Source organism: Neorhizobium sp. AL 9.2.2 (assembly GCF_013317225.1).
Lineage (GTDB): Bacteria > Pseudomonadota > Alphaproteobacteria > Rhizobiales > Rhizobiaceae > Neorhizobium > Neorhizobium soli.
On record NZ_JAALXU010000001.1, the window covers coordinates 1018204 to 1075874 of the forward strand.

The following is a 57671-nucleotide window of genomic DNA, read 5'->3' on the forward strand; positions in this document are numbered from 1 at the left end:
ATACCGCGCGCTTGAAGGCAGTGCCGTCGGCCAGACGATCAAGTGGAAGGGTGACGATGCGAGCGGCGAAGTGATCGCCAACGCTCCGTTCCAGGTCGGCTCGCAGAACTGCCGCCAGTATCGCCACACCGTCACGGCCGCCGGCAAGGAACTGATGTCGCGGGGGGCAGCCTGCCGCAACGCCAGCGGCACATGGACGCCGCTGACCTGACAATCCCGATCAGACGCGGAAAATAAAAAACCGTTGCCGATGCTGTCGGGAGCGGTCTCCATCTTTGCTGCTAGGGGAACGCTTGCCGGCTGCGGCAATACCCGTCAAATTCGCGTCAACGCGCGCTAGACCACTGGCCGGCCATTGGAAAGCGTCACCGATTGCGGTAATGGGCGATGATGTATTTGTGGATCGTTCTCGCGCTGCTGACGGCTGCCGTCGCAGCCGCCCTTCTCCTGCCGTTTGCGCGCAGCGCTTCGGCGGCTGCCTCCGGCGTATCGAATGCCGCTCGGGGCAATTCTACGAGAGCCGGCGAGGTCGAAGTCTATCGCGACCAGCTGCGGGAAATCGACCGCGATCGCGAGGGCGGGTTGATCAGCACTGAGGAGGCGGAGAACGCCCGCGCCGAGGTTGGACGCCGGCTGATTGCCGCTGCGGCCGAAAACGATCAGGACAAAACCGGCGGCATCGCCAACAGGAAGCACCGGATCGCCACGGCACTCGTCACCGTCGTGCCGCCGGCATTGGGGCTCTGTTTTTACTTGAGCCTCGGAAATCCCGGCATCCCGGACCAGCCGCTACAGGCCCGCCTCGAAAACCCCGGCAACAATATCGCGCTGCTAGTCACCAAGGTGGAGCGGCACCTGGCCGAAAATCCGACCGATGGCGCGGGCTGGGATATTCTGGCGCCGATCTATCTGCGGTTGGACCGGGCTGGTGACGCCGAACTTGCCTATCGCAATGCGATCCGGTTCATCGGTCCGAGCAATGCCCGCTATTCGGGCCTTGGCGAAACGCTGGTCGTTGCCAATGACGGGATCGTCACCGAAGCGGCGCGCCAGGCATTCGAGCAGGCGGTGAAACTCGATCCGGCTGACCCGCGCTCGCGCTTTTATGCAGCACTCGGGCTTGAGCAGGGCGGGAGGAAGGACGAGGCACGCGCGGCCTTCGAGGAGCTTGCGAGCGCAACCCCTGCCGATGCGCCGTGGAAGGGTCTGCTCGACGAACATATCGTCAAGAACGGCGGGACGCCTTTGGCGGCAAAGCCTGCGGCCCCTTCGCTCGGAGGACCGACACAGGAAGATGTTGCGGCAGCGCAGGACTTGTCGCAGGGTGATCGTAAAGTGATGATTGCCGGCATGGTCGACAGTCTCGCCGCAAAGCTCAAGGACGAGCCCGACAATATCGAGGGCTGGCTGCGGCTGGTGCGCTCCTATGCGGTGCTGGGCGACGAGGCAAAGGCCCGCGACGCACTTTCGACCGGACTGGCGCAGTTTCCGCCTGACGGCAATGATGGCAAGCGTCTGCTGGCGCTTGGCAAGGAAATCGGGCTCGATGCGGATGCATCGCCGGCGCCCGAGGGAGCAAGACCATGACACGCAAGCAGAAACGCATGGCGGTGATTCTGGGCGGCATGAGCTTCGTCACGATTGCGGTGCTGCTGGTCATGTTCGCCTTCTCGCAGTCGGTCGCGTATTTCTTCATGCCGGGCGATCTGGCCAAGACCGATATCCAGCCGGGAACGCGCATTAGGCTCGGCGGGCTGGTGGAAGAGGGATCGGTCAAGCGCGGGCAGGGATCGACGGTGAGCTTTACCGTGACCGATGGTACCGGCAAGGTCGATGTCAGCTACACCGGCATTCTGCCCGACCTGTTTCGCGAGGGGCAGGGCGTGGTGACCGAAGGCGTGTTCGACGGCGGCACCCGGTTTACGGCCGACAGCGTGCTGGCCAAGCATGACGAGAACTACATGCCGAAGGAAGTGGCCGATCGGCTGAAGAAGGACGGTGTCTGGGAAGACGGGACCGGCAAGGGCATGGCGCCGAAAAAGGATGCGGCGCAGCCGGAAAACAAGACCGACGGCAAGCCGCAGGTGATGCTGCAGATGCCGGGGACGTCCGCCGAGGGAGTGACCAGACAATGATCGTCGAGATCGGCCATTACGCGCTGGTTCTGGCGCTTGCCACCGCGCTGATCGTATCCACCCTGCCGATGATCGGTGCCAGGCGTCGCGATCCCGCGATGATGGCGCTGGCAACGATTGGGTCGCTGACGCTGTTCGCTCTGGTGGTCATCGCGTTTGCGGCACTCACCTGGGCCTATATGGTGTCGGATTTTTCGGTCAAGAACGTCTGGGAAAACTCCCATTCGATGATGCCGATGATCTACAAATTCTCCGGCGTCTGGGGCAATCACGAAGGGTCGATGCTGCTCTGGCTGCTGATCCTCGCTTTGTTTTCGGCGCTGGTGGCAGGGTTCGGCGGCAATCTGCCCGATACGCTGAAAGCCAATGTTCTGGCGGTTCAGGCCTGGATATCCTCGGCCTTCCTGCTGTTCATCCTGCTCTCGTCCAACCCGTTCCTGCGGTTCGACCCGGCGCCTGCGGAAGGGCAGGACCTGAACCCGGTGCTGCAGGATATCGGCCTCGCCATCCATCCGCCGCTGCTTTACCTCGGCTATGTCGGCTTTTCAGTGTGCTTCTCGTTTGCCGTCGCGGCGCTGATCGAGGGGCGTATCGATGCCGCCTGGGCGCGCTGGGTGCGGCCGTGGACGCTGGCGGCCTGGACATTCCTCACCGCCGGCATCGCGATGGGCTCCTACTGGGCTTATTACGAACTCGGCTGGGGCGGCTGGTGGTTCTGGGATCCGGTCGAGAACGCTTCCTTCATGCCGTGGCTTGCGGGCACCGCAATGCTGCATTCGGCACTGGTGATGGAAAAGCGTGAGGCGCTGAAGATCTGGACGGTGCTTCTGGCGATCATGACCTTTTCGCTGTCGCTGCTTGGAACCTTCCTGGTGCGGTCGGGCGTGCTGACCTCGGTGCATTCGTTTGCGTCCGACCCGACCCGCGGCATCTTCATTCTCTGCATCCTTGCGGTATTTATCGGTGGTGCGTTTTCGCTGTTTGCCTGGCGGGCGCCGAGCCTGAAGGCGGGCGGACTGTTTGCGCCGATCTCGCGCGAGGGCGCGCTGGTGCTGAACAACCTGATCCTGACCGTGGCAACTGCCACTGTTCTGACCGGCACGCTCTACCCGCTGGTGCTGGAGACGCTGACCGGCGAAAAGATCTCCGTCGGCGCACCTTTCTTCAACATGACCTTCGGGTTACTGATGCTGCCGCTTCTGATCGCCGTGCCGTTCGGCCCGGTGCTGGCCTGGAAGCGCGGAGATCTGCTGGGCGCTCTGCAGCGGCTCTACGTGTTTGCCGGACTGTCGCTCGCGGCCGGTCTCGCCTTCGCGTATTTCCAGGGCGGAGGGCCGGTCCTGTCGATCTTCGGGCTGGCGCTCGGTTTCTGGGGCATGTTCGGCGCGATCGCCGATCTCTGGTATCGCGGCAATTTCGGCAAGGTCGGCTTCGCGACGGGCCTTCGACGCGTCCGGGGCCTGCCGCGCTCGGCGTTCGGAACGGCACTCGCGCATTTCGGGATGGGCGTCACCGTGCTCGGGATTTTTGCGGCAACGACATTCGGCACCGAGACGGTGGTCGAGATGAAGCAGGGGCAGACGGCAGAGGCTGGTGGCTATTCGCTGACCTTTGACGGGTTCCGCGATGCTGTCGGCCCGAACTTCACCGAAAGCCGCGGGCATTTTACCGCGCGCAAGGGCGGCGCAACCGTCGCCGACGTCTGGTCCTCGAAGCGGCTCTACACGGCGCGGCGCATGCCGACGACTGAGGCCGGTATTCTCACCTTCGGTCTCAGCCAGCTCTATGTGTCGCTCGGCGACCCCATGGATAGCGGCGGGATTGTCGTGCGGATCTGGTGGAAGCCGTTCATCCTGTGCATCTGGGGCGGATGCCTGATCATGATGGTGGGCGGGTTCGTGTCGCTGTCCGATCGCAGGCTGAGGGTCGGCGCGCCGGCCAAGCGGCCGAAGGTGGTGACGCCGAAGGGTGGGCTGGAGCCGGCGGAATGAAACATTCGCGGCTTCCCTCATTCCTGTGCTTGTCACCGCAATCCAGCGCGCCCGGGTCTCTGGGCGCAAAAGACGCAATTGAAACAGCGGGTTCTTTCACAGCGCGGACGCGCCGTGCCTGGATTCCTGTGACGAGCACAGGAATGAGGGGAGGATGGGGTTTGCGCAGATCATGCCAGGCTCTGCTTGCGCTCTTCCTGCTACTCGCACCGCTTCCCGCCTTCGCCGTCAATCCGGATGAGATCCTCAAGGATCCGGCGCTGGAACAGCGGGCGCGGCAGATTTCGACGCAGTTGCGCTGCATGGTCTGCCAGAACCAGTCGATTGACGACAGCAATGCGGAGTTGGCGCGTGATCTTCGCGTGCTGGTGCGCGAGCGGTTGACGGATGGGGATACGGACGGGCAGGTGATTGATTATGTCGTCTCCCGCTACGGCGAGTTCGTGCTGCTCAATCCGCGTGTGAGCGCAAGGACGATCATTCTCTGGGCGCTGCCGATCGGGGCGCTGGTGATCGGCATCGTCGCGCTGTTCGTCTTTATCCGCACCCGGCCAAACACACGCTCCATCGCGGCTCTGACAGATGCCGAAAAGAAGCGGATCGACGAGCTGTTGAAGCGGTAAGGCCTGCCGTTTCTCAAGGCTGCAAGAATTTCGAACATTACCAACAATTCATGCCGCCGACACGTGCAGTTAAGGTGCAGGCTCCTATATCTCTTCTCAACCACCGCCGCCGGACCTCCGGCAACACCAAGACTGACGAGAAGAAGAAGGTAGCTCAGATGCGCACCATTAAACGTCCCTCCCTGAAGACGGTTCTCAAGACTTCCACCGTAGCCGGCCTTGCGGCCGTCATGCTGTCGACCGGCATTCCGGCCCAGGTGACCGCATCCTTCGCGGCCCCCGTCAGCGTGACCGCGCCCCAGGCGCCGAGCTTTGCCGACGTGGTCTCCGCCGTATCGCCCGCCGTCGTGTCCGTTCGCGTTCAGTCGGACGAGCCGCAGGAGACTGCCGATGAAGGCGGCAACAACTTTTCCTTCAACTTCGGCGGCCGCGGCTTTGACCAGCTGCCCGACGACCATCCGCTGAAGCGCTTCTTCAAGGAATTCGGCGGTCAGGGCGGCCCCGATGCTCCCGGCGGCCCGAACGGCGGCCCCGGTGCCGGTCCGCGTGACCGCGCCGAGCGTGGTGGCCCGGGCGCGAACCGTCCGCATCACCTGCGCCCGACCGCACAGGGCTCCGGCTTCTTCATCTCCGAAGACGGCTATGTCGTCACCAACAACCACGTCGTTTCGGACGGTCAGGCCTACACGGTCGTCCTCAACGACGGCACCGAGCTCGAAGCCAAGCTGGTCGGCCGCGACAGCCGCACCGATCTCGCGCTGCTGAAGGTCGATGCCACCAGCCGCAAGTTCACCTACGTGTCCTTTGCCGACGACACCAAGACCCGCGTCGGCGACTGGGTCGTGGCTGTCGGCAACCCGTTCGGCCTTGGCGGCACCGTGACTGCCGGCATCGTTTCGGCTCGTGGCCGCGACATCGGCTCCGGCCCTTACGACGACTACATCCAGGTGGATGCGGCCGTGAACCGTGGCAATTCCGGCGGCCCGACCTTTGACCTTTCCGGCCAGGTGGTCGGTATCAACACCGCGATCTTCTCGCCGTCGGGCGGCAATGTCGGCATCGCCTTCGCGATCCCGGCCTCGACCGCCAAGGACGTGATCAACGACTTGATGAAGGACGGCAAGGTTGCGCGCGGCTGGCTCGGCGTGCAGATCCAGCCGGTGACGCAGGATATCGCGGACTCGCTTGGCCTCAAGGAAGCGGCCGGTGCGCTTGTCGTTGCTCCGCAGGAAGGCTCGCCAGGCCAGAAGGCAGGCATCAAGGAAGGTGACATCATCACCGCCGTCAACGGTCAGGCAATCAAGGATGCCCGCGAACTGTCGCGCCGCATCGCAGGCTTTGGCCCTGACGCCAAGGTGAAGATCGATCTGTGGCGCGAAGGCAAGATGCAAGACGTCACCGTGACGCTCGGCAACATGGCAAGCGACGAGGCGGCTTCGGCCGAACCGAAGCAGCCGGATGCGCCGGTTCCCTCGACCAGCAAGGCGCTCGCCTCGCTCGGCATCACCGTTGCGCCGGCAGAAGACGGTTCCGGCCTTGCCGTGACCGAAGTGGACCCGGACAGCGAAGCCGCGGCCCGTGGTCTGAAGAACGGCGAAAAGATCCTGTCGGTCAACAACCGCAAGGTCGCGACCGCCGATGACATCGGCAAGGTGATCGAGCAGGCCCGTAAGGACGGCCGCACCCGTGCGCTGTTCCAGGTGGAAGCCGGTGGCACTAGCCGCTTCGTGGCCCTGCCGATCGACGAAAGCTGATGTCAGCGACTGGTTCCCAATAGGTTGGTCCTCCCAGACGACCTCATGAAGGGCGCCACCGGCAACGGTCGGCGCCCTTCACCGTTCATGGAGTTTCAAGATGCAGACGATCATCCCACAATCCGGCAGTTCCGATGATTCCGCTGGTGCAAAAATCGCAAGCGACGCTATTGTCCCGCACATGAAGATTCTGGTGATTGAAGACGATCTCGAGGCTGCGGCCTACATGACGAAGGCCTTTCGCGAGGCAGGGATTGTTGCCGACCATGCAAGCGATGGCGAAAGCGGCCTGTTCATGGGCACCGAGAATTCCTACGACGTGATGGTGATCGACCGCATGCTGCCGCGGCGCGACGGTCTGTCGGTGATTTCGGAACTGCGCAAGCGCGGCGTCAATGCGCCGGTGCTGATCCTCTCGGCGCTTGGCCAGGTGGACGACCGGGTGACCGGGTTGCGCGCCGGCGGCGACGACTATCTGCCAAAACCCTATGCATTCTCCGAGCTTCTGGCGCGTGTCGAAGTTCTCGGCCGGCGCAAGGGCACGCCGGAACAGGACATGGCCTACCGGGTCGGCGATCTGGAACTCGACCGGCTGTCGCACGAGGTGAAGCGCGCCGGCAAGGAGATCCTGTTGCAGCCGCGAGAATTTCGTCTTCTCGAATATCTGATGAAGAATGCCGGCCAGGTGGTGACCCGCACGATGCTTCTCGAAAACGTCTGGGACTACCACTTCGACCCGCAGACCAATGTGATCGACGTGCATGTGTCGCGGCTTCGCTCGAAGATCGAGAAGGATTTCGACAAGCCGCTGCTGAAGACCATTCGCGGTGCCGGCTACATGATCAAGGACGAGGGGTAAGCCTTCGTGTTTGCCCGTATCGTCAACCGCGCCAGGCTGATGTTCCGCTCCACGGCGGTCAGGCTTTCGGCACTCTACATCCTGCTCTTTGCGCTCTGCGCCGCGTTTCTGGTGTTCTACGTGACAGCGCTTTCCGAAAAGACGCTGGTGCAGCAGACGCGCCAGACGATCCAGGAGGAAATCCAGGACATTCAGCGCGCCTATGATCGCGGCGGCATCAACCTTCTGCTGCGCATCATGGAGCGTCGCGCCCGCCAGCCGGGTGCCAATCTCTATGTGATTGCCGGTCCGAGCGGCGATATTCTGGCCGGCAATGTCGCCTCCGTGCAGCCGGGCGTTCTCGACAAGGAAGGCTGGACGGACATGCCGTTCGGCTACACCCCATATTCCGAGAACCAGGGCGCGCGCCGCCACCTCGCCATCGCCAACGTCTTGCGCTTCGACAACGGGCTCCGGATCATGATCGGCCGCGATCTCGGCGATCCCAGCCGGTTCCGCTATATCGTGCGCCAGGCACTGATGGTGGCGCTGGCGATCATGGGGCTCGGTGCTCTGGTCATCTGGTTCGGCATCGGCCGCAATGCGCTCAAACGCATCGACCGGATGTCGGCCGCAAGCCAGAAGATCATGGCCGGCGACCTGTCGCAGCGGCTCCCCGTCGGCCGCTCCGGCGACGAGTTCGATCGGCTGTCGGAATCGCTCAACGCTATGCTTGGCCGGATCGAGAAGCTCAACGAGGGACTGCGCCAGGTTTCCGACAACATCGCCCACGACTTGAAGACGCCGCTGACACGGCTGCGCAACAAGGCGGCCGATGCGCTTTCGGAAGACCGCGAGGACGTGCGTCGTCATGCGCTTGAGGGGATCATCGGCGAAAGCGACCAGCTGATCCGGACCTTCAACGCACTTTTGATGATCTCGCGGGTCGAGGCGGGTTCGATGGCGGCGGAAATGTCTGATGTCGATCTCTCTGCCGCCTCTGCGGACTGTGCCGAGCTTTACGAACCGGTGGCCGACGAGGTTGGACTGGCGCTGGTGACCGAGATCGAGCCCGGCCTTTCCGTGAACGGCAACCGCGAACTGATCGGCCAGGCGATCTTCAATCTGCTGGACAATGCGATCAAATACGCCGCTGAAGCCGGCGGTGTTCCCGAGATCAAGGTGAAACTGTCCTCAGTGGGCGGGCTGATCCGGCTGTCCGTGTGCGACAACGGTCCGGGCGTGCCAGCGGACAAGCGCGAAGAGGTGACGAAGCGGTTCTTCCGGCTGGATGCCAGTCGTTCCAAGCCCGGAACGGGTCTCGGCCTGTCTCTGGTCGAGGCAGTGATGGGGCTGCATGGCGGAAGGCTGGAGCTCTCCGCGACCGACGAGGCGAGCACTGAGGCTCCCGGCTTGACGGTGACCATGGTGTTTCCGGTGGTGAAGGGCTAGGCTGGCGGAGCGCGGGAGGAAAAGAATGGAGACCGGAAACCGGCTCGACGACGTAGCGGCTGGTGTGATCCGGCCGCTGAACCAGGCGGAGGCCAAGCTTGCGCTTTCCCTGTTGAAGGAGATCGGCAAGACCGAGCCTTCCGTGGCTGAACTCGTCAAGGCCGATGGGCCGCTCAAGGCCTTTTTTGTCGCAGCGTTCTCGCTGTCACCGTTTCTCCGCGATGTGGCTTCGATCAGGCCTAAGCTTCTGGCCGGTGCGATCGACGGGCAGGTCGAGGATGCGCTGGCCGCGCTGGTTGACGCAGCGCGAGACGCCTGGCGACCGGTGGATGCAAGGATCCCGTCCGAGAACGAGGTGATGACGGCGCTGCGCAGTGCCAAGCGCGCATTCGGCTTTCTGCTGGCGCTCGCCGATCTTGCACGGATCTTTTCGGCGAGGGACACGACACGCTGGCTAAGCGAATTTGCGCAGGCCTCTACGGCCGCCACGATCGATCATCTGCTTCTGGCAGCGCATGAGGGCGGCAAGCTCCGGCTCGTCGATGCCACGGAGCCGAGCCGCGGGTCGGGCCTGATCGTGCTCGGCATGGGCAAGCTGGGTGGGCGCGAGCTGAACTACTCTTCCGATATCGACATCGTCGTCTTCTATGATCCAGAGGCCGGCATTCTTGCAGACCCGCTGGATGCCTCGGAAACCTATGGGCGGATGATGCGGCGGCTGATCCGCATTCTGCAGGAGCGCACCGCAGACGGCTATGTGTTCCGCACCGATCTGCGGCTGAGGCCGGATCCCGGTTCGACGCCGCTTGCCGTGTCGATGGATGCGGCGCTGATCTACTACGAGGGCCGGGGGCAGAACTGGGAACGGGCGGCCTTCATCAAGGCCCGTCCGGTGGCTGGCGATATCGTGGCCGGCGAGGGCTTTCTGAAGCTGCTGACGCCCTTCGTGTTTCGCAAATATCTCGACTATGCGGCGATTGCCGATATCCATTCGATCAAGCGGCAGATCCATGTGCACAAGGGCCACGGTGCGATTGCCGTCAAAGGTCATGACATCAAGCTCGGCCGCGGCGGCATCCGCGAGATCGAGTTCTTTGCGCAGACCCAGCAGCTGATCGCCGGCGGCCGCATGCCGGCCTTGCGCACGCGCGAGACCGAGGCGGCGCTGAAGGCGCTGGCCGAGGCGAAATGGATCAGGCCGGAGATAGCGGCGGCGCTGACCGATGCCTACTGGTTCCTGCGCGATGTGGAGCACCGCATCCAGATGGTGCATGACGAACAGACGCACCGGCTGCCAACCACCGAGGCGGAGCTGAAGCGCATTGCCTTCATGCTTGGCTTCGACAGCGTCGCGGCATTTTCGACGCGGCTCGAAGCCATTTTGAGGACCGTCGAGAAGCGCTATTCCCGGCTGTTCGAGCAGGAGGAAAAGCTTTCTTCCCAGGGCGGAAATTACGAAGGCAATCTCGTCTTTACCGGCCAGAAGGACGATCCCGATACGCTGGAGACGCTCGGCCGGCTCGGCTTTGAGCGTCCGGCCGACATCAGCCGGGTGATCCGGACCTGGCATTCCGGACGCTACCGGGCGACCCAGTCCTCGGAAGCGCGCGAGCGGCTGACGGAGATGATGCCGGCGCTTCTGAAGGCAATCGGCGAAAGCCGCCGCGCCGACGAGGCCCTGCTGCGGTTCGACAGTTTTCTCAAAGGTCTGCCGGCCGGCATCCAGCTGTTCTCGCTGATCGGCAACAATCCGCTTCTTCTGTCCCTGATCGTAACGATCATGGCATCCGCGCCGCGGCTGGCCGATATCGTCGCCTCCAAACCGCATGTATTCGACGGCATGCTGGATCCCGGGCTGATGGCCGAGATCCCCACCCGCGACTTTCTCGCCTCGCGGCTGACCGCGTTTCTGGCAAGCTCGCGGCACTACGAGGATCGACTGGACCGGCTGCGGATCTTTGCGGCCGAGCATCGTTTCCTGATCGGGATCCGATTGCTGACCGGGTCGATTTCCGGAGAGGAGGCCGGTCGCGCCTTTACCCATCTCGCCGATCTCCTGATCGAGGCAGCTCTGGTTGCGGTGACAGCCGAAATCGAGGCGGCGCATGGCGCCTATCCGGGCGGTCGGTTGGCCGTGCTCGGCATGGGCAAGCTCGGTTCGTTCGAGCTGACCGCCGGCTCCGATGTCGATCTCATCCTCCTCTACGACTATGACAGCGCGGTCGCGGAAAGCGACGGTCCGCGGCCGCTCGACGCGCAACGCTATTTTACGCGCCTGACCCAGCGGCTCGTCGCAGCACTTTCGGCGCCGATGGCGGAAGGCGTGATCTTCGAGGTGGATCTGCGGCTTCGGCCCTCGGGCAACAAGGGACCGGTCGCCACCCGCATCGGTGCCTTCGGCAAATATCAGCGCGAGGAAGCCTGGACCTGGGAGCATATGGCGCTGACGCGGGCGCGGCTCGTCTGCGGTGACGCAAGCCTTCAGGACGAGGTGAGGGACGTGATCGACGACGTTCTGTCGGCAAGCCGTGATGTCGGCCAGATCGCTAAGGACGTCTCAGAGATGCGGGTCCTGATCGGCAAGGAAAAGCCGCCGCGCGATAGCTGGGACTTGAAGCTGATACCGGGTGGGCTGATCGATATCGAGTTCCTCGCCCAGTACCTGCGGCTTGTCGCACCCGTGAAGGACATCACCGTCCCCACCTACGGCTCGACGACCGGCGAGTTGCTGGAACTGTTAGGGAAGGACCTGATGACGCCCGGCGACCTCGATACCTGCCTCGAGGCACTCAGGTTGTTCAGCGAACTGTCGCAGATCATCAGGCTCTGTGTCGACGGCCCGTTCGAGCCGAAGGATGCGCCATCCGGTCTCGTTGAGCGCATCTGTCGGGCTGGAGACTGCCCGGATCTGTCAACGCTCGAGGGCGAGGTAAAGCGGCTATCCAAGGCGGTGCGGAAGGTTTTCGAGAAGGTGGTGAGAGCCTGAGCCCCGTCTGCCGGTTCTGACCGAGATGATCATCTGATCAGAGTGAATATCTCGGCTGTCCCAGCGATTGCTGCAAGCACCAGCCCGAAGATCACACAGATAATATTGATGATCCAACCCTGATCCGGCTTCGAATCCAGTTTGACGTTGATCATCGCAAGCGCTGCTCGCGTGTCGTCAGCAATTTCGCAGAGCTTGGGAATACGGGCGTCTGCAGCGCTGCTCACAGGTGATCTCCTTCAACAGGCGAAGTGGGTCGCAGGTGTGTGAGGGCGAGTCAATTGCGATCTGGGATTGATCGTGTGGTGTTCCTCAAGCCACCTTCTTTGCCGTAAACTGGATCACATCGCTTTGAGGGATGTGGATCGACACCACGGTTCCCTTGCCCATGACGGACCGGATCCGCATCGTGCCGCCGTGGAGTGCGATCAGCGAGCGGGAGATGGCGAGGCCGAGGCCGGAGCCGCCTTTGCTCTTGGCATACTGGCTCTGCACCTGTTCGAACGGCTGGCCGATCTTCGACAGCGATGCCTTGGGGATGCCGATGCCGGTGTCGGCGATGGTGAGCACGATGCCGCCGCTGATCGGCTTTGCGCGCAGTTCGATGCGGCCGCCTTCGTCGGTGAATTTCACGGCGTTGGAGAGGAGGTTCAGCATCACCTGTTTCAGCGCCCGGCGATCGCCGATCATGTCGAGGGAAGGCGACAGGCACTGGCGGATGGCGATCTGCTTTTCCTGCGCGACCACCGCCGTCAGCCTCAGGCTTTCCTCGATCAGCGGCGTCAGGTTGACGGGCTCCGACTGGATCAGCATGTGACCGGCCTCGATCTTCGACATGTCGAGGATATCGTTGATGACGTTGAGGAGATGCTTGCCGCTGTCGTGGATATCGCGGGAGTATTCGCTGTATTTGGCGGATCCGAGCGGGCCGAACATGCCGTTCACGAGGATTTCGGAAAAGCCGAGGATGGCGTTGAGCGGCGTTCTGAGTTCGTGGGACATGTTGGCGAGGAATTCCGACTTCGCCTTGTTGGCGGCCTCGGCGCGTTCCTTTTCCGCCTGGTAATTGGCATTGGCGGTCGAAAGCTCTTCCTTCTGGCGCTCGAGCTTCTTCTGCGAGGCGGAGAGATCGCCGATCGTCGCCATCAGGCGGCGCTCGGAATCGCGCAGACGTTCCTGGTGACGCTTGAGCAGGGTGATGTCGGTGCCGACGGAAACCGTGCCGCCATCGCGGGTGCGGCGTTCGTTGATCTGCAGCCAGCGTTCATCGGCAAGCTGCACTTCGGTGGTGCGCGACAGGCCGCTGCGATCGGGATCGGCGACACGGCGTTCGATCACCGGACGGGCAGAGGCGCCAAGCACGGTGCTGCGTTCGGTGCCAGGGACGAGGACTGAGTCCGGAAGACCGTGGGCCTGCTGGAAATGGGTATTGCACATTACCAGGCGGTCGTTCTTGTCCCAGAGAACGAAGGCTTCCGACGTGCACTCGATGGCGTCTGCAAGGCGCTGGTCGGCTTCTGCATAGCGTTCGGCAAGCCGGTGCTGCTCGGTCACATCCATGGCGATGCCGATCACATGGGTGCGACCGTTTGCCATCCGCACGACCTGGGCGCGGGCGCGCATCCACACATAGTGGCCGGCGGCGTGGCGCATGCGGAAGACTTGGTCCACCTGCTTGGCATTGCCGCGGCTGATGGCGCGGGCGAGAGCGTAAAGATTGCCATCGGTCGGGTGCATCATCCGCGCCGCATCGGTAAAGGACACGACGTTGCCAACCGGGGGGAAGCCGAGCATCTCGTACATCGAGCCCGACCAGAACAGGCGCCGGTTAGTAACGTCGAAATCCCACAGGCCGCAGCGACCGCGCGACAGCGCCGTCTCGATGCGCAGGTTCGATTGCACGAACGTCTCGTCGGCGTCGCGGGCGCGCTTCACCTGAGCGTAATAGGCATAGAGGATGACGAGCAGGATGGCCGAAATGCCGGCAAAGATCGTGACGCTGAGCGAGACTTCGCCACGTACGAATTCGTTCGTCGTCTCCAGCGAATGGGCCGCTACGATCAGCGCACCGTCGTTGCCGATTGGCTTGATCGACGCATAGTAGGGGACATCACCGAAAAAGGTCTCGATGACCGTGCCCGACCCGCCGACGCGGCGCATGGCTGCGGTTTCGGGAAGAACCGAGGAAAGACGCTTGCCGAGATAGCTGCCGGTATCGCCGATGCCGCCGAAGATCCGGCCGGTGGTATCGGTAAAGAGCACGACAGCGCCGCGCTCCAGCTTGTCCTGGCCGAGGAATGTCGAGAGACGCGCTTGGGCAGTCTGGCGGTCGGCTGCAGCAAACAGCGATTCCTGACCGGAGAAAGCGGCGGATGCGGTCGCGGACATCAGCGACGCGGACTGGCGCGCGGCATCTTCCATCCGGCCATGCTCGCCCACGATCCCCATAATGCGCGATGCGGCAACGACGGCAAGAAAGATAAGGATCAGAATTGGAATGGAACGCTTCAGCACCAGCTCGACGCGCGGCGTCTGCTGTGCGATCGGCCGGACGGAAAGCTGAGCTTCCTCCGGAGCCGTCCGTCCAAGGCTGCTGAAGCCTGGAAACTTGAAGCGCAACCATCCCCCGGCCTCGGTTTCCCGCTGCACGCCCGATATCATCGTCATCCGATCCCTCGTCGTGATTCGCTGCGCCGCCGCTCGAATCTAACCTAATGAATCACAGAGTGATTCTCTGTGTCCAGAGGGTTGGTAACATTTCGTTAACCATATGATAGTCGACGCATTTACGCCTTGGAGGATCCGCAAATCAGGTGTCTGGGTAACGCTTTTCAGGATGCGAGTTATCAAGCCCCGTCAAGCAAGATGTACCAAAATGTGCCAAATCGGCGCAAAAAATATCCGCGCCGGCAGGCAGCCGACGCGGATGTCATTTTGCACGAAGATTGTCTCAGCCCTTCAGCATACGCTCAACGATGTCGCGCACGTCAGTCGAAAGGGACGGGCTGCGTTCAATCGTCATCAAAGCGTCGCGGGCCTGGTCGGCGCGGGTCGGCTCCAGCGAGCGCCATGAGCGCATCGAGGTGAGGATGCGGGCGGCAAGTTGCGGGTTCTTCGGATCGATCTCGAGGATCTGTCCGGCCAGGAACCGGTAGCCTTCGCCGTCGCGACGGTTGAAGCCGGTCGGGTTCGAGAAGGCATACATGCCGACCAGTGCGCGAACACGGTTCGGATTGCCGGCATTGTAGCGCGGATGGTCGATCAACGCTTTGACCCGCGACAGTGCATCTTCGCCGGGCATGGTCGCCTGCAGCGAGAACCACTTGTCGATGACGAGCGGGTTTTCGCCGAACCGTGTCAGGAAGCTTGCGAGCGCACCTGTTGTTTCCGACGCTTCCGGGAAGCGATGGGCAAGCAGGGTGAGCGCCTGCGACAGTTCCGTCATGTTGTCGGCTGCACCGAAGGCTTCGGCCGCGCGCTGCGGGCTGTTCTCGGCATAGGCGAGGTAGGTCAGTGCCGCAGCCTTGAGAGCCCGCTTGCCGGCGCTTTCGGCATCCGGCGAATAGGCACTATCTGCCTTCATGTCACTGAACAGACGCTTGAACAGGTCTTCACCAGCATCTGCGATGAGCTTCAAGACCGCATTGCGGCCCGTGTGGATGGCTTCCGGATCGTTGTTGCCACCAAGCTCGCGACCGATGTCGGCTTCGCTCGGAAGTGCCAGAACCTGCGCGCGGAAGGCCGGCTCCAGCGTGTCGTCACCGGCCGCTTCCAGAAGTGCCGCAATCAGCGCCGGGTCGCAGGTGACCTCATGACCTTCCCGCGCATCGCGGGCCGCCTTGGTGAGGTTGGGGATGGCGAGATCCGTCAGGGACTGCCAGCGTGAAAACAGATCCGTGTCGTGACGCGCGATATGCGCAAGATCGGCCGGCGTCTGGGTAAAGGCGATGTTGACCGGCGCCGAGAACGAACGGTTGAGCGACAGGACCGGCCGCGACGCGATTCCGGTGAAGGTGAAGGTCTGGCGGCGATCGGTCAGATGCAGCACGTCACCGGTCACTTCACCGCCCTTGACGGATGTCGCGTCGGCAATGGTGCCATTGTCGAGGATCAGCGCGAAGGACAACGGAATGTGCATCGGCTGCTTGTCCGGCTGGCCCGGCGTTGCTGGCACCATCTGTTCGAGCGACAGCTTGAACGTGGCGGATGCCTGGTCGTATTCGGTCGAGACGTTGACGAGCGGCGTGCCGGCCTGCGAATACCAGAGCGAGAACTGGGCGAGATCGCGGCCGCTCACGTCCTCGAAGCATTTCACATAGTCCTCGACGGTGACGGCCTGGCCGTCATGCCGTTCGAAATAGAGATCCATGCCGGCCTTGAAATCGTCCATGCCGAGCAGCGTGGCGATCATGCCGGTGACTTCGGACCCCTTCTGGTAGACCGTCGTCGTGTAGAAATTGTTGATCTCGCGATAGGTCGTCGGGCGCACCGGGTGGGCGAGCGGGCCGCCATCCTCCGGGAACTGGTCCGAGCGCAGATGGCGCACTTCGGCGATGCGCTTGACCGGGCGCGAGCGCTGGTCGGCCGAGAATTCGTGGTCGCGATAGACCGTGAGGCCTTCCTTCAGGCACAGCTGGAACCAGTCGCGGCAGGTGATGCGGTTGCCGGTCCAGTTGTGGAAGTATTCGTGGGCGATGATCGCCTCGATATTGGCGTAGTCCTGATCCGTTGCAGTCTCTGGATCGGCCAGCACGTACTTGTCGTTGAAGACGTTGAGCCCCTTGTTCTCCATGGCGCCCATGTTGAAGTCTGAGACGGCGACGATCATGAAGATGTCGAGATCGTATTCGCGGCCGAACCGCTCCTCGTCCCACTTCATCGAACGCTTCAGAGCGTCCATGGCATAGGCGGTGCGCGACTCGTTGCCGTGCTCGACATAGATCTTCAGCGTGACTTCACGCTCGGACATCGTCACGAACGTGTCTTCGACGACCGCAAGATCGCCGGCGACGAGAGCAAACAGGTAGGATGGCTTCGGATGCGGATCGAACCAGGCGGCAAAGGCGCGGCCTTCGTCATATCCGGCACCGCCCAGGAAATTGCCGTTCGACAGCATGACCGGGTTGGCGGCCTTGTCACCGATGATGGTGATCGTGTAGGGCGCCAGAACGTCGGGACGGTCAGGGAAGTATGTGATCCGGCGGAAGCCTTCGGCCTCGCACTGCGTGCAATAGATGCCGTTGGTGCGGTAAAGCCCCATCAGCTGCGTATTGGCTTCCGGATTGATATGGGTCGTGATGGTGATCTCAAACGGCGCCTCGGCCGGCAGATCACGGATGATGAGGCTTTCCGGCGTGGCATCGTACTGACTGGCCGGCACGTCCTTTTGGTCAAACAGCAGGCCGGAAAGAGCAAGCTCGTCGCCATCGAGAACCAGCGGCGCGGACAAATCCACGCCTTCGCGGCGATGGAAGATCAGCCGGGCATCCACTTTCGTGTTCGTCGGGTCGAGCTCGAAGGTGAGGTCGACACGTTCCAGAACGAAATCAGTGGGGCGGTAATCTGCCAGATGTACGATCTGGCCCGTATCTGTTCGCATGACTTTTCCTGAACCGGCTCTTCAAATTGAACGCGTCGAGGATCTGCGCGGTTGCGCGCATTGAGCTTTCGACAATCCCCATCGCCGCCGCGGATCATTGCACGCAATACTAAACGATTGTTGAAGCCACCTTTAAGATAACGCGATTTTGTTCCAGTCTTGAGCAGCCTCGCGGAAGCTGACTTGCCATCATGCTTCGTGATTGTGCTTTGTCAATTTCCTGTCGCGGCCCCGGGAAATGTGGTTATTGTGATTTGTATTCGAATCCTTTTCTTTGACGGTGCTGCGATTACGGTCCCGTCACCGTGATTTTTGCAGAGTGCATGATGGTGGCCGACGCGCAGAACCCCTTGCGGGGCATTCTTTTCAAGGTCATCTCCGTCGTCATCTTCGTGGCCATGCAGGTCTGCATCAAGTCCGCAGGCGCCGGCATCCCGGCAGGACAGATAACCTTTTACCGCTCCGCCTTCGGGATCGTGCCGATCGTGCTCTACCTGTCGGTTCTCGGACAGCTATGGCCGGCATTCCACACGTCGAGCATTTTTGGACATTTCAAGCGCGGTGTGCTGGGCATCATGTCGATGGCCTTCGGCTTTTACGGCCTGATCCACCTGCCGCTGCCAGAAGCGATCGCCATCGGCTACGCGGGACCGCTGATGGCCGTCGTGTTTGCAGCGCTCATCCTCAAAGAAACAGTGCGCGTCTATCGCTGGACGGCGGTGTTGATCGGAATCGTTGGCGTTCTCGTCGTCTCATGGCCAAAGCTGACACTGCTCCGCGACGGCGGGTTTGCCTCCGAACAGGCGCTCGGGGCGATCGCGGTTCTCTGTGCCGCCGTGCTGGCCGGTCTTGCCATGGTGCAGGTGCGCCAGCTGGTGCAGACCGAAAAGACGGCGACGATCGTGCTGTACTTTTCGCTGACCGGCGCGCTTCTGTCGCTGGCCAGCCTGCCGTTCGGCTGGGTGTCGCTGCCCTGGAGCAGTTTTCTGCTTCTGATCGCGGCCGGGCTATGCGGTGGCGTAGCGCAGATCTTCCTGACCGAAAGCTATCGATTTGCCGATGTCTCGACAGTCGCACCCTTCGACTATACGTCGATCATTCTGGGCATTGCCGTGTCATATCTGCTGTTTGCGGACGTGCCGACGGCAACGACGCTGATCGGTACCGCGATTACGGTTTCCGCCGGTATCTTCATTATCTACCGCGAGCATCGGTTGGGTCTCGAGCGCAAGGCGGCACGCCGGGCGTCAAGCACCGCCAACTGAATCCGTGCTGCAGGAACATGGCGCCAAACGCAAAAGGGCCGCGTGACGCAGCCCTCGACAGTTCAATCCAACGTGGATGACGCTTTACAGCGGAATTGCAGTTTCCGCGTCGGAGCGCTTTACCGCTGAACGGGAAAACTCGACGGATGCAGATACCGCGCAGCTGATCTGGAGAATGCTGTCGCGGATCGTACGGATCGGGTGCAGAACGGTTTTCATTGTCGTCATACCCTCAGCGTTCACGGAAGTCTGCGAAGACGGCGGACGGACGGGTTATCCCGACCGGACGGCTCATCGAGCGCGACGTGATCTGCTCGTGCGTGGCAGATCCGAAGTGGTGGTACCCGTTCGACGAGCGCGGCGCGAGGCCGGCAACGCGGAGGGTTTCAAAGCCCGAATGGATCGGACGAAAGCGTGTGGTCATTGCCTTGGTTCCTTAAACCGTGTCCTCCCAAGACAGGATGATATATTGCAGCGCAGCATTGATTCATCAATGGCGGCAAACGCGGCGCTGACATGCAGCGCACGCATAACGATATTCATAAATTGGTAATATTAACGCGAATCGTCGGTCTGCTGCCTAGATTCTGGGCATTCAAGTGCCGGAAATGCGGCTTTTGAACAGCAGCATGTCCTGCCAGGCAAGAGCCTTGTTGGCAGGCGCCGCAAGCAGATCCTGAGGGTGAAGCGTCGCCAGCGCCGACACCGCGAGACCTGCCGCCGTGACCTCGCGCCATTCGCCGCGCATGGAATGGATCGTGCCGGTGTCGCCGAGGAACAGACGCGCGGGAAAGTTGCCGAGCAGCAGCAGATGGCGTGGCTCGGCAAGCGCGATCTGACGGTCGAGGAACGGCCTGCAGATTTCAAGCTCCGCGTCTGAAGGCATCCGGCTTCCCGGCGGACGCCAGGGGATGATGTTGGTGAGCAGCACCGTTTCGCGCGACAGGCCGATCGCCGCCAGCATTCGGTCCAGCAATTGGCCTTGCCGCCCGGAAAACGGTGTGCCGTCGCGATCATCTTCGGCATTCGGCATCGGGCCGATCACCATGATGCGCGATTGCGGATCGCCGGTCATGAACACCGTTGAGCGGGCGCCGTGTTTCAGGTTGCAGCCGCCGAAGGTTTCCAGCGCCGTCTTCAGTTCGGAAAGCGTGCCGGCACCGTCTGCCGCAAGACGCGCGGCATTGACCGCGCCGCCATCGGGAATGGCGACCTGCTGCATGGAGGAGGGGGTAAGACGCGGAGCCGGGGGTGCGGGACGCTGCTGCTGTGGGGCATCGCCGCCGCCAGCATAGGCCTCACGCTCACCTTGCGGCGGTGACGACGCGTTCGGTGCCGCTCGCCCTTGCGCCTTCGCGGCCTTCTGCTCGGCAAACTGCGCGAAGCGATCGACCGGTTCGTCCTCGACCAGCCAGTCGACACCCGAATCCGCATAGAAATGCAGCAGCGCTGCAAGTTCGGCAGGATCGAGTTCGGAGGCGGTGGGGCTCATATGCGCACCCTATAGCATGTCGGGCTCGGGTTGGAATGGGATTCCGTCCGCGGCTGTGGAGAACCTCGTGGAGTGCTTACGCCGCCCACTGCTCCACATCGCCGCTTTCGCCGATCAGGGCCAGACCGTGGGCGATCGACAACAGTTCGCCGCCGCTCTCGATCTTGCCGGCATCGAAGCGCCGGTTAAAGATCTGCCGCACCGCCGGCACGAAGGACGTGCCGCCGGTCAAGAACACCTTGTCGACCTCATCAGGTGCCGTGTTGGTCTTGGTCAGCACGTCGTCCAGCGCACCTTCGATCCGGGCGAGGTCGTCGGCGATCCAGGTTTCGAAATCGGTCCGCTTCACCATCTTCTTGCCACCCCGGCCGAGCGGCGAGAAATTGAACTCCGCCTCGTCGGATGCAGACAGCGCCATCTTGGTGGCCGAGATCGACTGATAGAGCGGATAGCCTTCGTCGTGATCGACGAGATCGATAAACAGTTCCAGCTTGTCGGGATCGGTTGCCGAGCGCACCAGCGATTTCAGATCCGTGAACTCGCGGGTGGTCTTGAAGATAGACAACTGGTTCCAGCGCGAGAAATTGGCGTAATAGCTCGACGGCACTTCGAGAAGCTTGTCGAAGCTCTTGAAATGCGTGCCCTTGCCGATTTCCGGCGCCACCAGATGCTCCACCATCTTCGCATCGAAGTGATCGCCTGCGATGCCGACGCCCGAATGGCCGATCGGCGTTGCGACGAGCTTGCCGGCGACACGCTCGAAACGGATCAGCGAATAGTCCGTCGTGCCGCCGCCGAAGTCGGCGACCAGAACGGTGGCGTCGCTCTTCAGGCTCTGCGCGAAGTAATAAGCGGCCGCAACCGGTTCGTAGACGTAGTGGATTTCCGGAAAGCCCAGCCGAGTCAGCGCTTCGTTGTAGCGATCGGTGGCGAGTTTCTCGTCGGGGCTGGCGCCGGCAAAATGCACCGGACGACCCGCAACAAGACGCGAGACTTCGCTTGGCCAGTTGTCTTGCGCATAGGCCTGCAGCCGCTTCAGGAAGATCTCCATCAGATCTTCGAACATGTGCCGGCGGGCAAACACCAGCGTACCCTGAAACAGCGGGCTTGCGGCAAAGGTCTTGATCGACTGTAGGAAGCGGACATCGCCGGGATTGTCGATGAACTGGCGGATCGCCGCCTGACCGGCCTCGATCTTCAGCGCCTGCGCGCCAAGCTTCGCATCCTTCATGAAGGACAGCGCCGTGCGCATTGAATCCGTGGTGCCGGCGCTGCTGGAAAACTCCAGCGAATGCGTGGTGGCGCCGCTGTCCGCAAGTGCCAGAACCGTATTGGTCGTGCCGAAATCAAGCCCGAGCGCCCGTGCCATGGCCGTGCTCCTTAAAAATCTACGTCGAAAATGATGAACCGGAAGCGCCGCCTCCGAGGGCAACAGAACGCGAAAACGCGCCCCGTTTTTCAAGAGGGCGCGTGATGGCACAAGGTGCGGACGAAGGCAAGAGCGGAAAGGGACTGAACCCCATGCCGATAGCGTTTATGCCGCGCTGTAGATCTTCTCCGTTTCCAGCGTGTCGGCCTCGTCTCGGGAGCCGAACAGGGTGCCAATCGTCTGGCTCTGCTTGGAGACGATATTGTCCAGCAACTGGCTGACCATCAGGCTCTGGACGACTTCCGAAGCCCGTTCGCGGACCTGCTGTTCCTCGTCGGAGCCGGTCGTTCCGAAACGCGTCTGAATCCTTGCGATCTGGTCAAGGAAGTTGGCGACGTGATCGGCGGAGGCTGTTTTCGAGACAGAGGTCGACGCCGTTGTAGGAGCATTGGAAGCCGACGCGGTCGTTCCCGCACTTGCGCCAGTCTCCGGTACCGTGGATGCCGTGCCAGCCTGGACGGGGCCCGCCGACGAGGGGCCAGACGCGGTGCCGGAACTTGCGCTGCTCGATGGCGAAGCGGCAGCCATGTCGGTCGAACCCGTCTCAGCCGCCGCATCGTCGTCCGTTACTGTGGAGGTGCTGTCGGTGCTTCCTGCTTCTCCAGCCGCAACGTCGCTTGGTTCGGCATGATCGGTTTCCGCTGTCTCCGGCGCAGTCCATACCGGTGTCCCGGCCGCGTCTTCCTTTTCTAAGCGACCGTCCGCTTCGTCGTTGTCGGCCGCTGTCGGCTCGGACGTCGCGGGATCGTCGTTAGAAGCGACCGGTGTCGGGCCGTAGATCCCGTCATCGCTGTTGTCGACCTGCGTGTCGGGCTCGTCGCTTTTCACCGGTTCGGCGGAAACCGGCTCGTTGCTGGCAGGCTTGGCTGTGGACGAATTGCCGGATGTGGTGCTTGCCGGTTGAGTGCTTGGGCTGGACGTCTGGCTCGGCGAGGATGAACTCGATCCGCCTTTGAAAAGGCTGTCAATTAACACGGTATGCCCCTTGGGTTCTAATCAAGCTCGGCCTGTAACAGCGTCGCCTTGACGAGGGGTCAAAACCGGCATGACAAGTTAACTCAATGTTTACACATTCATGGAGGATCTTCCCGGCGTCGCACAAGGAGGACTGCTAGAGTGTTGAAGAAAATGAAGTTTCTGTCGTTGATCACGGTTGCGTGCTTGTTGTCCGGCGTGGCCTCCCATGCTGCCGAGCCCATCGCCTGCACGGTCGTAATCGAGGAAAAGACAGGTGAACAAGTGCACCGGGAAGGCGCCTGCGATCAGGCTTTCTATCCGCAATCCACCTTCAAGCTGCCACTCGCGATGATGGGCTACGACGCCGGCATCCTCACCGACGAGACGACGCCGCTCTGGAAATACCAGGCGAAATTCAACCGCTCTGAGCGTGAGCAAAAGGATGTCGACCCGACTATCTGGGAACGCGATTCGATCGTCTGGTATTCGCAGGAGATCACGCGCAAGCTCGGCAAAGAGCGTTTCGCGGCCTATGTGAAAAACTTCGGTTATGGCAACCGCGATGTCTCCGGCGGACCCGCCGGCACCGATGGCTTGACGGAAGCATGGCTGATGTCGTCGCTGAAGATTTCGCCGGACCAGCAGGTGGCGTTCATCCGTCGCTTCCTCACCGGCAAGCTGCCGATCTCGGAAAAGGCTTCCGACATGACGCAGGCCATCCTGCCGCATTTTGCAGCTGCTGACGGCTGGGACGTGCAGGGCAAGACCGGCGCCGGCTGGATGCGCGGCAAGGACGGCAAGCCGGACTATTCCCACCCGATCGGCTGGTTCGTCGGCTGGGCCGAGCAGAACGACCGCCGCGTGATCTTTGCAAGGTTGCTGGTCGACGTGAAGCGCTACCCCGACACGCCGATCAGCTATGTTGTGCGCGACAGCCTGATCGCCGACCTGCCGAAGCTTGCCGCCGATCTTTGACCGTGGCTTACCCGTTCGGCCGGAACGCTACGCTGCCGCCCTAAAGGAAGCAGGTCCGGCTGAACTTGGACAGGTCGAGCGGGTTGGGAAGCCTGACATCCGCGATGTCGGGGAGGGGCTTCGCGGCCGCGTCGTAAGCGCGGTCGATCTGCGACACGAAGACGATGATCAGACCGCGCTTACGGGCGAAAGACTCGAGTGTGGAAACCTGGTCGGCCAGCGGCGGGTTTTCGCGCCTCTGGTCGAGAAGCTGCAAATAGTCCACCACGACCAGCGTACCGGCTGCAGCGGTTTCCAGCGCCTCGATCATGTAACCGGCATTGATCGCATCGGAGCAGTTGAACGAAAACTGGTCTCCGAAGCGCTGAGGCTCGACCTCAAGCGCGCGAAAGCGCCCGAGAATGTCGGCAGGCGTATAATCGAGGCTGAAGAAAAAGGCGCTGTTGCCGGCTTTCATGGCCTCGATGGCAAGACTGAGCGCCATCAGCGTCTTGCCCTGTCGCGGTCGTGCACCGACCAGCAGCATGTCGCCCTGTTTCAGGCTTCGGTACAAGATTTCGGCGGGCGATGTTTCGGCATGTTTGGCCGATAGCAGGCTCCAGCTCCGGTACCCTTGCTCGATGGCGATCCGGTCGAGCGCGGCGTGGAGGGGAGTGGATGTCTGCCGGGCGAGAAGCTTCGCCTTGCGTTTCAGCTGATAGATCGGAACTGTCGTCTTTATGGTCAAACCTCCTATTGCGAGCGTATTGCGCAATCCCTCCTTGTGCGGATGCTCGAACAGTCGGTTCGATGATCAGAGGCCCGGTATGAGGTTTACTTTCCCGGTCGGAGGGGGGAGGCGTGGACCGCGCCAGAATCAGAGTCTAGCGCGATCCTTGTCGTCTTCAAAGTGGGCTCGTCGGGTTAAAACGAGCGGGCGGCACCGCCATCGACGCGCAGCATCGATCCGGTGATGTAGCTTGCGGCTTCCGAGCAGAGGAAGGCACCGGCAGCGCCGAATTCCTCGATCGTGCCGAGCCGGCCGGCGGGGATCGTCTTGACCGATGCGGCGCGGACTTCGTCCATCGTCTTGCCCTGCTTCTTCGCATTGGCCGTATCAAGCTCCTCGATCCGGTCGGTGAGGATGCGGCCAGGCAGCAGCATGTTTGCCGTAATGCCGGAACCCGCCACTTCGGTCGCAAGTGTCTTGTTCCAGCCGACCAGCGCGCCACGCAGCGTATTCGACAGCGCGAGGTTGGCGATGGGCTCAACCACGCCGGAGGAGGCGACCGTCAGAACGCGACCCCAGCCTTGCGCCTTCATCTGCGGCAGCAACGTGTTGGTGAGCGTGATGACGCGCAGCACCATCGACTGGAAGAACGTGTCGAGCTTGTCGGCGCTCATGTCCTCAGTCGTGCCGGGCGTTGGGCCGCCGGTATTGTTGACGAGAATGTCGATGCCGCCGAGCTTTTCCTCAACGGCCGTCACCATCGAAGCGACGAAATTCTCTTCGCCGAGATCGCCGCGGACCCAGTCTGCCTTGCCTTTGCCGAGCGCATTGATCGCCTTGCAGTTTTCGGCGAGCTGATCGCCCGACCGACCGACCAGAAGGACGTTTGCACCTTCCGCCGCCAGAGCCTTGGCTATCCCCAGCCCAAGGCCGCGGGAGGAGGCGAGTACGAGCGCGCGTTTGCCGGCAATACCGAGATCCATGAAGCTTTCCTTCTCTGCACGAGGTTCATGACGGGCCTTCGGGCGCGACGACAGGTTGCGACGCGGGACCGGTCATTTGAATGCCGGGGCTTTATAGCTTTGGTATAACAATGGTGAAAGCCGGAACTTGGGTGAAGGCAGAACTTGCCTCTGCGGCCAGAACCCTTATTTTACGTGCACGTCAACGTAAGTTGAGCAAACGGAAGCGCCCTGTGCGCGATTGACACGCTGGAAGGCGTTTTCGCGCCTCGACAAGCGGGATCGCTTTTGACAAGACAGAAACAGACCTACTGCGCCGGCGAGGGGCCGGCATCGGAGTTTGAAATGGACGCCCAAGACCTTTCCGCCAACCCGCTTCCCGAACGTGAAAGCATGGAGTTCGACGTCGTGATCGTCGGCGCCGGCCCCGCCGGCCTGTCGGCCGCGATCCGGTTGAAGCAGGTCAATCCGGATCTGACGGTGGTCGTTCTGGAAAAAGGCGCCGAAGTCGGTGCGCATATCCTCTCGGGCGCCGTGGTCGATCCGTCGGGCATCGACGCGCTCCTGCCCGGCTGGCGCGAGGAAGAGGGCCATCCCTTCAAGACCGAAGTGACCGACGACCAGTTCCTGCTGCTCGGTCCTGCCGGCTCGATCCGCCTGCCGAACTTCGCCATGCCGCCGCTCATGAACAATCACGGCAATTACATCGTCTCGCTCGGCAACGTCTGTCGCTGGCTCGCCGAAAAGGCCGAAGCGCTGGGCGTCGAGATCTATCCCGGCTTTGCGGCCGCCGAAGTGCTCTACAATGACCAGGGCGCCGTGATCGGCGTCGCAACCGGCGACATGGGGATTGAGAAGAACGGCGAACCGGGTCCTGCCTATACCCGCGGCATGGAACTGCTGGGGAAATACACGCTGATCGGCGAAGGTGTGCGTGGCTCGCTTGCCAAGCAGCTGATCGCGAAATTCGATCTCGCCAAGGACCGCGAGCCGCAGAAATACGGCATCGGCATCAAGGAACTGTGGCAGGTCAAGCCGGAGCACCACAGACAAGGCCTCGTCCAGCACTCGTTCGGCTGGCCGCTCGGCATGAAGACCGGCGGCGGTTCGTTCCTGTATCACCTGGAGGATAACACGGTCGCGGTCGGCTTCGTCGTGCACCTCAACTACAAGAACCCCTATCTCTACCCTTTCGAGGAATTCCAGCGGTTCAAGACGCATCCGGCCATCAGGAACACGTTCGAGGGCGGCAAGCGCCTGTCTTACGGCGCGCGTGCGATCACCGAGGGCGGCTACCAGTCGGTGCCGAAACTGTCCTTCCCGGGCGGCGCGCTGATCGGCTGTTCCGCCGGCTTCGTCAACGTGCCCCGCATCAAGGGTTCGCACAACGCGGTCATCTCCGGCATGCTCGCCGCCGACAAGCTGGCCGCCGCCATCGCTGCCGGCCGCGCCAATGACGAGCCGGTCGAGATCGAGAACGAATGGCGCCAGACGGCGATCGGCACCGATCTCAGGCGCGTGCGCAACGTCAAGCCGCTCTGGTCGAAGCTCGGAACCGGTCTCGGCGTCGCGCTCGGCGGTCTCGACATGTGGACCAACCAGCTGTTCGGCTTCTCGTTCTTCGGCACGCTGAAGCACGGCAAGACCGATGCGCAAAGCCTGGAGCCGGCGGCACAGCACAAAAAGATCGACTATCCCAAGCCCGATGGCGTGCTGACCTTCGACCGTTTGTCCTCGGTGTTTCTCTCCAACACCAACCACGAGGAAGACCAGCCGGTCCATCTCAAGGTCAAGGACATGGACCTGCAGAAGCGCTCCGAGCTCGAAGTCTATGCGGGCCCCTCGACCCGCTACTGTCCCGCCGGGGTCTATGAATGGGTGGAGAAGGACGGCGAAGAAGTCTTCGTCATCAACGCCCAGAACTGCGTCCACTGCAAGACCTGCGACATCAAGGACCCCAACCAGAACATCGTGTGGGTGCCGCCGCAGGGTGGCGAGGGGCCGGTCTATCAGAATATGTGATCCTTGAGGTGCCGAGGGAGACCAGAGCAACCGCTGTGCGTTCAATTGGACGCACAGCGATCTAGAGAGGCGCCTCCGCACAGTCCCGAATGCAAATCGCTGCGCAGGTTTGCTGGGAGCGCTTCAGACTGAGGTCCAGCCACGGCCGAACCGGTGGGCGACAGCGTTCAGCCGCTTGTCCCGTGTCCAAAGCAACAGATCCGGCGTCAACAACAGAGACGCCACGAGATGCGCGTCACAATAGCCGATGCCTGAGCCGGACAGTTTCTGTGTCCGTATCATTGCCAGAACCTCCGCATCTGACGCTGTTACGGATTTCGGCAGCCGATGCAGATAGCCGATGATCACATCGTATTGGCGCATGTTCCCCAGCGCCAGTTCCCCGATCACATGCGGATGAGTGCAGACCTGTCCATTCTCCAGCAGAGCAATCAGCCTCGGGTCTGGTTTGCCGAGATGGTCGGCCCAGATGACTGTATCGACCAGACTCACTGCTCGTCCGGCCGCCAGCGGGGCGCTGATCTGAAGTCTGGTTCCGTTCCGCCCAGAAGAGCAAGGCGCCGTGCAGCTTCGTTTTGAACGAGAAGCGTAAGCGCCTTCTTGACGATCGCCGATGTCTCCTGAAGACCGGTCAGTTCCTTTGCATCGATAAGCAGTTCATCATCGATGGTGATCGTCGTTCGCATGGTCAGTCTCCCTTCGCATGAAAAATAACATCAGATGATGCGCTTAACAACGTCGCGTGCGCCTGTGGGCGTGCACGGTGTTGTCGGTGCAAATACGCCATGGAACTCGCTCGATCCGCACCCGCCTTATCACTTCATTAACCATAATATCCGTAATTCTTGGTCATCTTCTCGACTCGCCAAGGACACATTCATGTCGATTTCCCGTCGCGGCCTGCTGGTCGGTTTGCCGCTTCTGCTGGCCGGCTGCGCTTCCACTTATCCAGAACAGCGCAACTATGCGGCGCTTCCAGGCGAGGCTTTCCCCTTGTCACCGGTGCCAATCGATCGGATCAGGCCCGAACTGCGCCGGACCGAAGTCGACTATGTCAGCTCCTACGAAGCGGGTACCGTCGTCGTTGATACGCCTGCGCGCCGGGCCTACTACATCCTCGGCGGCGGCCGGGCGATCCGTTACGGCGTCGGTGTCGGCCGCGCCGGTCTTGCACTCTCCGGAAACGCCTATGTGGGCCGCAAGGCCGAATGGCCGACCTGGACGCCGACGGCCAACATGCAGCGCCGCGAACCGCGCTACCGAGCGCTCGCAGGCGGCATGCCGGGCGGCCCTAACAACCCGCTCGGCGCCCGTGCGATGTATCTTTACCGCGGCGGCAACGATACGCATTTCCGCATCCACGGCACCAACCAGCCGGATTCGATCGGTCACGCGATGTCGAGCGGTTGCATCCGCATGATGAACCACGACGTCATCGATCTTTTCCAGCGCGTCCAGGTCGGCGCAAAGGTCGTCGTCATCCAGGCGAGTGCCTGATCCAAGCCGCAGCCATCCGTAAGAAGCCTGCCGTCACTGTCGTGGCGGCGGGCCTTTTCGCATGTGGATGTTATGGGTGGACCTGAACACCCTTCAGCGTGATTTCCAGGCGACGACCATCAGGCCGCCGATCACGGTGATATGCTCCATCACCACGTAGAACTCGAGCGTCTTGAACGGCTCTTCCATCGTCCAGAAATGGTGGACGATCGGAATCGTCAGCGCCGTAAAGACGCCGAGCGCGCCGGCACCGAGCCAGGTCCAGCGGTTGAGGATGATAAGCGCCGAACCCACCAGCTGGGTGATGATGACGGCCACGTTGAAGGCGAATGCCGGTTCCAGCCCGAACTGCGTCATCTCCGCGACGCCGGCCGGAAAATCGATGAGCTTCGAAAGCCCGCTTCCCCAGAACATGAACGTCAGGACGGCTCGGGCCAGATACCCGAACCATGTGGACCCGGTCACGATATCCAGCGGATTTCCGAATGTATTGGACTGCGATGTCGCCATAAGAACCCCCTTTGCGCGTACCCGCCTGGACCATAGCTCCAAACGGCAAACGTGATAAGGTGTAAGTTTTTATCGATACACCTTATGGGGTGTGTGTTGCTGCGTGGTCAGAAGCCGGACAGAACCAGCTTGCCTCGCGTCGTGCCGCTTTCGATTCTGGCGTGGGCTTTCTTGAGGTTTGCAGCATTGATCGGGCCGATCACGTCGGACAGCGTCGTGCGGATCTTGCCGGCATCAACCAGTTCGGACACATGATTGAGCAGCTTGTACTGTTCAATCATGTCGGCGGTCTGGAACACCGGCCGAACGAACATCGTCTCCCAATGGATCGACAAAGCCTTGCGCTTGAACTGGCGGATATCGATCGGCTCCTTCGGGTCGTCGATCAGCCCCAGTCGTCCCTGCGGCGCGATCATCTCGAGGATGTCGTTGATGTGATCGGAGGTTTCCGTCGTCGAGAAGACGAATGCGGGGTTGCCGATCGCCATCCCGGCGATCTGTTTTGCCAGCGGCTTGGAATGGTCGAGAACATGGTGAGCGCCGAGCGTGCGGATCCAGTCCTGTGTTTCCGGCCGCGAGCCGGTGCCGATCACCGTCGCGTCGGTCAGCTCCCGCAGCAACTGGATGGCGATGGAGCCGACGCCACCGGCGCCGCCAATGACCAGAACCGCATTCCAGGCGCTCGCCACCTTGTCCTGCACCTTCATCCGGTGAAACAGCGTCTCGTAGGCGGTGATTGCCGTCAGGGGCAGCGCGGCCGCCTCCTCGAAGGACAGGCTTGCCGGCTTCTTGCCGACGATCCGCTCGTCGACCAGATGCAGTTCCGCATTGGTGCCGGGACGGTTGACCGCGCCCGCGTAAAACACCTCGTCACCCGGCTTGAAGAGTTTCACATCCGGCCCGACCGCCCGGACCACGCCGGCTGCATCGAAGCCGAGGATCCGGTACTGGCCGGCTTCGACAGGCTGCAACCGGCGCTGCTTGGTATCGACAGGATTGACCGACACGGCCTTGATCTCGACCAGCAGGTCGCGCCCCTTGGCCTCGGGCTCCGGCAGCTCGATGTCGAGAAGGGCGTTTTCGGATGTGATCGGCAAGTTTTCGCTAAAACCGACAGCGCGCATGGAATCTCCTCGTCAAGCTCAGGGCATCGAGGACGATACATCGCGCGTAACGACGGCAACGGCAAGTCGGCGCAGACGAGCGCCGGTACGCTTTACCGAGCCAGCACTTTCCTGGCTCAGGCCGAGGGCTTTGCCTTACGTTCCAGAGCGACCGACACGCTGAAGACGCAGAGCCCGATCAGCGAAAGTACCGCACCGACATAACCGGTTGCCTGAAAACCCCAGCCCCAGGCGATGACGAGCCCGCCGAGCCAGGCACCGAGTGCGTTGGCGATGTTGAAGGCCGAATGGTTGGAAGCGGCCGCCAGCGTCTGGGCGTCGGCGGCCACATCCATCAGCCGCGTCTGCAGCGCCGGGCCGCAGGCAAATCCGCAGCCGACCAGGAAGACGGTGATATAGAGCATAACAGGGATATGCGCGAAGGTCGCAAAGGCCAGCATCACGGCCACGTAGAACACCATCGTTCCGCCGATCGTGCCCTTCAGCGAAATGTCGGCAAGCCTCGAGCCGACAATATTGCCGACATTCATGCCGATGCCGAACAGGGCGATGACGATCGACACCATGGTGACCGGAAGCCCGGCCGTTTGCGTCGTGGTGGAGGCGATGTAGCTGAACACCGAAAACATGCCGCCGAAACCGACCGAGGCAATGCCGAGCGTCAGCCAGACCTGGGTCTTGCCGAATGCGCTGAGTTCGCGGCGAATGCTGGCGCCTTCCTGCACCTTGTCCCTCGGCTGGAAAAACCAGACGAGTGCCACGGTCAGGAGACCGATGAAGCCGACAAGGTAGAAGGCGGAGCGCCAGGACAGCATCTGGCCCATGAAGGTGGCAAGCGGCGTGCCGAGCAGCGTCGCGATCGTCAGACCCAGCATGACGCGGCCGACGGCGCGGGCGCGCTTGTTGGGCGGCACCATGGAGGCGGCCACCAGCGAGGCTACCCCGAAATAGGCCCCGTGCGGCAGGCCGGTGACGAAGCGCAGCGCGGTAAAGCTCCAGAAACTCGGCGCCATCGCCGACAGGATGTTGCCGACCGCAAAGACACCCATCAGAGCCAGAAGCAGCGTGCGGCGCGGCAGCCGGGCCGATAGAATTGCGATGATCGGCGCGCCGATCACCACACCCAGCGCATAGGCGCTGATCACATAGCCCGCCGTTGGGATGCTGACCTGATACGTCTCCGCCACATTCGGCAGCAGGCCCATGATGACGAACTCGCCGGTACCGATCCCGAAGCCGCCGACGGCAAGCGCGAATTCGATCAGAAGGACTGCGAGGGGGGAAAGGCTGGTTTTCGGGATGCTGTCGTCAGGTCTGGTGTTGGCCTTGGCATCGGGCACGTGTCGGACTGCGGTGTCTGTCATGGTATCGCATCTGTTGAAAAAGCGGACGGGTACGGCTCGAAGCGAGCGCGTCCGGGAGCAAATGATGGGGCTTTGAGGCAGTTGAATTGACGGCAGATTAGCACGTGATTGTGCAGCGCGGTAGGCTTTTGACAAAAACCAACTGTACCACAATCGTGCAATCGCCATTCGGTGCCGTTGATATCTGCCGCGGCCTCACCATTTTCCACCCTGTCGTTATCCGCCGCCCTCGAGCACCTGGTCCCTTGTCGATGAAACTACATGCCGTTTTCAACCGCGATGGCGGGACTTTCCGAACCACGGATATGGACGCTTACTGCGACCACGCCCTGAAGACCTTCCGGGCTGCCGGCCACGAGATCGAGTGCGAGGTTGTTGCCGGCGACAAGGTCGTCGAGACGATGGAAAAGGCAGCCTCGATGCCCGGCGTCGAAGGACTGATCGCCGGCGGTGGCGACGGCACGATTTCCGCGGCGGCGGGCATTGCCTGGAAAAGCGGTATCGTTCTCGGCGTGGTGCCGGCCGGCACGATGAACCTGTTTGCCCGTTCGCTGAAACTGCCGCTCGACATCTGGGAAGTCCTCGACACGTTGGCAGAGGGCACGCCCGAAGCGATCGATATCGCCAGCGCCAACGGAAAAAGCTTCGTGCACCAGTTTTCCGCAGGCCTGCATGCCCGGATGGTGCGCTACCGCAACTCGATGAATTTTGCCTCGAGGCTCGGCAAGATGCGGGCAAGCGCAAGGGCTGCAATCGGCGTCATGTTCAACCCGCCGGAATTCGAGATGGAATATGTCGTCGATGGCAAGCGCACTTCGCGCAAGGTGTCGGCCATCTCGGTCTCAAACAACGAGTTTGGCACCGATCCTCTGATGTTTGCCGATGACCTGACCAGCGGCCATCTTGGGTTCTACCTCGCCGAACCGATGAAGCCGTCCGGGGTCGCAAAACTCACCTTCGACATCCTGCGCGGCAAGCTCAAGGAAAACGCCGCGGTCACGGCGATGACGGCAACAGAACTCGAACTGCACTTTCCTCGCCACCGCCGCGACGTCAGCTGTGTCATCGATGGCGAACTCCTGCCGATGAAGCGGGACGTGACGCTGAAGATCCATGCCGGCGAACTGAAGGTTCTGGTTCCCGGACAGAATACGGCTGCAGGACGCGAAAATGCCGCTGCGAATATGTCGCCGGAACCGTCTACGGTCTGATCGGCGCTGAACGCGGCAATGTCGAACGCTCAGACAGCGATCGACGTCAGCGGTGGCGGCGTGCCGGCGGCGGCGGCTTCGATATCGACGGAATTGGCTCCGTTCGAGCGCACCGTCACCGCATTGGATGCGAGCTGCACGCCGGCGGCCTTGCAGGCGGCCAGCAGCCGCGTCATCGCTTCGCGCTTCAGGATGCCCGGATTGCCGGGCAGGCAGGTAAACTTGAAGCGCACGATCATCGCCGTTTCGGTGATGTCCTGGATACCCTGCATCTTCAGCGGAATGAGGAACTGCGGCCCGAATTCCGGATCCTCCAGCATGCCCAGCCCCACCTTCTTGGCGGCACGGCGGATGATCTCGGCATCGCTGTCGCGCTCGAAGCGGAGCTGGAACTTGATCGTTCCCCAGTCGCGGCTGAAATTGGTGACGGAGCTGATCTGCCCGAAGGGAATGGTGTGGATGGGTCCGTTGTGATGGCGCAGCCGCACGGAGCGCACGGTGATCTGCTCCACGGTCCCCTGCAGCTTGCCCGTATCGATGTACTCGCCAATCCGGAAGGCATCGTCAACAATAAAGAAGATGCCGGAAACGACGTCCTTCACCAACGCCTGAGACCCGAACGAAAGCGCAAGCCCGAGCACTCCGAACCCGGCCAGCAGCGGCGCCACGTTGATGCCAAGCGAACTGAGCACGATCAGCGAGCCGACCGCGAGAACCGCACCGAGAACGAGGTTGCGGATCACCGGCAGCGCCGTCGTCAGACGGCTTGTCTGCTTCTTGTCCGCTTGCTCGTCTTCCTGGCCGGGCAGCATCACGGTCTGCGGTGGGGCGATCGTCTCGGCGTATTTCCACACCAGCGTGTAGACGGCCCAGCTTGCGACCACGGCAAAGCTCAGCCGCTCCAGCCAGAGGATCCAGCCGGTTGCGATGTCGCCGCCGCTGGTCATCAGCGGCCACCAGAGCGCGGTGATCAGGTGCAGGCCGCCGATCCACATAGCGCCCGAGCAAACCACACGAAGGCTGGCGAGTACAGAAGACCACAGGCCCGCCCCGTGGGTGGTTTCCCAGTGCCGCGCGAACTCGTCCACCACGTGGTGGGCACCGAGTGCGAACACCGGCAGGAGCAGCAGGATGACCTGAGTCGAGCCGGCTGCGAAGCTCCAGCGCGCACTGTCCGGCGAGCCGATGATGACCGACCCGAAGAACCAGATGAAGATGGCCGAAACGACATAGAAATCCGGAAGCAGGTTGCCGATGACGCGCCGGACGGGGCCCGGGCTTGAGCCCTTGAACGCAGCGCGGATGCCGGCGCGGCCGCCCCAGAACCAGGTTAGCTTGAGCAGCGTCAGCAGGGTGCCGCCGATCAGGAACCACCCGTCGAGCGAGGCCCGGTCCAGGCCTAGCCAGTTCCACAGCCGCATGGTCTCACCAAACAGGGCGGTGATCACCCCATAGGCGGTGAGCATATGGAAATGCCATTGCGGATTGCTGATCGCGAACAGTGTTTCGCCGCTCTCATCGGGCCGAAACAGGAACCGTCCCTCCGCCATGTAGACAAGCAGGATCAGGGTGAAGGCAATGGCGGCCTGGCAGACCTGGAAGGCAGCCGTGGTATCCGCGAGCATCGTCAGCAGGACCCACCGGGCGACACCGAGAAAAATCGCGATCGACAGCAGATCGCCGACCAGGCGCTTGAAGAAGCGGCGGAACTTGCCGGCGATGTGACGGGCCCGCAAATGGCTGTGTCGCAGCAACTGCGCAAACAGGAGCCGCACGCTGAGCGCCGCGGCGCCGCCCGCCAAAAGCGAAAGCAGCGCCACCATCGCGATCCGGCCGTTCGCAATGCCCTCGGCATCCAGATGCGTGGTCGTCATGCCCACCATGGTGGACAGGGCCTGCAGCCCCGCAATCGCCGTCGTGAAACCGTGGGACGAGGCATCCGAGAACCGTTCCCAGCTGGCCATGCCCATGTTGGCCGCTTCCATTTCCGGCGTCATCTGCATCGTGTCGGCACTGGTTGCGGTGGCAGTGCCAGAGGTCGTGTCCGATGCGGAGGTCGCGGGGTGTGCAGCGGCGCCGGTGGTTGTGGTCGCGGTCTCCACCTGCACCGTCAGCGGTCGGCCCGTGCGGGCCGCAAGATCCAGCACCTGCTGCACGTCGGCAGCGGTCTGACCGGGCTTGAGGACGACGGTCAGCGGCGCGTCTTGCGACCACATCGGAGATGCGGTCAGGAGAAGGCCGAGAAAGGCTGCTGCGGCAGCTCGGCAGAACGGCATCAGCGTCTCCATCGGCCAAGCGGCCCTTGCCCGTCCGCGCCGCGCGTGGCGCCTGACGTCCTTTTGCAACCCCTGCAGGCTCGCAGGCAGGTTCCCATCATATGGCGAAGATCGTCGTTCCGCCAGCCGCCCGCCGATGGATGCTGGATCCTAGATTCGAGGCAGATAGGTCTGGTAGTCGAAGTCGCTGACGGTCCGCAGGAAGGTGATCGCCTCCTTGCGCTTCGTGTCGCCGAAGAGCGTCTGGTATCGCTTTCCGAACACGTCCTGGATGAAAGGCGAGGCAGCAAAATCCTCGACCGCGGTCAGGAAATCATGGGTGAGGCGTTTGGCGTCAGCTGGGGGTTTCTGGCCGGGCTCCGTTGCCGGACCGGGATCGAGATCCGCTTCGAGCCCTAGGAGCATGCCGCCGAGAATGGCGGTCAGCAGCAGGTATGGATTGGCGTCGGCACCGGCGACGCGGTGCTCGATGCGGGCGGCAGGACCGTTCGCGTCCGGAATGCGGACTGCCGTTCCGCGATGGCCGAAGCCCCAGTCGATATCGACGGGCGCAAACGAATCGGGCTGAAAACGCCTGTAGGAATTTGCATAGGGCGCGAAAACCAGCTGCGCATCACGCATTGTGTTGAGCATGCCGGCGGTGACGGATCGAAGTTTTGCAGGATCGCCGCCCTTAGCGTCGAGAATGTTGTTGCCGTCGGAATCGATGATGCTGGCATGCACATGCAGGCCGGAACCGGCATGATCCGAATAGGGCTTTGCCATGCAGGTGGATTTCAATCCGTGCTTTCTAGCTGCCTGTTCGACGATGCGTTTCAGGCAGATGCAGTCGTCGGCCGCCGCCAATGCATCCGCCCGGTGCAGAAGATTGATCTCGAACTGGCCGGGCCCGAATTCGGCCGTTGTCGCATCCGCCGGCAGGTCCTGAGCATGCGCCCATGTGCGCACTGTCTGCAGGAAACCGTCGAGCGCATCTACTGCGCCCATGTCGTAGAGCTGGAAACCGTTCGGCTCGCCGCGATAGGCAAGTTTTGCCGGCGGCCGCGGACGTCCGGTTTCGCGCCAGTCATCTTCGACCACATAGAATTCGAGCTCGGTCGCCACGACCGGCGTAAGCCCAAGCTTCGAAAAGCGCTCAAGCACACCGGCCAGAATCGCGCGCGGATCCATGAAGCTCGGCTGCCCGTCCATCTCGTGCATGGTCGCAAGCACCTGCTTCGAGCCCGACGGGCCCCAGGGCATCGGCGCGAGCGTCCGGCGATCGGGAATGCAGAGCCCATCGGGATCGCCGATCGAGATCGAAAGCCCGGTCAGCTCGTCATTGTCGCAGCCCCAGATATCGAGCGACTGGGTGGAGGAGGGCAGCCGCACCGTCCCGTCCCAGATCTTCTTTTCGGCCGTCATCGGAATGCGTTTGCCGCGCAGGTCGCCGTTCATGCCGACCAGCATGATTTCGATATGGGGCTCGGCTGCGGTCTCGGTCATGAAGCATCATCTCGATGGTTGCGCTGCCTCGTTGGTAGCCGATAAGAATTGGTCGCACAATCTGAGCCGCGTCTAAGCCCTGAGGGAAACCGCATGAACGAGAAGCCGACGATCTCCAATCTCGCCGCGATCGATGCCGCCCACCACATTCATCCGTTTTCGGACATGAAAGAGCTGAACGCCAAGGGCACCCGCATCATCGAGCGGGCCGAGGGGCGCCATATCTGGGATTCGACCGGCAAGAAGTATCTCGACGGCTTTGCGGGCCTCTGGTGCGTCAACGTCGGCTATGGCCGAAAGTCCATCGCGGACGCTGCCTACCATCAGATGCAGGAATTGCCCTATTACAACAGCTTCTTCGGCACCACGACGCCGCCCGCCATTCTGCTTGCCCAGAAGATCGCGTCGCATGCGGGGCCGCATATGAACCGCGTGTTCTTCACCAATTCCGGATCAGAGGCCACCGACACCTGGTTCCGCATGGCCCGCGTCTACTGGAAGGCGCTCGGCATGCCGGAAAAGACGCTCGTGATCGCGCGGCGCAACGGCTACCACGGTTCGACCGTCGCCGGCGCCTCGCTCGGCGGCATGAAGCTGATGCACGAACAGGGCAACCTGCCGATCGACGGCATCCACCATATCGGCCAGCCCTACTGGTATGCTGAGGGTGGCGATCTTTCGCCGGAGGAATTCGGCCTGCAAGCAGCGCGCGAGCTTGAAGCCAAGATTGATGAACTGGGCGAAGACAAGGTTGCCGCCTTCGTTGCCGAGCCGATCCAGGGCGCCGGCGGCGTGATCATTCCGCCGGATACCTACTGGCCGGAGATCTCGCGCATCTGCAAGGTGCGCAACATTCTGCTCGTGTCCGATGAAGTCATCTGCGGCTTCGGCCGCCTTGGCTCCTGGTTCGGCTACCAGCATTACGGCTTTGAGCCCGATCTCGCGCCGATCGCGAAAGGCCTGTCCTCCGGCTATCTTCCGATCGGCGGCGTGCTGGTCTCCGACCGGGTCGCGGATGTGATGGTGAACGAGGTCGGCGACTTCTTCCACGGCTACACCTATTCGGGCCATCCGGTGGCAGCAGCAGCCGCGCTCGAAAACCTGCGGATCATCGAAGACGAAGGTCTGGTCGAACGGATCCGCGACGATATCGGACCCTATTTTGCGGAAAAGTGGAAAAGCCTTGAGGCGCACCCGGTCGTCGGGCAGGCCGATTGCGTTGGGTTGATCGGCGGCCTTCAGCTTGCAGCCGACAAGGCGACCCGGCGGCGCTATGCCAAAGCCGACGATATCGGGTCGCTTGTGCGCAACCACTGCCTCGAAAACGGGCTGATCATGCGCGCCACGGCAGACCGCATGCTGGCATCGCCGGCCTTCACCATCACCCGCGGGGAAGTCGACGAAATGGTCGGAACGCTGTCAAAGGCTCTGGATCACCTCGCAGAAACCGTGACGGAATAGGGTCAGTCCGGGAGATCGACAACTGCCATGGCGAATGGGTACTGGTCGCCTTCGTGTCCCCAGGAGTAGGGAAAGCGCAGGATGACCGGGGTAGCCGAAAGCCCTTCTAGCCCCTGCGTCTTCAAATAGCGGCCAAAGACGGTTTGAAACCCGTCCGGCATTGTGCCATCCGAGCGGCGCCAGACAAAGACTGCCTTGCGATAGGCTGAGACTGCCGTGGTCACCATGCCGGCCGGCTGGTGCGAGACGACAACGGTCGTATCGGGCAGGTTGAAACGCATATTTCCTGCCAGATGCCCATCGGCGGCAATGATCAGCACCGGGCGCGGGTCGGAACCGTCGCTTGCGAGTTCCGGCTCGATCTGCTTCGCCAACTTGTCGAAGGGAATGTTGACGTAACCGTAGTTGCGCGTGAAGGGGTCGATCGCCACTCTTCCAAACAGGATCAGGGGAACAATCACCATGATCGCCGCAGCAGTCACCCAGAGGCGCTTGAGCGGCATCGATATGTCGATCCCGGCTGCGTCGATCTTCAGCGTCAGGTAAAGCGGCAGAATCAATAGCAGCGGCGTGAGCCAGCGGTCGCGCACGTCATCCACGCCGCCGAACAGGACCATGCCCAAAAGGACGGCCATCACGAATGCCAGGATGCGACCGGCAAGCCGGCTCCAGTCGTCGTCGGCCCTCATGACCGTCGAAAGCTTTTCACGCAGCGAGATGGCGAACACCGCTGCGGTGAGGGCCATGAACCCGGTCGATGACAGGAGCAGAGATCGCAGTCCGCGGGAGATCGCTGCGAGCGTACCGGCGTCAGCGCTGATGAGTTTGTCCACCGACCGGCTGCTGGCCGCCTCTAAATTGTCGAGCAGCCAGACAGCGTGCGGGGCAACGACAAGCAGCGCCACCAGACCGCTCAAAAGGATGCGCCAGTCCAGCACCCGGTCTCGAAACCGGCTTTCCATCAGCACTGCAAGCATCGCGCAGAGCGGAAGAAGGACAAAGTTGTACTTGGTCATTCCCCCAATTCCCGTGGCGAGCCCGAACAGAAGGAACGAGGCAAGCGTCGGAACGGATAAAAGCCTGAACAGCGCAAACAGGAAGAGCGAACTGCCGAAGATCGCCGCCACGGTGTGGCTGAGGTCCCGTTGCGCCTCGAACGAGACCTGCGGGATGGTCAAAAGACCGAGCACCGCCACCACTGCGAGGCGCCTGTCCTTCAAGACCTGTCGGGCAGCGAGGAAATAGAAGCCGTAAGCGCCGAACAGAAGCAGGTTCTTCAGTCCCGACAAGGTCGGCATCGACATGCCAAAGAGATGAACCGCGAGGTATTGCAGCCAGTTGTAGATCGGCGGCTGGGTGCCGTATCCGGCCAGCAGCCATTGCGACAGATAGGCCTGTTCGCCTTCGTCAAGCTCCAGCGCATGCGGCAGAACCAGACGCACCCCAATATTCACCAGAAAATAGACCGCCAGGACCGTGAAAAACGTGCGGCCGCGGGAAAGCCGGTCCGCGGAGACCCTGACAGTGGAGAAATGTGAACCCTCAAGGCTATGCAAAAGGTTTTCTCCAGGTCCGCCGGTGACGAAGACTGAATAATTCAGGCGCGATTATCTGTCAGGCGTATCATGCCGTGCCCGCAGATCAAGCGGCAAGCCAGCGTGCCGGCGGCCCTTTCGACGTGTTTTCTCAGAATATCGCTGAGTCTGTCACGGCTGCGGCGTAGCGTTACTCGAATCGCCACCCTCATGCACTGCCCTGACGATATAGGAGAGGGACGCACCGTCACGGTAGTAGATGCGGGCGATCATTTCGGCGAGGATGCCGGTGGTGATCATCTGCACCGAGGACAGGAACAGCATCACGCCGATCATGAAGAGCGGACGCGTACCGATATCGTTGCCCAGAATGAACTTGTCGATGAACAGGTAAAACAGGATCAGCGCCGAAAGCGCACCGAGGCCAAGGCCGAGCGATCCAAAGAAATGCCCCGGCCGCGCCTTGAAGCGCATGAAGAACATCACCGACAGAAGATCGAGAATGACGCGGAAGGTGCGCGAGATCCCGTATTTCGAAACGCCGTGCTGGCGGGCGTGATGGGTGACAGGCATTTCGCCGATCCGCGAGCTCGGCACGACGCCCGCAACCCAGGCCGGGATAAAGCGGTGCATCTCGCCCATCAACTGGACCTGCTTGATGACAGCCGAGCGATAGATCTTCAGCGAGCAGCCGTAGTCATGCAGGCGGACGCCGGTGATGCGCCCGATCAGCCGGTTGGCGATAAAGGAAGGCACCTTGCGCAGGAACAGCCCATCCTGGCGGTTCTTGCGCCAGCCGACCAGGAGGTCGAGTTCGCGTCGCTCGAGTTCGGCGACCATCGAAGGAATGTCTTTGGGGTCGTTCTGCAGGTCGCCGTCGAGCGTCGCGATCAGCCGGCCGCGTGCTTCCGTAATGCCGGCCTGCATGGCGGCCGTCTGGCCGAAATTGCGCTGCAGCTCGATGATCCGCAGGATGAGACCCGAACGCGACAGCGAAAGCTTCGCATTGGCGATCGTCGCGTCGGTGCTTCCGTCGTCGACCAGGATCAGTTCCCATGCCGAGGTATAGGTGGCCATGGCGGCGCAGATCCGCTCGATCAGCGGACCAACGCTTTCCTCTTCGTTGAAGAGCGGCACGACGAGGGAGAGTTCGACCGGTGAAACGGTGCCGATCGTACCATCAAGCGTGCCATCGATCGTACCGGCCGCCGAACTTGCTGTTGTACGCACCTTGTGTTTCTCCTAGAAACTCGGGAAACCTCGGGCGTGACGGTCCGCCGGCATGGCGGCCGCAGTCTCTGCGCCTTGGTCTTAATGCTTGACCCGAAACCTCGTATTGGGCCCCCTGATATATGAAGAATTCTCCGGTTTCCAGCCGCAGACCGTGGATAATTCGCCACGCCATGACGCTTGGCACAGTTGCGATCGTGGCCCTCTACGCCACCTTCATCCACTATGTCTGGGGTTGGGGCAGGGTCGTTTCATTATGGAGCGCGGCCGGGTGGGGAACGGCTGCTTTAGCGCTCTCGTTATTGCTTGCGACCTATGTGCTGCGCACCTGGCGGATCTACGATTATTTCCCCCGCGAAACCGGTAGTCGTTTCGGCACGTTGCTGCGGCTCGTGCAGGTTCATAACCTTCTCAACATCATGCTGCCCTTTCGCTCGGGCGAGGCAAGCTTTCCACTCCTGATGCGCCGCGAGTTCGGTGTGTCGCTGACCCGCGCAACGGCAGCGCTTCTCGTCATGCGGCTGTTCGATCTGCACGCCCTGTTGGCCGCTGCCGGCGTCGGGCTCGTGCTGCAGACGGGTGGTACGACGGGTGCAATCTGGGCGTGGGCGTTGTGGGCCGCGTTTCTCATCCTGCCGGCGCTAGCCTTTGCCTTGCGCGGCCATGCCTTCAAGTTCGCGGAAAAGCTGCTGCCGGCGAAGGGGAAGACGCTGCTCGACGAGATCAAGGCCGGACTGCCGCTTGATGCAAACGCCTTTGCTCGGGCCTGGGGCGCGACGCTGGTCAACTGGTTCACCAAGATCGCGGTTCTTGCCTGGGTCCTCGGCCTGCTCGGCGGGCTCTCGGTCGGCCCGGGTTTCGGCGGCGCGCTCGGTGGTGAATTGTCCTCGGTACTGCCCGTCCACGCACCCGCCGGCGTCGGCACCTATCCCGCCGGCATTACCGCCGGCGCGCTAGCCTTCGGAGCGGATGCGGGTGGGATGGCATTGGAGGAACTCGGCAAGGCTGCGGTCAACACCCACATCCTCGTCATCGTCTCGTCACTCGTCGGCACCGCATTGTCGCTTTTGGCGGCACGGCCGAAGAGGGGGGATTGATCAGGCGAAAGACGAAAGAGGAACAGCCAGCTTCCTTACCGCCCGATCGGTACTCTGACCCAGCTTGCGCACAAGGCTTTCATCGGCCGTCACGAATTGCAGCCCTTCACGTTGGGCAAGGGCCAGATACAGGCAATCGTAGGCGGGATGGTCTATCCGCGCGGCAAGCTCTATGGCCGCCAGCCAGATCGGCAGCATCTCCCGAAGCTGGAGATCCGATCCCTCGATCATCAGAGCGGCAAACCTTGCCTCCGGCAGTGACAACTCCCGGCGCCGCACCTTTTTCCAGAAAATGTTGGCGCACTCCGCCAGGATGAGATCGGGCGCCGCCAACTCGTGTCGGTTCAAAAGGGTCATCGCCTGCGGTGTGCCGGGTTCTTCGACGACCCATTTGACGACAACGCTCGCATCGACCACGTAAAGGGTCATCGCTCGTTGCGCCCCTCGCGCTGCAGCACTTCCGATAGTGTGTGGTCACGGTCTGCCGTCAGCCTGCGGAATTCTTCCGCCAGCGTCTCGAATGTCGGACGGCTGTGGCGGGGCCCGTCCCATCCCGTGCCCTCCAGCGCGTTCAGGGCACGCTGCCTCCGCTCACCTTCCACGAAGTGGCGAAGCACGTCCTCGACGGTTGCCGTTTCGGGCAGGCCGATGATTTCCTTCGCCTCAATCAGTAGGTCATCATTGACTGTCGATGTCGCGCGCATTGCAACCTCCATGCACGCAGGAGTGTATACGCGATTTAACCCGCTGTCACTGGAAAGCCGTCTCGTAAAAGCTCCGCAGCTTGCGCGAATGCAGCGTCTCAGTGGGCATCGCCGCCAGTTTCTGCACGGCACGGATGCCGATCTGCAGATGCTGGCTGACCTGGGTCCGGTAGAACGCCGTCGCCATGCCGGGCAGCTTCAGTTCGCCATGCAGCGGCCGGTCGGAGACGCAGAGCAGCGTTCCATAGGGCACACGGAACCGGAAGCCGTTTGCGGCAATCGTTGCCGATTCCATGTCGAGCGCGATCGCTCTCGACTGCGAAAGCCGCTTTACCGGCCCGCGCTGGTCGCGCAATTCCCAGTTGCGGTTGTCAATCGTCGCCACTGTGCCGGTGCGCATGATCCGCTTCAGCTCGAAACCCTCGTAACCGGTCACTTCCTCGACGGCGCTTTCCAGCGCCTGCTGCACTTCGGCAAGCGCCGGGATCGGGATCCAGACGGGCAGGTCGTCATCGAGCACATGGTCTTCGCGAACATAGGCGTGGGCAAGCACGTAATCACCAAGGCGCTGGCTGTTGCGAAGGCCCGCGCAGTGTCCCACCATCAGCCACGCATGCGGACGCAGCACGGCGACATGGTCGGTGATCGTCTTGGCGTTGGAAGGCCCGACGCCGATATTCACGAGAGTAATGCCGGAATGATCGCCCTTCTTGAGGTGATAGGCCGGCATCTGCGGCATCCGGATCGTGCCCGGGTTCTCCGGCCGGTCGTTGCCGGCGGTGGTGAGGATGTTGCCCGGCTCCACGAACTCCGTATACCCGTCGCCACCTTCCGCCATCAGCTTGCGCGCCCAGGCGGCGAATTCGTCGATGTAGAACTGGTAGTTCGTGAACAGCACGTAATTCTGGAAATGCTCTGCCCCGGTCGCGGTATAATGGCTGAGCCTTGCCAGCGAATAATCGATGCGCTGCGCGGTGAACGGCGCAAGCGGCGCAGGCTCGCCGAACGGGGCCTCGTATTCGCCATTGGCGATAAGATCGTCCGTATTGTTGAGATCCGGCGTGTCGAACAGGTCGCGCATCGGGATGTCGGCCATCGCGTTGCTGACGGAAGACTCGATATGCGCGCCTTCGCCGAATGCGAAATGCAGCGGGATCGGTGTCGTCGATTCCGACACGATCACGGGAACGCCGTGGTTGCGAATGAGCAGATCGAGCTGCTCGATCAGGTAATGGCGAAACAGTTTCGGCCGGGTCACCGTTGTCGTGTAGACGCCGGGGGACGTCACGTGGCCATAGGAGAGACGCGAATCCGCATGGCCGAACGACGTGGTCTCGATCATCACCTGCGGATAGCAGGCGCGGTATCGACCGGTCACGGCCGCACCCTTCGCAAGTGCGCCGAAGGCATCGATCAGGAAGGACGTGTTGCGCTCGTAAAGCGCTGTCAGCGCATCGACGGCTGCTTCCGCATTGTCGAAAGCCTGCGCCGCGACAGGGCTCGGGCTGATGAAAGCAAGGGCGGGGAGTGAAGAGATTCGTGTGTTCATGCGCTATTATAATGGGAAGTTTTCGACAATCAAACGACAGCTGACGGGGATAATAGCCTGATCTCATCCCCAATCGCCGGCGAGACCTGCACTGCTATCCCGGCCCACCCGTTACAGAGGTGACTGCCGGGATCGCAAACGCTGCCGCCTGCTATCGCGACGATAGCGTCAGAGGCGCGTCCAGGTCTGCGACTTGCAGAGGATCTTCATCACGCAGCCCTTCATCTTGAGCGAATTGCCGCTGACCGAGCCGGAGCCGCTATAGGTCTTGTCCGCCTCGGGATCGGTGATCTCACCGGTATAGTCGCCGCCCTTGGGCGAAAGCTTGCCAATCTGCCGTCCCGCATGCTTGCCGGTTTTCAGCGTCACGCAGAAGGCGCCGCCGCATTTGCCGATCTCGGCCGTCTCGCCGCTCGCGGTCTTCCAGTTCCCCTCGATCGCTTCTGCCGCATGGCTGGTGCCAGCAATGCCGAATACGGCAAGCGAAACGGCGGCTGCAAGTATCGATATGCGTTTCATGATGGTTTTCCCTCCCGGAGCCGGCGCTTCCGCACCGGTCATATGTCTGAGCGTTCGCACCTCCTCGCGCGAACAGCGGAAAATCTAGCTTACGCACACGTAAAGGTAAATATCCTGAGCCTGCGCATGGGGCGGAATATCAGCCGATATCTGCCGCCGTTTTTGCCGAGCGACGCGCGTTTATTTCGACGCGATGAAAACGCGACCCGAATTCGTGGTGAAGAAAGGGTTGAAATCCAGATCTGAATTTTTCGTAAAAATGTCCGCAAAACCCTTAATAGCCAAGGGCCGCGATGTTTAACAAAAAACCAAGTTTACCAAGCGTTTGCACTTTGTTTTCAGCAAATTAATCATGCTTTTTAGGCGCTTTTTGCAAGCTTTGGCCGATACTCAAATCATCAAAGAGCGGCAAAAACCGCCACCCGGAAGGGCCGATAACAAGCTGCACAAGACAGCGACGGTCCCGACGGAAAACAGGGCAGACGACAAGAACAACGTTCTCGAAACAGGGATACGAACCGATGGCACGCTTTGAAATGAATGCTTCCGAAATGGCCACCATGGGTGGCGAGGCTCGCGCAGACGTTCTCTGCGACATGGGTCTGATGTATGCGACCGGTCGGGGTTGCCCGGTCGATCTGGTCTCTGCCCACAAGTGGCTGAACATTGCCGCGATCAAGGGCTGCGACCGCGCCGCCGAACTGCGCGCCGATCTGGCTGCGACGATGACCAAGATGCAGCTGGCAGAAGCGCTGCGCGCAGCCCGCGAATGGATGACCATCCACTAACGCGCAAGCGCATATTTCATTCATGCGACCGGCCCAGAAGAAGGCCGGCGATTAAGAACAAGGGCCTACCAGAGAGAAAACGGGATGGAGACGCGGCGCGAACCGGAGCTGTTCCCGGCAACAAACCGCAGCCGCTGAAGATCAAAAGACCGCGACCGGCAGAAACAAGGCCGGCGCGGTCTTTCTGTTCTAGAGACCCTTCAGAACTTTCGGCAACGCCTCTTCCAGCAATGCCATATCCTGCTCCGGTCCTGCGCTGATGCGGATGCAGCGGTTGAGCGGTGCCACGCCCGGCATACGAATGAAGACGCCGTGCTCCATCAGACCGTCGACGATCGCCCGCGCATGGGTACCATCGCGGCCGCAGTCGATCGCCACGAAATTGGTCGCCGATGGCAGCGGCTCGAGCCCGTTTGCCCTGGCGATCGCCGAGATCCGGTCGCGGGACGCTTTGATCTTGTCGATCACCTCAGCCAGATACTCCTGGTCTTTCAGTGCCGCGAGTGCCGCCGCCACGCCGACCCGGTTCATGCCGAAATGGTTGCGGATCTTGTCGAACGCGGTGGCGTTGTCGGGCGTCGAGATGGTGTAGCCGACCCGCGCGCCCGCCAGACCGTAGGCCTTGGAGAAGGTCCGGGTGCGGATGATGTTCGGCAGGTCGATCAATGCCGAAAGCTTCGGCGCTGCGCCATCGGGCGCCGTTTCGCAATAGGCCTCGTCCAGCACCATCAGGCAGCTTTCCGGCAGGCCCCGCGCGAAGGAGACGATCTTTTCGGCGTCGTTCCAGCTGCCCATCGGATTGTCGGGATTGGCGAAGTAGACCAGCGGCGCGTTTTCGCGGATGACGGCGTCCATCAGGGCGTCGAGATCTTCGCGATCGTCGCGGTAGGGCACCGTCACCAGCGTGCCGCCATGGCCGGCGACATGGAAGTTGAAGGTTGGATAGGCACCGTAGGACGAGACGACGGGCATTCCCGGCTCGATCACCATCCGCACGATCTGCCCGAGCAGGCCGTCCACGCCTTCGCCGATCGCAATGTTTTCGGCGTTGCAGCCAAGATGCGCGGCAAGCGCCTGCTTCAGCTGGTAATTCTCCGGGTCCGAATATTTCCAGCTGTCTGCGGCGGCGGACTTCATGGCTTCGATGACTGACGGGGCAGGGCCGAACCCGTTCTCGTTGGCGCCAATTCGGGCTTGCACGGCAAGCCCTCTGGCGCGCTCAATGGCCTCGGGGCCGACAAAGGGAACGGTCGCGGGAAGAGCGCCAATGAGCGGCGTGAAGCGCGAGAATGAAGACATGATATCAGGATCCGGTTCAAAAAGTCCGCACACAATAGGGGGCTTTGAACGGCGTGCAAGGGCGGACAAGGCCGCTGATGGCGCGCATGAAGCAAAACTATGCCCCTGACGACGACCCGGCTTAGTGGCTCGTTTCGAACGAAAGCCGGATGACGTGATGCAGGAATTCCGCATCGATCAGCATGTTGAAGGCGACCGTGACCTTCTCCTCTTCGTGGCGCATCACGGTGCAGCCGATTTCGTCGTGAATGCCGAGGATTTCCAGGAAGAAGTTGGCCGGTACCGGCAGGCTGGGACTGACGTCCAGTTCGGCGCCATAAAGAGAGATTGTCCGGATCAGGCATCGGAAGGCGGTATTGGTCGAGAGATGGTGTCCGACAAAGATGATCCGGCCAGGCCGGTCTATCGTAAACTTTTCAAATGCCCGATCGCCCGTATGAGCATGGTCGTGTGCGGTATCCTTCATCATCGTACCCGGCAGATCGCCTCCCTCGTTCTCGTCCTCGACTATGACTTTATTCCTCTTTTTATGAATCATTCTGAAACAGATGGGTAAAATGCCGCTGATCTGCGCGTTTTCGTCGCGTCATGATCACGCGTTGCGCAAGTTGCACCGTTAGTGTGCCGAAATCGGGCTGTTGACGGGTCGCCGGGGCGGCGCTACCCCTTCAGCCGCGAGTTTTTCGCGATGGGAGCAGGGCGTGGCAGCAGGTAGATTGGTGATCGTCGGGGCAGGGCAGGCCGGGTTCGCGCTCGCCGCCAAGCTGAGAGCGCTGAAGGATGAGCGGCCTATCACGATGATTGGCTCCGAAGATGTCATTCCCTATCAGCGGCCGCCACTGTCCAAGAAGTACCTGATGGGCGAGATGAGTTTCGACCGCCTGACGTTTCGCCCGGAAACCTGGTTTGCGGAACACGATGTCGAGCTCCGGCTCTCGACCTTTGTCGAAGAAATTGACCGGGATGCAAAGACGATCCGAATGCAGGACGGGTCTGTCCTCGAATATGAACATCTGGCGCTGACCACCGGCTCGACGCCGCGCACCCTTCCAGCCAGCATCGGCGGTGATCTCACGGGTGTCTTTACCGTCCGTGACAAGCGCAACGCCGATCTCCTCGCCGACGAGATGAAGGCAGGTCGCCGGCTTCTGATCATCGGCGGTGGCTATATCGGCCTCGAAGCCGCAGCCGTCGCCCGCCATCTCGGGCTTGAAGTGACGCTCATCGAGATGGCTGACCGCATTCTCCAGCGAGTCGCGTCGAAGGAAACCGCCGACGTGATGCGGGCCATTCACGCCGAGCACGGTGTCGTCATCCGGGAAAAGACAGGTCTTACCCGCCTGATCGGCGAGGACGGCCGGGTTCGCGGGGCCGAGTTGTCCGATGGCACGGTCATCGATATCGATTTCGTCATCGTCGGTATCGGCGTCACGCCGAACGACCGGCTGGCCCAGCAATGCGGCCTCGATGTCGGCAATGGCATCCTCGTCGACGACCATGCCCGCACGTCCGATCCGGCAATCTTTGCCATGGGCGATTGCGCCATGCTGCCCTGGAAGGGCAACAATATCCGTCTCGAGTCGGTGCAGAACGCAGTCGACCAGGCCGAATCGGTTGCCGCGACCCTGACCGGGTCAGCCGAGCCCTACGAGGCAAAGCCGTGGTTCTGGTCCGACCAGTATGACGTGAAGCTGCAGATCGCCGGGTTCAACCTCGGCTACGACGAGACAGTGATGCGGCCCGGTACCCGACAGGGCAGCGTGTCGATCTGGTATTACCGCGAGGGTCGCCTGATCGCCGTCGATGCGATCAACGATGCCAAGGCCTATGTGACCGGCAAGAAGCTGCTGGATAACGGCCTGACTGCCGATAAGGCGCTGATCGCGGATCCGGCGACCGACCTCAAGCAGTTGCTCGCGTAATAAAGACAGCATTTTTTAAAAGGAGATACCATGCCGGCACCGAAAAACGCCTTCAAGGCTCGTTTGCAAGCCGGCCTGCCGCAGATCGGCCTCTGGCTCAACATGGCCGAGCCGCTGCCGGCGGAGATTGCCGGCCATGCGGGTTTCGACTGGCTGGTCATCGACGGCGAACACGGGCCCAACGATCTGCGCAGCATCATGGCGCAGTTGCAGGCCTTGTCTTCCTCCTCATCGGAAGCCGTCGTTCGCCCGCCGATGGGCGAAACCTGGATGATCAAGCAACTGCTCGACATCGGCGCCCGCACGCTTCTGGTGCCGATGGTCGATTCGGCCGAACAGGCGAAAGCACTGGTTGATGCCGTCCGCTATCCGCCGGAGGGAAAGCGCGGCGTGGGTGCAGCCGTTGCCCGCGCCTCCGCCTTCAACGCGATCGCAGACTATACAGACACGGCTGCAGACGAGATCTGCCTTCTGGTGCAGGTCGAAACCATGGCGGCGATCGATGACATCGAGCGAATCGCGGCGGTCGAAGGCGTTGACGGCATCTTCATCGGCCCGGCCGATCTCTCCGCCGACATGGGGTTTCGCGGCCAGATCGGTGCACCGCAAGTGCAGGACGTGATCGAGAACGCGATTCGCCAAATCGTCGCCGCCGGCCAACCGGCCGGCATCTTGACCTTCGACGAAGATCTCAACCGCCGCTATCTCGATCTCGGGGCAACGTTCGTGGCCGTCGGTGCCGATGTCGCTCTCTATTCCAATGCGCTGAAGACGCTCGCCGGTCGCTATGGACGCGGTTCGGGCGGAGCAGGGCCTGCCAGCTACTGATTCCACGCCTATTCCGGTCTCGAATCGGGATCGGCCTGCGAAAGACCTTGCAATCGGCAACGTTCCGAAATAATCAGGCCGGACCGGAGAGGTGGCCGAGTGGTCGAAGGCGCTCCCCTGCTAAGGGAGTATACGGCAAAACCGTATCGTGGGTTCGAATCCCATCCTCTCCGCCATTCCCAAACTTCAAAATCCCAATCGATTTGCGATCCTAGAATCGCTGTTGCGCGCGTAGTTCGCTGAACCTTGCGCGAAGCCTAAGTGGCTGCTTTCCAATGTGTTTCTTAACGATGTGTAAACTTTTAACGGTCGCCCGAGGTGCTTTTGTGCTCTTTCGGCAACACGGGTTTGTGAAGCAGGTGGGTAGAAGGTGCGGATGGCCAGTTCGCGATTGCATGCGCGGCCTGCATTTGTAATTTGAACCACGGAAGCGCGGCGGTGGTTCGTCCGTTTTCAAAGTCCCGGGGACGGGCAGGGAACGCTGGCCTTTAGCAAAAGACCCATCCCCATATGAAACTTTGACTGGAGGTCAAATATGAACATCAAGAGCCTTCTTCTCGGCTCCGCTGCAGCTCTCGCAGCAGTTTCCGGCGCCCAGGCTGCTGACGCGATCGTCGCTGCTGAGCCGGAGCCAATGGAATACGTTCGCGTTTGCGACGCTTTCGGCACAGGTTACTTCTACATCCCGGGCACGGAAACCTGCCTCAAGGTTGGTGGTTACGTTCGTTTCGACGCTAAGTACAACGACGCATACCGCCTCGACCGCGAAGGTTCGTACACCAACACTCGCGCTCACATCTCGCTCGACACCGCTTCGGACACCGAATGGGGCGCTCTGAAGACCAAGATCGTAGCTCGTTTCGACTACAACCCGCATCATCCGCAGTTCGGCTACGAAGAAAACACTCGTACACGTCTGAACCAGGCTTACATCACCTGGGGCGGCTTCCTGGTCGGTCTCGCTGACTCGCAGTACTCGCAGTTCTCGGGTTACGCTGGCGACGTCATCAACGATGACGTGATCTCCTACGGTCCTTTCGAACTCAACCAGGTTTCCTACACCTTCGACGCTGGCAACGGCTTCAAGGTTGTTGCTTCGCTTGAAGACGACGGCACCAACGACAACGACATCCCAGGCGGCGCAAGCGACTGGCCGGATGCAGTTCTCGGCGCTAAGTACGACAACGGCACGTTCGCTGCTTCGCTCGTCGGCGGTTACGACGAATCGCAGGAAGAAGGCGCTGTAAAGGGCCGTATCTCCGGCAAGTTCGGCGCATTCTCGGCCTTCCTCATGGGCGGCTGGAACTCGGACGGCGACGGCACCAACAAGTACGCACCAGGCACGAACTACGGCGACGCAGTCGTTGGTTGGGGTGACTGGGCTGTTTGGGGTGGCGCTGGCTACAAGTTCACCGACAAGGTTGCTGCTAACGTACAGGTTGGCTACACCGACTCCGAAGTTCTTGCTGCTACGGCAAACGTCAAGTGGACCCCAGTTTCGGGCCTCCTGATCCAGCCAGAAGTTTCGTACACGAGCGTCGACAACGCGCAGATGGACGACGATCAGTGGACCGGTATGGTTCGCCTTCAGCGCACGTTCTAATCCTTACCCAAGGATTGTTTCACGGAAGGCCCGGCTCACGCCGGGCCTTTTGTCGTTTGGGGCAATGAAACTGCCGGCTGTTTCTGTCGCCATCGGTCACGGCCGTCTGGTGATTCTCTCCCGCAACTGAGGTGGTCACCAGTTCCTCGACGCGTCGCGGAACGCTGATTCCCGGCCCGTTTATTAAGTGTTGGTTAACGCTCGAAACCAATGCGATGAAACGTTGCAACACTTTTGCAAATAAACACCAAAAACGCGCATCGAAGCTTGTGATTTACTTGTCACAATTGGGAAGGTCTCGTAGCTTCGGGACATGAAGCGCGTCGGTTCGTCGCCGTTTCTTGAGTCGCGGGGAGGGGCAGATGTGCTGGCTCCAGCAAGCTACTCACCCCTTTTGAAACTTTGACTGGAGGTCAAATATGAACATCAAGAGCCTTCTTCTCGGCTCCGCTGCAGCTCTCGCAGCAGTTTCCGGTGCCCAGGCCGCTGACGCTATCGTCGCTGCTGAGCCGGAGCCAATGGAATACGTTCGCGTTTGCGACGCTTTCGGCACGGGTTACTTCTACATCCCAGGCACGGAAACCTGCCTCAAGATCGGTGGTTACGTTCGTTTCGACGCAGGCTATGCTGATGCCTACACGCCAAACAGCGATGGCCTGTACACCAACAGCCGCGCGCACATCTCGCTCGACACAGCTTCCGACACCGAATGGGGTGCACTGAAGACCCGTATCGTCGCTCGTTTCGACTACAACCCGCACAACTCGGCCGCTGGTTTCGAAGAAAACACGCGCACGCGTCTGATCGAAGCCAACATCACTTGGGGTGGCTTCCTGGTTGGTCTTGCTGACTCGCAGTATTCATCGTTCTCTGGCTACGCTGGCGACGTCATCAACGATGACGTGATCTCCTACGGTCCGTTCGAACTGAACCAGGTTACCTACACCTTTGACGGTGGCAACGGCTTCAAGGCTGTAGTCTCGCTCGAAGACGACGGCACCAACGACAACGACATCCCAGGCGGCGCAAGCGATTGGCCGGATGCAGTTGCCGGTATCAAGTACGACAGCGGCACGTTCGCTGCTTCGCTCGTCGGTGGTTACGACGAGTCGCAGGAAGAAGGCGCAATCAAGGCGCGCATCTCCGGCACCTTCGGCGCATTCTCGGCCTTCCTTCTCGGTGGCTGGAACACAGACGGCGACACCACCAACAAGTACGCGCCTGGCGACAGCGTCGGCACGAGCTGGGGTGACTGGGCTGTTTGGGGTGGCGCAGGCTACAAGTTCACCGACAAGGTTGCTGCAAACGTACAGCTTTCCTACACGGACAACGAAACCTTCGCAGCAACTGGTAACGTTCAGTGGACCCCGGTTTCCGGCCTCCTGATCCAGCCAGAAATCTCCTACACGAGCTGGGATGCAATCGACGAAGACCAGTTCGCTGGTATGGTTCGCCTTCAGCGCACGTTCTGATCCTTTAAAAGGATTTGGTTTTACGAAAGGCCCGGCTTCTGCCGGGCCTTTTGCGTTTCGGCGTTTGATTCGGGCGGCCGCTTGATGATTCGCTGCAACGCAGCATCGTCCGCTCTTCAGCGATTTAGAACACACGAACAAACTGATGAATGCTTGCAACACCGACCGGTTCGATTGAGGCGCTAATGGACACAACAGTGCCGATTTCGTTGCCGCAAAGTTGATCGACGACTAGCGTCTCGGCAGCCGACCACGCGACTCGGGGTGATTCCTGCTTCCATGGACGACCTTGTTTTACGACATGCATTGTTTCATCTGCGTTTGTTTGGAGATTACAAAATGAACATTAAGAGCCTTCTTCTTGGCTCCGCTGCTGCCCTCGCAGCAGTCTCCGGCGCTCAGGCCGCCGACGCCATCGTCGCCGCCGAACCGGAACCCATGGAATACGTCCGCGTCTGCGACGCGTTCGGCACCGGCTACTTCTACATTCCAGGCACCGAAACCTGCCTCAAGGTCGGCGGTCGCGTCCGTTTTGATGCCGCTTATGGCAGCGCTTACAGCCCGGATGCCGATGGTCTCTACACCAACAGCCGCGCAGAGCTCTATCTCAGCACCGCTTCGGACACCGAAATGGGCACGCTGAAGACCAACCTCACGGCGCGCTTCGACTACGATCCGCATAACCCGTCTTACGGCTACGAAGAAAATACCCGTACGCGCCTGATGGTTGCGACGATCGAACTCGGCGGCTTTGCGGTCGGCCTGCAGGATTCGCTCTATGAATCCTTCATCGATTACGCCGGTAACGTCGACAGCGACGACGTCATCAATTACGGCCCGAGCGAAGTCAACATGGTTGCCTACACCTACAAGGGTGGCAACGGCTTCTCGGCATTCGCCGCTCTCGAAGACGACGGCCAGAACGACAACGACACCGCCGGTGGCGCCAGCGACTGGCCGAATGTTGCCGCTGGTCTGAAATACGACACAGGCAATTTCATGGTCGGCGTAACAGGTGGTTACGACGAATCGGCTGAAGAAGGTGCCGTCAAGGCACGTGTCGGCGGCAAGTTCGGCGCCTTCACCGCCTTCCTGATGGGTGGCTGGAACAGCGATGGCGACAGCTTCAACTCCTATGCACCTGAAATCATTGATGGCTTCGGCTGGGGTGACTGGGCCGTTTGGGGTGGTGCCGGTTACGAGTTCAACGAAGACCTTGCTGCCAACATGCAGGTTTCCTACTCTGATAGCGACGTCCTTTCGGCTGTCGCCAACCTGCAGTGGACGCCGATCCAGGGCTTCCTGATCCAGCCGGAAATTGCCTACACCAAGTGGAACAACGCCACGCTCGACGACGAAGCATGGTCGGGTCTCTTGCGCTTCCAGCGCACATTCTGATTTCTGCGATCAAACGCGAAAGGCCCGGCATTGCCGGGCCTTTTTGCATTTTGGGGTGTGATGAGACGAACCGGGCGTTGGAAGATAAGATTATCGGCGCCCCAACCGCAGGTCTGTCACGATATCCGACGTCTGTCCGAGCCTGACCTTGTAGACTTGGTAGTTCTCCATCACCCGCTGCACATAGTTGCGCGTTTCGGGGAAGGGGATGCGCTCGATCCAGTCGACGACTTCGTCGATCGGCTTGCCGCGAGGGTCGCCGTAGCGGGCAATCCACTCGTTCACCCGTTTCGGCCCCGCATTGTAGGCGATGAAGGTCATGATGTAGGAGCCGCCGAACGTCTCGATCTGCTCCCCCAGATAATGGGCGCCGAGCGTCGCGTTATAGCCGGCATCGCTGGTCAATCGGTCTGCCTTGAAGGCCAGCCCGTGGCGCCTCGCCACGCCCTGGGCGGTCGTCGGCAGGATCTGTAGCAGCCCGCGGGCGTTGGCCGGTGACACGGCTGTCGGATTGAACGCGCTTTCCTGACGGGCGATCGCGTAGGCAAGCGCCTTGCCGGACCCCTCGATATTGGCAGCCGTTGGAATGACGCCGAGCGGATAGGCAAGCGCTGCAACGTCGATGCCGCGCGAAAAGGCACTCTTGCCGATCGAGAGCGACAGCGCATGGTCACCCTGCGCTTCGGCGCGTGACGAAAGCAGCGCGAGTTCACCGGGGCTCGTCAGCTCTTCGCCGAGGGCCTTGTAAAGCGCTGCCGACCGGCGATCGTGGCCGGCGGCGTCCAGCCTTGCGATAGCCCGAACGGCCTCGCGGTTTTCGAACATCTGCCGGTCGGCTGCCGATGGCGTCGGATAACTGACATCGAGCGTCCGCGTGCCCAGCCTTGCGGCGGCGAGCTGGCCATAGAATGTGCCGGGGAACCTGGCAGCGCGGCTGTAGAATTCCGATGAGGAACCCGGTCCGCCAGCCTCCGCGGCGCGTCCGAGCCAGTAGAGCGCGCGCGATGCCGAGAGTGGACGGCTCGAGGCAGCGAGAATCCTCGAGAAATGCTTTTCGGCTGTGGCCGGATCGTTCAGCGCCCGCAGCGCGTACCAGCCCGCATGAAACTCCGCATCCACCTTGTCGGTGGAGAGTGCTGCCATCGGGTCGGACACCGTCCGGTAGGCCAGCCTGAGATCGCCGAGATCGGCGAGCCCGCGGGCAACGATTCGCTGCTCGTTCCACCATTCGCTGGTGTTGATCAGGCGGCCCGCTTCGCGCGGAGCCTTTGCGAGAAGCGCTGCGGCCTCCTGGTACTTGTCCTGGCGGCGCAGATATTCGATCCGCACGAAAAGGGTAGCCGGATCGCTTGCCAGCGAACGGTCAATTGCCTCGATCGCCGGTCCTGCCGTCTTTGCGTTGGCGATGACGGCGTTCCACGCCTTGTAGAGCGATTGCGAACCGCCGAGCTCGGCAAAGCGCTTCGCCTGCGCGCCGCGGCTGCGGTACATCAGGTAATCCATCCTCGCCCGGTGATCCGCGGGCGAAAGAAGCGCAGAAAACTCGGCAAGGATCCGGTCTTCCATCGGCTTGTCCAGCGGCTCGGATGCCCAGATGTTTTTCAGGATGCGCCCGGCATCGGCATGTTTGCCACTCGCCACCAACGCCCTCGATAGAATGACGGCACCTTCCGGCGTTTCCGGTTTCGTCGTGCCGAAAGCGGCAAGCACCTGGGCCGGCGTCGGGTTTTCGCGGTAGAGCGCGCGTTCGGACTGCGCCCGCAGGGTGGAAAGCCCCGGCCATCCGACGAGCCTGCGCTGCGCAGCGGCAATTTCGCTCGAAGGAATACCGCGGGCGCCCGAGGTGGCAATCGCCCAGGTCAGGATCTTTTCGTCGAGCGAGCCTTCCGGCAGGCTGTCGCGCATGGCGATCGCCTGTGCGGCATCGTTGTCGGAGAGTGCATCGAGACCGGCCTTGAGAGCAGGGGCGGGAGCGGGCGTCGCAAGCGGCCGGTTCATCCTGGGGATTGCGCCGGTAATGTCAGGCACGGGAACCAGCGCCGGAGTGGCCGGCGGTGTTGTCGGTGGGGCAGGGACGGGCGTCGGAACGGTGGTGAAGCCCGGGATTGCAGCGGGAGCGTCCGGCCTCACGAATGGCAGCGGCGCAACGCCGGCATTGGGACCTGGAGGTGCAGCGTAAGCCGGCAGGGCCGCGATGCTGATTGCCAGCGCTGCCCCGAGCGTCTTGAGGATTACAACGGGTTTGCTCATCCGGCAACTCGCGACAACGATGTTTCAGACCCCTTATTAGCTGCTGACAAGCTTAACAAAACCTTACCACAGCGGTCACGATCGCGCGAATTCTTAAGTGGGATTTACGCTGAAAACCCATGTACTTCCGCTTGTCGCCGCCCGGTCGCCGATTTATGGTGCCCAGCCTTATAGTCGCGGATTACGGCCGAAGCATGGATTGTACCATGCCCTTCGGCCTTTGGGAGTTTTGCATGTTCAAGGGATCGATCCCCGCTCTCGTCACCCCCTTCACCACCGACGGCGCGGTGGACGAGGATGCTTTCGCCGCGCATGTGGAGTGGACGATCTCGGAAGGCAGTTCCGGTCTGGTCCCGGTCGGCACGACCGGCGAATCTCCGACGCTCTCGCACGACGAACACAAGCGGGTCGTTGAACTGTGCGTCGAGGCCGCCCGCGGCCGCGTCCCTGTCATCGCCGGCGCCGGGTCCAACAACACCCGCGAAGCGATCGAGCTTGCCCAGCATGCGCAGACCGCGGGCGCCGATGCGCTTCTGGTGGTCACACCCTATTACAACAAGCCGACCCAGAAGGGCCTGATCGCGCATTTTTCCGCGGTCGCCGAAGCCACAGATCTGCCGATCATCATCTACAACATTCCCGGCCGATCGGTCATCGACATGACCCCGGAAACGATGGGTTTCCTTACCAAAGCCCACAAGAACATCGTCGGCGTCAAGGATGCGACCGGCAAGATCGAGCGCGTCTCCGAACAGCGCATCACCTGCGGGTCGGAATTTGTGCAGCTGTCCGGCGAGGATGCGACGGCGCTTGGCTTCAACGCCCATGGTGGCGTCGGCTGCATCTCGGTGACGGCCAATGTCGCGCCGCGGCTTTGTGCCGAGTTCCAGGCCGCCACGCTTGCCGGCGATTATGCCAAGGCACTCGAGTATCAGGATCGCCTGATGCCGCTCCACAAGGCGATCTTCATGGAGCCCGGCGTCTGCGGTTCGAAATACGGACTTTACAAGGTCCGCGGCCTGAACCGCGCTGTCCGCTCTCCGCTGATGTCGACGCTGGAACCGGCGACGGAAGCTGCCATTGATGCAGCACTGCGTCATGCGGGTATCCTGAACTGAAGCCGCAGCGCTTCACTTTTGCTGCCTGGCGCATTACATAGAAATCGAACCCCGCTCATCGCCCATGGGCGGGGATTGTGTTTCAGATGAAGGGCGACGGAAGATTTCAATGGCCCCCAAAGGCAGCCAGCGCACGGTGAACAAGATTGTCGCGGAAAACCGCAAGGCCCGCTTCAATTACGAGATCCTCGATACCTACGAAGCCGGCATCATGCTGACCGGCACCGAGGTCAAGTCGCTGC

Annotated in this window: 50 protein-coding genes and 1 tRNA gene (2 of these 51 only partly in view); 25 read left to right on the plus strand and 26 right to left on the minus strand. The window is 61.6% G+C overall.

All coding sequences use genetic code 11. From position 1 onward, the window contains the following. The 9 genes from G6K99_RS04895 to G6K99_RS04935 all read left to right on the plus strand — a co-directional run. Nucleotides 1-211, plus strand: partial view of a hypothetical protein gene (locus G6K99_RS04895; RefSeq protein WP_062454768.1) — the 3' portion only. It extends 221 nt beyond the left edge of the window; the window shows 211 of its 432 coding nt (coding positions 222-432); the start codon falls outside the window, past its left edge; it ends in the stop codon at nt 209-211. Nucleotides 212-390: 179 nt separating this feature from the next. Then, nucleotides 391-1587, plus strand: coding sequence for a c-type cytochrome biogenesis protein CcmI (gene ccmI / locus G6K99_RS04900; protein ID WP_174196050.1), 1197 nt, complete (start codon nt 391-393; stop codon nt 1585-1587). Continuing rightward, nucleotides 1584-2135 (plus strand): cytochrome c maturation protein CcmE, encoded by a 552-nt coding sequence (gene ccmE, locus G6K99_RS04905; RefSeq protein ID WP_062579716.1) that lies wholly within the window; start codon nt 1584-1586, stop codon nt 2133-2135. Before ccmI ends, ccmE begins: the two co-directional genes overlap by 4 nt. Next, a complete protein-coding gene (locus tag G6K99_RS04910) occupies nt 2132-4126 on the plus strand; it encodes a heme lyase CcmF/NrfE family subunit (protein WP_174195875.1) in 1995 nt (664 codons plus the stop codon). The genes ccmE and G6K99_RS04910 overlap by 4 nt, the downstream gene beginning before the upstream one ends. Nucleotides 4127-4269: 143 nt before the next feature. After that, nucleotides 4270-4749, plus strand: coding sequence for a cytochrome c-type biogenesis protein (locus G6K99_RS04915; RefSeq protein WP_062453433.1), 480 nt, complete (start codon nt 4270-4272; stop codon nt 4747-4749). A 158-nt stretch (nt 4750-4907) separates the two neighbouring features. Then, nucleotides 4908-6503, plus strand: coding sequence for a Do family serine endopeptidase (locus G6K99_RS04920; protein WP_174195877.1), 1596 nt, complete (start codon nt 4908-4910; stop codon nt 6501-6503). 100 nt (nt 6504-6603) lie between these two features. Beyond that, nucleotides 6604-7362, plus strand: coding sequence for a response regulator transcription factor (locus G6K99_RS04925; protein WP_274598264.1), 759 nt, complete (start codon nt 6604-6606; stop codon nt 7360-7362). A gap of 39 nt (nt 7363-7401) precedes the next feature. Beyond that, the gene (locus tag G6K99_RS04930) at nt 7402-8793 is read left to right on the plus strand and encodes a HAMP domain-containing sensor histidine kinase (protein WP_174196051.1); all 1392 of its coding nucleotides are present in this window, start codon (nt 7402-7404) and stop codon (nt 8791-8793) included. Between the two features lie 25 nt (nt 8794-8818). Further along, complete coding sequence (locus G6K99_RS04935) at nt 8819-11779, plus strand: bifunctional [glutamine synthetase] adenylyltransferase/[glutamine synthetase]-adenylyl-L-tyrosine phosphorylase (protein ID WP_174195878.1); 2961 nt, start codon at nt 8819-8821, stop codon at nt 11777-11779. A 29-nt stretch (nt 11780-11808) separates the two neighbouring features. Here the strand turns inward: G6K99_RS04935 and G6K99_RS04940 are convergent, their stop codons facing one another. From G6K99_RS04940 to pepN, 3 genes are all read right to left on the minus strand, one after another. Beyond that, entirely contained in the window at nt 11809-12006 is a 198-nt protein-coding gene (locus G6K99_RS04940) for a hypothetical protein (RefSeq protein ID WP_174195879.1), read from the minus strand. Nucleotides 12007-12091: 85 nt separating this feature from the next. After that, entirely contained in the window at nt 12092-14446 is a 2355-nt protein-coding gene (locus G6K99_RS04945; RefSeq protein WP_244631357.1) for a PAS domain-containing sensor histidine kinase, read from the minus strand. 283 nt (nt 14447-14729) lie between these two features. Continuing rightward, nucleotides 14730-17378 (minus strand): aminopeptidase N, encoded by a 2649-nt coding sequence (gene pepN / locus G6K99_RS04950; protein ID WP_174195880.1) that lies wholly within the window; start codon nt 17376-17378, stop codon nt 14730-14732. A gap of 326 nt (nt 17379-17704) precedes the next feature. Here pepN and G6K99_RS04955 point away from each other — a divergent pair, with 326 nt between their 5' ends. Next, nucleotides 17705-18643 carry a DMT family transporter gene (locus G6K99_RS04955; RefSeq protein ID WP_113111278.1) on the plus strand — a complete coding sequence of 313 codons (939 nt, stop codon included), beginning with the start codon at nt 17705-17707 and terminating at the stop codon, nt 18641-18643. Nucleotides 18644-18727: 84 nt separating this feature from the next. On the opposite strand, the gene G6K99_RS23390 is transcribed toward G6K99_RS04955, so the two are convergent. From G6K99_RS23390 to G6K99_RS04975, 5 genes are all read right to left on the minus strand, one after another. Continuing rightward, on the minus strand, nt 18728-18862 hold the full coding sequence (locus G6K99_RS23390; RefSeq protein WP_256413693.1) for a hypothetical protein: 135 nt from the start codon (nt 18860-18862) through the stop codon (nt 18728-18730). 13 nt (nt 18863-18875) lie between these two features. Beyond that, a complete protein-coding gene (locus G6K99_RS04960; RefSeq protein WP_062453430.1) occupies nt 18876-19067 on the minus strand; it encodes a hypothetical protein in 192 nt (63 codons plus the stop codon). A 171-nt stretch (nt 19068-19238) separates the two neighbouring features. Then, the gene (locus G6K99_RS04965; RefSeq protein WP_174195881.1) at nt 19239-20135 is read right to left on the minus strand and encodes a uracil-DNA glycosylase family protein; all 897 of its coding nucleotides are present in this window, start codon (nt 20133-20135) and stop codon (nt 19239-19241) included. A 76-nt stretch (nt 20136-20211) separates the two neighbouring features. After that, nucleotides 20212-21504, minus strand: a complete 1293-nt coding sequence (locus tag G6K99_RS04970; protein WP_174195882.1) for an Hsp70 family protein — start codon at nt 21502-21504, stop codon at nt 20212-20214. A gap of 165 nt (nt 21505-21669) precedes the next feature. Beyond that, nucleotides 21670-22539, minus strand: a complete 870-nt coding sequence (locus tag G6K99_RS04975; RefSeq protein WP_174195883.1) for a hypothetical protein — start codon at nt 22537-22539, stop codon at nt 21670-21672. A 153-nt stretch (nt 22540-22692) separates the two neighbouring features. On the opposite strand from G6K99_RS04975, the gene blaOXA reads away from it, so the two are divergent. Next, nucleotides 22693-23496 (plus strand): class D beta-lactamase, encoded by an 804-nt coding sequence (gene blaOXA, locus G6K99_RS04980; protein ID WP_174196053.1) that lies wholly within the window; start codon nt 22693-22695, stop codon nt 23494-23496. A 40-nt stretch (nt 23497-23536) separates the two neighbouring features. Here the strand turns inward: blaOXA and G6K99_RS04985 are convergent, their stop codons facing one another. After that, the gene (locus G6K99_RS04985) at nt 23537-24217 is read right to left on the minus strand and encodes a DNA helicase (RefSeq protein WP_174196054.1); all 681 of its coding nucleotides are present in this window, start codon (nt 24215-24217) and stop codon (nt 23537-23539) included. A gap of 182 nt (nt 24218-24399) precedes the next feature. Next, nucleotides 24400-25188, minus strand: coding sequence for an SDR family oxidoreductase (locus G6K99_RS04990; protein ID WP_174195884.1), 789 nt, complete (start codon nt 25186-25188; stop codon nt 24400-24402). A gap of 324 nt (nt 25189-25512) precedes the next feature. Here G6K99_RS04990 and G6K99_RS04995 point away from each other — a divergent pair, with 324 nt between their 5' ends. Further along, nucleotides 25513-27189, plus strand: coding sequence for an electron transfer flavoprotein-ubiquinone oxidoreductase (locus tag G6K99_RS04995; RefSeq protein WP_174195885.1), 1677 nt, complete (start codon nt 25513-25515; stop codon nt 27187-27189). A 123-nt stretch (nt 27190-27312) separates the two neighbouring features. Here the strand turns inward: G6K99_RS04995 and G6K99_RS05000 are convergent, their stop codons facing one another. Further along, on the minus strand, nt 27313-27681 hold the full coding sequence (locus G6K99_RS05000; RefSeq protein ID WP_174195886.1) for a PIN domain-containing protein: 369 nt from the start codon (nt 27679-27681) through the stop codon (nt 27313-27315). Next, nucleotides 27678-27875 carry a type II toxin-antitoxin system VapB family antitoxin gene (locus G6K99_RS05005; protein ID WP_062453421.1) on the minus strand — a complete coding sequence of 66 codons (198 nt, stop codon included), beginning with the start codon at nt 27873-27875 and terminating at the stop codon, nt 27678-27680. Before G6K99_RS05005 ends, G6K99_RS05000 begins: the two co-directional genes overlap by 4 nt. Before the next feature lie 193 nt (nt 27876-28068). Here G6K99_RS05005 and G6K99_RS05010 point away from each other — a divergent pair, with 193 nt between their 5' ends. Next, complete coding sequence (locus G6K99_RS05010) at nt 28069-28686, plus strand: L,D-transpeptidase (protein WP_062453420.1); 618 nt, start codon at nt 28069-28071, stop codon at nt 28684-28686. Nucleotides 28687-28779: 93 nt separating this feature from the next. Here the strand turns inward: G6K99_RS05010 and G6K99_RS05015 are convergent, their stop codons facing one another. The 3 genes from G6K99_RS05015 to G6K99_RS05025 form a co-directional block, all read right to left on the minus strand. Next, on the minus strand, nt 28780-29196 hold the full coding sequence (locus G6K99_RS05015) for a DoxX family protein (protein WP_062453419.1): 417 nt from the start codon (nt 29194-29196) through the stop codon (nt 28780-28782). Nucleotides 29197-29303: 107 nt separating this feature from the next. Next, nucleotides 29304-30320, minus strand: a complete 1017-nt coding sequence (locus G6K99_RS05020; RefSeq protein ID WP_174195887.1) for a zinc-binding alcohol dehydrogenase family protein — start codon at nt 30318-30320, stop codon at nt 29304-29306. A gap of 116 nt (nt 30321-30436) precedes the next feature. Continuing rightward, a complete protein-coding gene (locus tag G6K99_RS05025) occupies nt 30437-31684 on the minus strand; it encodes an MFS transporter (RefSeq protein WP_092661776.1) in 1248 nt (415 codons plus the stop codon). A gap of 251 nt (nt 31685-31935) precedes the next feature. Here G6K99_RS05025 and G6K99_RS05030 point away from each other — a divergent pair, with 251 nt between their 5' ends. Beyond that, nucleotides 31936-32895 (plus strand): diacylglycerol kinase family protein, encoded by a 960-nt coding sequence (locus tag G6K99_RS05030; RefSeq protein WP_092661778.1) that lies wholly within the window; start codon nt 31936-31938, stop codon nt 32893-32895. A gap of 29 nt (nt 32896-32924) precedes the next feature. Here G6K99_RS05030 and G6K99_RS05035 read toward each other — a convergent pair whose 3' ends face one another. Together G6K99_RS05035 and G6K99_RS05040 are read right to left on the minus strand one after the other, a co-directional pair. Further along, the gene (locus G6K99_RS05035; protein WP_174195888.1) at nt 32925-35171 is read right to left on the minus strand and encodes a mechanosensitive ion channel family protein; all 2247 of its coding nucleotides are present in this window, start codon (nt 35169-35171) and stop codon (nt 32925-32927) included. Between the two features lie 150 nt (nt 35172-35321). Further along, nucleotides 35322-36656 (minus strand): glutamine synthetase family protein, encoded by a 1335-nt coding sequence (locus G6K99_RS05040; RefSeq protein WP_174195889.1) that lies wholly within the window; start codon nt 36654-36656, stop codon nt 35322-35324. 93 nt (nt 36657-36749) lie between these two features. Here G6K99_RS05040 and G6K99_RS05045 point away from each other — a divergent pair, with 93 nt between their 5' ends. After that, nucleotides 36750-38117: an aspartate aminotransferase family protein gene (locus tag G6K99_RS05045; protein WP_174195890.1), complete on the plus strand. Its 1368-nt coding sequence runs from the start codon at nt 36750-36752 to the stop codon at nt 38115-38117. Between the two features lie 2 nt (nt 38118-38119). Here G6K99_RS05045 and G6K99_RS05050 read toward each other — a convergent pair whose 3' ends face one another. Then, nucleotides 38120-39673: a glycosyltransferase family 39 protein gene (locus G6K99_RS05050; RefSeq protein ID WP_174195891.1), complete on the minus strand. Its 1554-nt coding sequence runs from the start codon at nt 39671-39673 to the stop codon at nt 38120-38122. Nucleotides 39674-39823: 150 nt separating this feature from the next. Continuing rightward, nucleotides 39824-40849, minus strand: coding sequence for a glycosyltransferase (locus G6K99_RS05055; protein WP_174196055.1), 1026 nt, complete (start codon nt 40847-40849; stop codon nt 39824-39826). 155 nt (nt 40850-41004) lie between these two features. Here G6K99_RS05055 and G6K99_RS05060 point away from each other — a divergent pair, with 155 nt between their 5' ends. Further along, nucleotides 41005-41979, plus strand: a complete 975-nt coding sequence (locus G6K99_RS05060) for a lysylphosphatidylglycerol synthase domain-containing protein (protein WP_174195892.1) — start codon at nt 41005-41007, stop codon at nt 41977-41979. Here G6K99_RS05060 and G6K99_RS05065 read toward each other — a convergent pair whose 3' ends face one another. The 4 genes from G6K99_RS05065 to G6K99_RS05080 all read right to left on the minus strand — a co-directional run bounded on the left by G6K99_RS05065 (nt 41980) and on the right by G6K99_RS05080 (nt 44751). After that, nucleotides 41980-42408 (minus strand): type II toxin-antitoxin system VapC family toxin, encoded by a 429-nt coding sequence (locus G6K99_RS05065; protein WP_062453409.1) that lies wholly within the window; start codon nt 42406-42408, stop codon nt 41980-41982. Continuing rightward, nucleotides 42405-42683 (minus strand): hypothetical protein, encoded by a 279-nt coding sequence (locus tag G6K99_RS05070; RefSeq protein ID WP_062453408.1) that lies wholly within the window; start codon nt 42681-42683, stop codon nt 42405-42407. Before G6K99_RS05070 ends, G6K99_RS05065 begins: the two co-directional genes overlap by 4 nt. Nucleotides 42684-42729: 46 nt before the next feature. Continuing rightward, a complete protein-coding gene (amn, locus tag G6K99_RS05075) occupies nt 42730-44232 on the minus strand; it encodes an AMP nucleosidase (protein WP_062453407.1) in 1503 nt (500 codons plus the stop codon). A gap of 168 nt (nt 44233-44400) precedes the next feature. Further along, on the minus strand, nt 44401-44751 hold the full coding sequence (locus tag G6K99_RS05080; RefSeq protein ID WP_174195893.1) for a DUF2147 domain-containing protein: 351 nt from the start codon (nt 44749-44751) through the stop codon (nt 44401-44403). 521 nt (nt 44752-45272) lie between these two features. Here G6K99_RS05080 and G6K99_RS05085 point away from each other — a divergent pair. After that, nucleotides 45273-45539, plus strand: coding sequence for a sel1 repeat family protein (locus tag G6K99_RS05085; RefSeq protein ID WP_062579770.1), 267 nt, complete (start codon nt 45273-45275; stop codon nt 45537-45539). Nucleotides 45540-45728: 189 nt separating this feature from the next. Here G6K99_RS05085 and G6K99_RS05090 read toward each other — a convergent pair whose 3' ends face one another. Both G6K99_RS05090 and G6K99_RS05095 read right to left on the minus strand, forming a co-directional pair. Beyond that, nucleotides 45729-46838, minus strand: coding sequence for a pyridoxal phosphate-dependent aminotransferase (locus G6K99_RS05090; protein WP_174195894.1), 1110 nt, complete (start codon nt 46836-46838; stop codon nt 45729-45731). Nucleotides 46839-46959: 121 nt separating this feature from the next. Continuing rightward, nucleotides 46960-47304 (minus strand): hypothetical protein, encoded by a 345-nt coding sequence (locus tag G6K99_RS05095; protein ID WP_244631358.1) that lies wholly within the window; start codon nt 47302-47304, stop codon nt 46960-46962. A gap of 235 nt (nt 47305-47539) precedes the next feature. Here G6K99_RS05095 and G6K99_RS05100 point away from each other — a divergent pair, with 235 nt between their 5' ends. The 6 genes from G6K99_RS05100 to G6K99_RS05125 all read left to right on the plus strand — a co-directional run bounded on the left by G6K99_RS05100 (nt 47540) and on the right by G6K99_RS05125 (nt 54061). Then, nucleotides 47540-48760 carry an FAD-dependent oxidoreductase gene (locus G6K99_RS05100; protein ID WP_174195896.1) on the plus strand — a complete coding sequence of 407 codons (1221 nt, stop codon included), beginning with the start codon at nt 47540-47542 and terminating at the stop codon, nt 48758-48760. 30 nt (nt 48761-48790) lie between these two features. Then, entirely contained in the window at nt 48791-49588 is a 798-nt protein-coding gene (locus G6K99_RS05105) for an aldolase/citrate lyase family protein (RefSeq protein ID WP_174195897.1), read from the plus strand. An 85-nt stretch (nt 49589-49673) separates the two neighbouring features. Beyond that, nucleotides 49674-49764 (plus strand) — tRNA-Ser (locus G6K99_RS05110). Nucleotides 49765-50123: 359 nt separating this feature from the next. After that, nucleotides 50124-51191: a porin gene (locus G6K99_RS05115; protein ID WP_062453399.1), complete on the plus strand. Its 1068-nt coding sequence runs from the start codon at nt 50124-50126 to the stop codon at nt 51189-51191. Between the two features lie 419 nt (nt 51192-51610). Continuing rightward, entirely contained in the window at nt 51611-52663 is a 1053-nt protein-coding gene (locus G6K99_RS05120; RefSeq protein WP_092661800.1) for a porin, read from the plus strand. A gap of 339 nt (nt 52664-53002) precedes the next feature. Then, the gene (locus tag G6K99_RS05125; RefSeq protein WP_062453397.1) at nt 53003-54061 is read left to right on the plus strand and encodes a porin; all 1059 of its coding nucleotides are present in this window, start codon (nt 53003-53005) and stop codon (nt 54059-54061) included. A gap of 90 nt (nt 54062-54151) precedes the next feature. Here G6K99_RS05125 and G6K99_RS05130 read toward each other — a convergent pair whose 3' ends face one another. Then, nucleotides 54152-56311 (minus strand): lytic transglycosylase domain-containing protein, encoded by a 2160-nt coding sequence (locus G6K99_RS05130; protein WP_174195898.1) that lies wholly within the window; start codon nt 56309-56311, stop codon nt 54152-54154. Between the two features lie 233 nt (nt 56312-56544). Between G6K99_RS05130 and dapA the strand changes: the two genes are divergently transcribed. Beyond that, entirely contained in the window at nt 56545-57429 is an 885-nt protein-coding gene (gene dapA / locus G6K99_RS05135) for a 4-hydroxy-tetrahydrodipicolinate synthase (protein ID WP_174195899.1), read from the plus strand. A gap of 109 nt (nt 57430-57538) precedes the next feature. Beyond that, nucleotides 57539-57671, plus strand: partial view of an SsrA-binding protein SmpB gene (smpB, locus tag G6K99_RS05140; protein ID WP_062453395.1) — the 5' end (the start) only. It continues 344 nt past the right edge of the window; the window shows 133 of its 477 coding nt (coding positions 1-133); it begins with the start codon at nt 57539-57541; the stop codon falls past the right edge of the window.

Coding starts and splice junctions, on each gene's coding strand:
- G6K99_RS04970 (WP_174195882.1), bottom strand. CDS start 21,504: ATGGCACGGGCGCTCGGGCTTGATTTCGGCACGACCAATACGGTTCTG.
- pepN (WP_174195880.1), bottom strand. CDS start 17,378: ATGCGAACAGATACGGGCCAGATCGTACATCTGGCAGATTACCGCCCC.
- dapA (WP_174195899.1), top strand. CDS start 56,545: ATGTTCAAGGGATCGATCCCCGCTCTCGTCACCCCCTTCACCACCGAC.
- G6K99_RS05020 (WP_174195887.1), bottom strand. CDS start 30,320: ATGCGCGCTGTCGGTTTTAGCGAAAACTTGCCGATCACATCCGAAAAC.
- G6K99_RS04915 (WP_062453433.1), top strand. CDS start 4,270: ATGAGGGGAGGATGGGGTTTGCGCAGATCATGCCAGGCTCTGCTTGCG.
- G6K99_RS04930 (WP_174196051.1), top strand. CDS start 7,402: ATGTTCCGCTCCACGGCGGTCAGGCTTTCGGCACTCTACATCCTGCTC.
- G6K99_RS04910 (WP_174195875.1), top strand. CDS start 2,132: ATGATCGTCGAGATCGGCCATTACGCGCTGGTTCTGGCGCTTGCCACC.
- G6K99_RS05105 (WP_174195897.1), top strand. CDS start 48,791: ATGCCGGCACCGAAAAACGCCTTCAAGGCTCGTTTGCAAGCCGGCCTG.
- G6K99_RS05080 (WP_174195893.1), bottom strand. CDS start 44,751: ATGAAACGCATATCGATACTTGCAGCCGCCGTTTCGCTTGCCGTATTC.
- ccmE (WP_062579716.1), top strand. CDS start 1,584: ATGACACGCAAGCAGAAACGCATGGCGGTGATTCTGGGCGGCATGAGC.
- G6K99_RS05040 (WP_174195889.1), bottom strand. CDS start 36,656: ATGACCGAGACCGCAGCCGAGCCCCATATCGAAATCATGCTGGTCGGC.
- ccmI (WP_174196050.1), top strand. CDS start 391: ATGTATTTGTGGATCGTTCTCGCGCTGCTGACGGCTGCCGTCGCAGCC.
- G6K99_RS05025 (WP_092661776.1), bottom strand. CDS start 31,684: ATGACAGACACCGCAGTCCGACACGTGCCCGATGCCAAGGCCAACACC.
- G6K99_RS04925 (WP_274598264.1), top strand. CDS start 6,604: ATGCAGACGATCATCCCACAATCCGGCAGTTCCGATGATTCCGCTGGT.
- G6K99_RS04960 (WP_062453430.1), bottom strand. CDS start 19,067: ATGACCACACGCTTTCGTCCGATCCATTCGGGCTTTGAAACCCTCCGC.
- G6K99_RS05010 (WP_062453420.1), top strand. CDS start 28,069: ATGTCGATTTCCCGTCGCGGCCTGCTGGTCGGTTTGCCGCTTCTGCTG.
- G6K99_RS23390 (WP_256413693.1), bottom strand. CDS start 18,862: ATGAAAACCGTTCTGCACCCGATCCGTACGATCCGCGACAGCATTCTC.
- G6K99_RS05070 (WP_062453408.1), bottom strand. CDS start 42,683: ATGCGCGCGACATCGACAGTCAATGATGACCTACTGATTGAGGCGAAG.
- G6K99_RS05065 (WP_062453409.1), bottom strand. CDS start 42,408: ATGACCCTTTACGTGGTCGATGCGAGCGTTGTCGTCAAATGGGTCGTC.
- G6K99_RS05015 (WP_062453419.1), bottom strand. CDS start 29,196: ATGGCGACATCGCAGTCCAATACATTCGGAAATCCGCTGGATATCGTG.
- G6K99_RS04955 (WP_113111278.1), top strand. CDS start 17,705: ATGGTGGCCGACGCGCAGAACCCCTTGCGGGGCATTCTTTTCAAGGTC.
- G6K99_RS05090 (WP_174195894.1), bottom strand. CDS start 46,838: ATGTCTTCATTCTCGCGCTTCACGCCGCTCATTGGCGCTCTTCCCGCG.
- G6K99_RS05030 (WP_092661778.1), top strand. CDS start 31,936: ATGAAACTACATGCCGTTTTCAACCGCGATGGCGGGACTTTCCGAACC.
- G6K99_RS04920 (WP_174195877.1), top strand. CDS start 4,908: ATGCGCACCATTAAACGTCCCTCCCTGAAGACGGTTCTCAAGACTTCC.
- G6K99_RS05115 (WP_062453399.1), top strand. CDS start 50,124: ATGAACATCAAGAGCCTTCTTCTCGGCTCCGCTGCAGCTCTCGCAGCA.
- G6K99_RS05125 (WP_062453397.1), top strand. CDS start 53,003: ATGAACATTAAGAGCCTTCTTCTTGGCTCCGCTGCTGCCCTCGCAGCA.
- G6K99_RS04995 (WP_174195885.1), top strand. CDS start 25,513: ATGGACGCCCAAGACCTTTCCGCCAACCCGCTTCCCGAACGTGAAAGC.
- G6K99_RS05060 (WP_174195892.1), top strand. CDS start 41,005: ATGAAGAATTCTCCGGTTTCCAGCCGCAGACCGTGGATAATTCGCCAC.
- G6K99_RS05085 (WP_062579770.1), top strand. CDS start 45,273: ATGGCACGCTTTGAAATGAATGCTTCCGAAATGGCCACCATGGGTGGC.
- blaOXA (WP_174196053.1), top strand. CDS start 22,693: ATGAAGTTTCTGTCGTTGATCACGGTTGCGTGCTTGTTGTCCGGCGTG.
- amn (WP_062453407.1), bottom strand. CDS start 44,232: ATGAACACACGAATCTCTTCACTCCCCGCCCTTGCTTTCATCAGCCCG.
- G6K99_RS05045 (WP_174195890.1), top strand. CDS start 36,750: ATGAACGAGAAGCCGACGATCTCCAATCTCGCCGCGATCGATGCCGCC.
- G6K99_RS05130 (WP_174195898.1), bottom strand. CDS start 56,311: ATGAGCAAACCCGTTGTAATCCTCAAGACGCTCGGGGCAGCGCTGGCA.
- G6K99_RS04990 (WP_174195884.1), bottom strand. CDS start 25,188: ATGGATCTCGGTATTGCCGGCAAACGCGCGCTCGTACTCGCCTCCTCC.
- G6K99_RS04965 (WP_174195881.1), bottom strand. CDS start 20,135: ATGAGCCCCACCGCCTCCGAACTCGATCCTGCCGAACTTGCAGCGCTG.
- G6K99_RS05095 (WP_244631358.1), bottom strand. CDS start 47,304: ATGAAGGATACCGCACACGACCATGCTCATACGGGCGATCGGGCATTT.
- G6K99_RS05035 (WP_174195888.1), bottom strand. CDS start 35,171: ATGCCGTTCTGCCGAGCTGCCGCAGCAGCCTTTCTCGGCCTTCTCCTG.
- G6K99_RS04945 (WP_244631357.1), bottom strand. CDS start 14,446: ATGACGATGATATCGGGCGTGCAGCGGGAAACCGAGGCCGGGGGATGG.
- G6K99_RS05005 (WP_062453421.1), bottom strand. CDS start 27,875: ATGCGAACGACGATCACCATCGATGATGAACTGCTTATCGATGCAAAG.
- G6K99_RS04935 (WP_174195878.1), top strand. CDS start 8,819: ATGGAGACCGGAAACCGGCTCGACGACGTAGCGGCTGGTGTGATCCGG.
- G6K99_RS05120 (WP_092661800.1), top strand. CDS start 51,611: ATGAACATCAAGAGCCTTCTTCTCGGCTCCGCTGCAGCTCTCGCAGCA.